Genomic DNA, 55,459 nt, shown 5'->3' with positions numbered 1-55,459 from the left:
GACCGCCTGTTCCAAGGCCACCGCCCCACCACCTCGTCGGGCACCCCCACCGCGGTGATGTACCGCGAGAGCGGCCACTGCCCAGAGCTCTGAAGAATCTCCCGAATCCCCTCCCGAGGAATCTTCTCCACGGGTTTGCCAAGAAGATTCCCAGCCGCCCGCCCGAGCCAAGCATTCAGCACCCGCTCGTCCGCCCCGCCCATCGGCGCAACCCCACCGCTCGCCGGCTCGCGGTCGGTCGAGCCGTCACCCAGCTGCGCCGAGCTATGCCGGCGCATGGCGCTTCGCGCCGCCGCCGGCTCGTCGTCGGCAGCGCCTGCGGTCGGGAGCGCGCTCTGCGCGCTGCTCAGCTGCGGGAGCTGCGGGATCTCGGGGGCGACCCAGCCCGCGAAGCGGGTGTCCAGTTCGTCCAGCAGCTCACGGGCGAGCGCTCGCAACTCGGCACCGGCGGGCTTGTCCGAGGCGCCGGAGACCGGAGCGTCCGCCGTACCGCCTGCTGCGTGCCACCGGGCGGTGATGTCGGTGACGTCGGTGCCTTCGGTGGTGGATTGGACCAATTGGTGCGGGAGGAGGTCCTCTGGTTGCACCCAGGTCAGTCTCATCTGGTAAGTCTCTCCAACGTTTCACTGCGGTGGGCGAAGCGACGCGCGTCGGCCAGGTGGAGCTCCAGCGCGACGGCGGCCATCACCCGTCCTGGTTGTTCGAGGTCCGTCTTGCTCGCCTCCGCGATCGTCGCCGCCCAGTCGGCCGGTACGCCGGCCACGCCACTCAAAGCACCCGTGATCGCCCCCGCCATCGACGCGATCGAGTCGGCGTCGCGTCCGTAGTTGGTGCCGCCCAGCACGGCTTCCCGAACATCCCCACCGGACACGAGGACGAAACCAAGAGCGACCGGCAGTTCCTCGATCGCCTTCGTCCGACTCGGCCGGCGCGCGTCGAGCGACTGGTTCCGGTACTCCGGTCCGACCGTGTCGAACGGCTCGACCGCTTCCCGTAGTACCGGTATCGCCGACTCCCAATCGCTCAACCCGTCAGCCGCCTCAGCCACCGCCTCGACGGCAGCTCGTGTCCCGTCCTTGGCCAACGACAACGCCGCCGCGACCGCCGACGAAGCCGTTGCCTCAGGCATCATTGCCGCCGCGACCGCCGCCGCCAGCACGCCGGCCGCCTCACGCCCATAGCTCGACTGATGCGCCCCGGCCAGCTCGATCGCCTCCGCATAGGCCCCGGCCGGATCACCCGCATTGGCGATCCCGACCGGCGCCACATACATCGCCGCACCACAGTTCACGATGTTCCCGACCCCCGCCTCACGCGGATCGACATGCCCGTAGTGCAGCCGCGCCACCAACCACTTCTCCGCGAGAAACACGCGCTGCAGCAGCAACGCCTCGGTCTCCAGCTCCGGAATCCAGCGCTTCTCCGTCAGCAGCTTCGGCACCAGCGACTCCGCGATCGAGTACGCGTCGAGATGCGTCCGCAGCTCGTCGTACACCTCGACCAGTGCGTGCGTCATCAACGTGTCGTCGGTGATGTGCCCGTCGCCCTTGTGGTATGGCGCGATCGGCCGCGCGTTGCGCCAATCGTCGTACCACGGACCGACGATGCCGGTCACCCAGCCACCGTGCCGTTCCCGGATCGCCTCCGGGGTCCAGCCCTCGACGGCACCACCGATCGCATCACCGACCGCCGAGCCGACGAGGACTCCCACTGACTTCTCTTCGAGCACCGACATCAGGAGTTGACCTGCCCCCACCCATCACTCAGCTTCTTGCCCAGGGCACCCAGATCGATCTTGTTCGCGAGGAACTCCTGCAGCGCCGGCGTCGCGATCTGGTCCTTCCACTTCGGGTAGTTCTCCACGCTCTGGAACGGCGCCTTGGTCAGTTCCTCGCCGCTGGCCAGCGTCTGCGTCCAGCCGTCCTTACCGCCGGTCGTCTTCTCGATCGCGTCCCGGGCCGCCTTCGTGGTCGGGATCAGCCAGTCGCCCTGCCCGACCGCGGCCAGGTTGTCGGCCTTCATGAAGAAGTCGATGAACTGCGCGGCCTGCTTGACGTGCTTGCCCTCGGCCGGCACCGACAGCGTCTGCGGGTTCGCGGCCTGCTTCTCCGACGTACCCTTCAGCGGCGGCAGTACCTCCCACTGGAAGCCCTTCGGCGCCTGCTCGACGATCTGCTGGGCCGCGTAGTTGCCGCCGACGATCATCGCGTACTTGCCACCGAAGAAGCCCGGCAGCACATCGGACCCGCTCTGGGTCAGCGACGTCGGGTCGATCGACTTGTCTGTGTAGGCCATCGCGTGGATCCGCTTCGGCACCTCGAGCTCGGCATCCCCGATCTTCGCCTTCGCGTCGCGTCCGGAACCCTCGAAGAACGCGCCGTCGAAGTTCATCCCGAGGTTCAGCACGGTCGCGGTCGGACTCTTCAGCCCCCAGCCGAGCCCGTACTTCCCTGCGCTGGTGAGCTTCTTCGCGTTGGCCTGCAGGTCGTCCCAGCTCAGCGAGTCGCCCGTCGTCGCGACCCCGGCCGCTTTGAGTAGCGTCGAGTTGCCGAACACGACGTACGACTGGAGCAGCGTCGGCGCGGCGACCACCTTGCCGTCTACGGTGACCGTGTCCCAGACCCCCTGGGAAACGGCGTCCTTCGTTTCCTGACTCAGGTACTGCGACAGGTCGGCGAGGTACCCCTGGTTCGCGAACCCGGTGATGTCGGCCGACTCGTCCTGGATCACGTCCGGTGCCGTACCACCCTGGAACTGGGTGACGAGCTGGTCGTGCACCGAGTCCCAGCTGCCCTGGACGTACTCGACCTGGATGTTCGGGTTGGCGGCGTTCCAGTCCGCGACGATCTTCTTGGTCGCGGCGACGGTCGTCTTCTGGAAGGCGAGGCTCTGGAACTTCAGCGTCACCTTCTCGGTCGACCCACCATCACCGGATCCGCTGTCATCGTTGCTGCCACAGGCCGCAAGCGTCACCAGAGCGCTTGCCGCGAGCAACGCGGTCACTAACTTTTTCATTGCATCTCCTCAGGGGACAACTCAGCCTTTTACAGCGCCGGACAGCAGGCCGGAGGTCAACCGGCGCTGCAGGAAAGCGAAGAACACCAGGCTCGGTACGGTGGCCAGGACGGACGCCGCCGCGAGTGGCCCGAACTGGACCTGACCCTCGGCCCCGACGAACCGGGCGAGCACCAGCGGCAGCGTCTTCAGTTGCGGGTCCTGCAACAGGACCAGGGCGAAGAAGAACTCGTTCCACGCCGAGATGAAGGTGAACATGGCGGTCGCGATCAGCCCCGGCCGCAGCAGCGGCATCACGATCGAGACGATCGTGCGGACCCGGCTCGCGCCGTCGACCGAGGCCGCCTCCTCCAGTTCGCGCGGTACCGCGGCGACGTACCCCTGCAGCATCCACAGGGCGAACGGCATCGACCAGACCATGTAGACGATCACCACGCCGGGGATCGTGTTGGTCAGGTGCAGCGGCCGCAGGATCATGAACAGCGGGATCACGATCAGGATCACCGGGAACACCTGGCTGACCAGGATCCAGCCGTTCGTGATCGGCCGGAGCCGGCTGCGGAACCGGGCGAGCGCGTAGGCGACCGGCAGCGAGACGACCAGGACGAGAACGGTCGACGCGACCGAGATCTGCAGGCTGTTCCACATCGAGTGGACCAGGCCTTGCTCTCTCAGCGCATCGCTGTAGTTGGAGAGATCCGGGTGCTTCGGGAGAATCGACGGCGTGATGCTCGCGAACTCTCTCGGGGATTTCAGAGAGCTCGAGAGCAGCCAGAACAGCGGGAACGCCAGGAAGACCAGATAGCAGATCACCGCGACGTACTGCGCCGCGCGGGCCGCGGGTCGGGTTCTCATGCTTCGCTCCTCAACCGGTTCCGGAGGTAGAACGCGAGGAACACGATGATGATCACGACCATCACGTCACCCATCGCCGCGGCCATCCCGAAGTTCCCGTACCGGAACGCCTCGTTGTAGGCGAACAGCATCGGCAGCATCGTCTTGCCGCCCGGTCCGCCCGCGGTGAGCACGTAGACCAGGCCGAACGAGTTGAAGTTCCAGATCATGTCCAGGCTGGTGATCGCGACGATCACCGTCCTGAGCTGCGGCAGCGTGATGTTCCAGAACTGCGACCAGGCGCCCGCTCCGTCGACCGCGGCAGCCTCGTACAGGGTGCGGTCGATGCCTTGGAGACCGGCCAGCAGGGTGACGGTCGTCATCGGCATGCCGACCCAGATGCCGACCACGATCACCGCCGGCAGCGCGGTACTGAAGTCGCCGAGGAAGTTGATCGGGTGGTCGGTCAGGTGCAGCTTCTGCAGGATCTCGTTGACCGGGCCGTTGGTCGGGTGCAGCAGCAGTCGCCACATGATCGCGACGACGACCGGCGGCATCGCCCACGGGATCAGCGCGAGCGTCCGCGCGACGCCGCGGAAGCGCAGGTTGGTGTTCAGCAGCAACGCCAGTCCGAGCGCGGCGACGAACTGCAGGATCGTCACCGAGAGCGTCCAGATCAGCCCGATCTTGAACGAGTCCCAGAACAGCCCGTTGTGCAGCAGCTTGCCGAAGTTGCCGAGCCCGATGAAGTTCGTATCCACGCGCAGCCCGGCGCGAGCGTCGGTGAAGCCGAGCGCGATCCCGCGGATCAGCGGGTAGACGCTCAGCAGGAGAACGGGCAGCAACGCCGGCAGGAACAGAAAGATCGCTTCCCGGTTCTGCTTCGGCCGAACGCTCATGGCGTGGACTTCCGCACACTGAGAGTCGGCTGTACGACGATCCGCCGCGGCGTCCGGGTGTCGTCGTCGATCCTTGCCAACAGCAACTCGGCAGCTCGCCGGCCACGCTCGGCCGACCCGAGGTTCACACTCGTCAACGGCGGGAAACACTGCTCCGCCAGCTCGCTGTCGTCCATCCCGATCACCGCAACGTCATCCGGTACGACGAGCTGCCGCGCCGCCAGCTCATGCATGACCCCAACGGCAAGCAAATCGTTTGCCGCAATCACCGCATCAAGCCGACCACCCCGCGCCTCCGCGCCGGGCCGCCCGCCCCGCGCCTCCACGCCAGAGCCGCGCACACCAATGTCCAGCCCGGACAACAGTTCCACCCCGGCTTCCCGGCCGGCCGCGAAGGTGAAGTCCCCCGCCTCCACCTCAGCCACCGCCCGCAGCCCGTTCGCCTTCATCGCATCGGCGAACCCCTTCGCCCGCGCGGTGCCGGGCACGGTGTCGACCGGGCCGTTGACGAAGGCGATCCGCTTGCGTCCCTTGGTCAGCAGGTGCTCGACAGCCAGCAACATGCCCTTCGGCGAGTTCGCCCGCACAGTGTCGACCCCAGCCGAGGACGGCACATTACCGGCGACGACCACCGGGACATCGCACTCGCGGATCGACTTGATCAGGTCGTCGTCCACCCGCAACGGGCTGATCACCAGCCCATCGGCGTACCCACGAGCCATCCCCCGGACCAGCGCGACCTCATCGACGACATCCGGCCCCGTCGTGGTCACCACCAGCCGATACCCCGCCGCCGAGACGACCTCCTCGACCGCGCGCATCATCGTCACGTACACCGGGTTACCGACGTCGGCCACCGCGAGGGTCAGCTGGAAGGTCCGCCCGACCTTGAGCGACCGCGCCCGCGCGTCAGGCACATACCCGAGCTCCTCGACCGCGCGCTGGACCCGCTCGACCATCTCCTCGGTCGCGGGCAGCCCGTTCAGCACCCGCGACACCGAGGCCACCGAAACTCCGGCGGCCCGAGCCACTCCCGCGATCGTCGGCCGGCTCACGCAGCCTCCTGTAATCGTTCTTGTAATCGTTTACAGACCTGACTCTAGGACCCCTTCCAATCCCCCGTCAACACCGGACCACCAGTCACCTGGTCTGTACTCCCGGCGACCACCGCCGCCCGCCATCCGAGACGCGGCCGGCGGTCCTGGCCATGTCAACTAATCTCATCAACTTAATAGCCCATCGCCCAGGAGCAGCCCGATGACTCTGACCTTTCACTGGTTCCTGCCGACCTCCGGCGACTCGCGCAACATCACCGGCGGCGGGCATGGCGCCGACGTCGTGCATCGCGACCGGCGGGTGACCACGCGGTACCTGCGGCAGATCGTCACCGCGGCCGAGGAGCTCGGGTTCGAGGGAGCGCTCACGCCGACCGGGTTGTGGTGCGACGATGCCTGGCTCTCGACGGCTTCGTTGCTCGATTCAACGGATCGGCTGAAGTTCCTGGTCGCGTTCCGGCCCGGGCTGATGTCGCCGACGCTGGCCGCGCAGATGGCGACGACCTTCCAGAACCAGTCGGGCGGCCGGCTGCTGCTCAACGTGGTGACCGGTGGCGAACCGGCCGAGCAGAAGGCGTTCGGGGACTTCCTGAGCAAGGACGAGCGCTACCGGCGTACGGACGAATTCCTGGCGATCGTGCGCAGACTGTGGGAGCACGGCGACCCGTTCGACTTCCGGGGTGAGCATCTGCGGGTCGAGCAGGCCCGGTTGGTGTCGGTGCCGGATCCGGTGCCTCAGATCTACTTCGGTGGCTCGTCGGCCGCCGCTGGTCCCGTGGCGGCTGCCCGCAGCGACGTGTATCTCACCTGGGGCGAGCCGCCCGCTGCAGTCGCCGAAAAGCTGGGGTGGATCCGCAAGCTGGCCGCCGAGGCCGGTCGTACCGTGCGCTTCGGCATCCGCCTGCACGTCATCACGCGAGACACGTCCGAGGACGCCTGGCGCGAGGCCCGCCGTCTCCTCGCAGCACTCCCGCCCGAGACGATCGCCAAGGTGCAGGCCGGCCTGCACAAGAGCGAGTCGGAAGGCCAGAAGCGCATGCTCTCCCTGCATGGGGGCTCCGCCGAGGACCTGGAGATCTACCCGAACTTGTGGGCCGGTGTCGGCCTCGCCCGCGGCGGTGCCGGCACCGCCCTGGTCGGCAGCCACGAAGAAGTCGCCGACCGGATCAAGGAGTACGCCGACCTCGGCATCGAGGAGTTCATCCTCTCCGGCTACCCACACCTCGAGGAGGCCTACTGGTTCGGCGAGTCAGTACTCCCCCGCCTCGAACGCAACGCCCTCTGGACCCACCCCAGCGACACTCTTCAGCCGGCCGCCAACGCAGTACCGTTCGCCGTCTAACCCGCGCCAAGCCCACCACTGGCGGGCTCGGACAAGCAGCGGCGACCTTGAACACGTTATTTCATGTTCAAGCTCACCGTTTGGTGTTCAAGGTCGCCACTCAGGTGCAAGCCCGCCAGATGTTGGCTCGGACAGGTAACGGCGACCTTGAACATGTTATTTCTTGTTCAAGGTCGCCGTTTGGTGTTCAAGGTCGCCGCTTTGGGTGCAAGCCCGCCAGTTGTGGGCTTGGGAGAAGAAGGAGCTACTCGTCCTGGTCGTCGGCGCCGGGGCGCTCGGCCCAAGGGGTTTCCTTGGCGGGGCGGACGACGATGAGCTTGTCGCCGGCGGCCAGGACCGAGACGGACGAGTCGTAGTACCGGTGGACCTTGCCGTCGCGGACGACCGAGACCACGCGGTCCGGTACCGACGACGGCGCCTTGCCGACCTCGCGGCCGAGGACCGGGCGCTCGGCGACCTCGAGGCCCTCGCCGTAGGTCAGCAGGTCCTCCATCACCTCGCCCAGGTTCGGGCTGACGGCGGAGAGGCCGAGCAAGCGGCCGACCGCCTCCGACGAGGTGACCACCGCGTCGGCACCGCTCTGCCGCAGCAGGGGGACGTTGTCCTCCTCGCGGACCGCGACGACGATGTGCGCGTTCGGGTTGAGCTGCCGGACCGCGAGCGTGACCAGGACGGCCGAGTCGTCGCGATCCGTCGTGACGATCACCTCGCGGGCCGTCATCACCTCGGCGCGGCGCAGTACCGTCCGGTTGGTCGCGTCGCCGTGGAAGGCGGCCATCTGATCGTTGCCCGCGTCACCGATCGCCTGCGCGCGCGGGTCGATCACCACGATGTCGGTGCGCTTGACCCCGTTGCTGAGCAGGGTCTGCACGGCCGACCGGCCCTTGGTGCCGTAGCCGACGACGACAACATGGTCCTTCATGCGCTTCCTCCATCGCGAGTCGCGCATGATGCGGCGACCTTCGTTCGCCAGGACTTCGAGCGTCGTGCCGACCAGCACCACCAGGAACGCGATCCGCAGCGGCGTCACGACGAAGGCGTTCACCAGCCGGGCGGTCGGCGTCACCGGAGTGATGTCGCCGTACCCGGTCGTGGTGAGCGTCACGGTCGCGTAGTAGATGCTGTCGATGAAACCGACGCTGCCGTCGTAGGTGTCCTTGTAGCCGCCGCGGTCGACCAGCACGATGCAGACCATCAGCACCAGCAGGCCTAGTGCGATCATCAGCCGCCTGGACAACTCCACCACCGGCGAGCGCGTGCTCGCGGGCAGGTTGACGAGAAGGCCGTGGGGGTTACGACCGGGCAGGGATGGCACGCGTCTGACGATAGGGCACCGACGGCCGATCCACCGCATGCGACAGGCTCTGGTCGGACAGTGCGACGGTCACCATCAGGTGGTTGCTGTCCTGCACGACCCTGGTCCGCATGCGCAGGCCCTCGACAGTCCGCAGCATCGCGACGTTCTCCGGCTGCACCATGCAGACCACCCGGTCCGCACCCATGTCCCGGGCCTCCCGGATCACCCGGCGCAGCAGTTGCGAGCCCAGACCGTGCCGCTGCCAGCCGTCCTCGACCAGTACGGCGATCTCCATCGCAGAGCCACTCAGCTCGTCCCAGGGAGCGGCCGTGGCCATCCCGACCACGGCCTCACCGGCTGCGGCTACGACGGAGATGCCGCCGGCTGGGGCCGACAGGTGGCGCGCAGTACGGGCGGTGAGTTTGGGCATCGGTACGTGGTACCGGCGGGTGCGGCTCTCGTAGGAGCACCGGTCGTGCATGGCGACTACTGCCTCGGCATCGTCGACAGTGGCCTTGCGCAACTCCGGTACTGCGCTGCCGGGCCGAGGCGGCTCCTGGACTGGGCCGGCCTCACGCTCGGCCAGCCGGCCGGCGATCTCGACGAGTACGTCGGCACGTGCCCACTCCGCCGGCGTGTACTCGTCGAATCCCTGCAGGCTCTCCAGTTCTTCGTCCACGGAGATCGGGTCGTCGAGGAGACGCAGTACTGCGCGCAGGTACCGGGTGGGTCCGTCATGGAGGACATCTGCCTGGCACGGGCGGACCGTAGTACCGGTGCAGCCCGCTTCGGCGACCAGTGCGGTGAGGTCCTCCGCGGTCCAGCCGACGCCGGTGGAGACGACCAGTTCGTCGACAGCGCCGGACTCGGCGGTGAAGACCTCCAGGCTCAGAATGTTGATCTCGTCGGCACCACAGCGTGCGGCGAGCTCGGCCAGTGCACCCGGCCGGTCGGCGAGTTCGGTCCTGATCTTCCAGAGCATGGGTGACGCCCTCCCTCGTGGACACGTTCTTCCACAGTGCGCGAGAGCTGTTGCCACCCCGGGTCCTCCGTGTTACAAGCAGGTCAACCCTCGAGTGCGCCGTGTCGGCAGTTGCGTTAGCGATAGCGGTGGTCAGGTGCGTGCCTCGTGGTGGCGGAGGGAAGGCCTCGATGTTTTTCCATCGTGGCCTTTCCTCCGCTGCCACGAGGTGCGTGCCTGGGCGCCGGTAGCGCAACGGAACTGCCGACACGGCGCACTAGCGACGCCGCTTGATCTTCGGGAGCCGGTCGGTCAGCTTGGGCCGGCTGGCCGCCAGCGCGAGCGCGTTCTCCCGCCGATCCAGATCGGCGTGCCGCAACAACTCCGGATACGTCGACTGCGGCACCGGCGGATAGGTGGTGACGATCGCATCCCCACTGAACACGAAGAACACCGCTTGCCCGTCCTTGATCACCTTCAACAGCGACCCGTCCCGCACGGTCACCGCATGCTCGATCGCCTTCCTCCGCGCAGTCCGCTTGGCCAGCGCCGCCTGAATGGCCTGCTGGGCAGGCTCCCGCCCATGCTTGACCGCCTCGAACGCCATCGGCCCATACCGCACGCCGTACTTCACAACGTTCTTGGCCAACTTGCCTTTTCCACCCGCCATGGTTCGACTGTACCGACCGACCGGATCTCACAACTCCACTTCAAGCCGATCCGCCTGCACGGTGAGCACTCCCGAGCCGGCCCTCAGCTTGTGAACCTCCCCGGCGCCGGCCAACTCCCCCAGCACTCCCCTGACCTCACCAGCCGAATGCAGCTCCGTCACGCCGCCCCAACGCAGCAACCCCCGCCGCACGTTTCCTTCGCCGTACTGCGGATGCCCGGCCTCCAACACCCAGTCGACGGCCACCTCGACCACCGACCCACGCCACTCCACCCCGACCACCGCGCTCCGCCCCAGGTCGACTCCCCCAAGCCCATCCGGCCGCCCCAGCGCGGCGTCGTACTCGCCCCAGCCGTCGAGCGCGTCGTCCACCGCAGGCGACCAGTCCGGGCCCTCGACAACCGGGACGATCGGCGAGAAGTACGGATCCATCCGCTCCTCGAGCCGCCCACGAATCATCGTGGTCACCCGATAGCTGTCCGGCCCCGGCAACTCCGCCCGCTCGTCATCCTGCTCGTACAGCAACCCCCAACTCCCCGGCAGCCGCTCCCCAACCAACCGAAGCAGCCCATGCACGTCCGCGCTGTGCGTCCACAGGTGATTGGCGTTCCCAGCGATCGTCAGGAAGTTCGCGTAGTTGGGGGCCGGCCAGCGGACCTGGATGTTGGTGCCATCGAAGGTGCGGCAGTAGTCCTGGAGGCCTGCGATGGCCGCGTCCTCCGAATCGTCGTCGGCGGCCAGCTGGAACCATCCGTTCACCGTGTACACCTGGCCGATCCTTCCAGCCCCGGTGGATTGCCGGGGTCAACACGTCCGGGTCGGCGTGCGGGGCTGGGGGTGGTCAGGCACGATGGGCGGGTGACCGTTCCTACGCCGCGCCGGCCGATCTTGCCGGGTGCCAAGTTGTTCGAGTCGTTGCCGGGTGCGCACGACCCGGCCGCGGTGGCCGAGGTGGCGCACCGGACCGCGGAGTTGCTGGTGCGGGGCGCACGCTCGAGTGAGGACGCCGAGGTGATCGCGCGGGTGGTCAAACTCGCCGACGACTACGGGCTCGACGAGCTCGCGGATCTGTGGTCCGACTCGCCGGCGGACTCGTTGCCGGGGACGTTGTGGCGGCTCTACCTGCTGCGCGCCTGGGTGCATGCCTCCGCCGAAGAGGTCTCCCGCGAGTACGCGACCGGCCGCAAGTACGCCGAGGTCCACGCCGTGGTCGCCGGCGTCGCCGACCCGCCGGGGCCGACCGAAGTACGGGACATGGTCGACGCCGTACTACGAGGTGTCGCGACCGGCGATTTCGCCACCACCCTGGACCGCGCCGCCGCCTTCGCGAGGATCGTCGCGACCGGCCGGGCACATCTGGCCGACGACACCCACGACCTGGTCCGGTCGGCCTCCAAGCTGGTCGAGCTGGCCGACCAGCTGCAGACCGCCGCGCGCACCGAGCGGACCGGCAACCTCTGGTAGTTATACTGATCGAGGTGTCGGGCCGCGGTAGCCCCGGGTCCCAAAATTAGCCGCTTCGAGCGGCCTCGCGCCGTGAGGCGCTTCCCGGTCCGGCACCCACAATCCTGCGAATCCGGTCAGCATTCTGCGCTGACCGGATTTTTTGCGTCGTTATCTTTCCGTGATCTCGAGCGTTAACTTTTGTCGCCGCTGCACGCCTGCCGGACCCGCGGACTCCGCAAGTTCCATCCAAGCGATGGCTTGAAGCAAACGGGCATCCGGTTGCAGGTAACGGATCGGCACTGGTAGGCAGGGAACCGCGGAGGTGGGGCCGTAGCCCGAAGCAGTAGAAAACCTGGGGACTGAACAAGGAGAAGAACCCAGTGCGGAAAGCCCTGGCCGCGGCGGCTGTTGCTGCCCTGATCGCATTACTCACCGTTGTGATCCGCCCCTCGACAGTATCGTTGCCCCCCGCGGATGCGAACAGCGCGCTCAGCGTGCGGGTGTCCGGCAACCAGCTCGTCGACCAGACCGGCGCCAAAGTGCAGTTGCGCGGCGTCAACCACTCCGGCGCCCAGTACGCCTGTTCCGAAGGCTGGGGGATCTTCGACGCTCCCGCCACCGACGCGACCATCGCGGCCATGAAGGCCTGGGGCGTCAACGCGGTCCGGGTACCGCTCAACGAGACCTGCTGGCTCGGCAGTACCCAGGTCCGGCCCGGCATGCGCGGATCGACGTACCGCAACGCCATCACGGCCTGGGTCACCAAGCTCACCACCGCGGGGATGACCGTGATCGTGGACGAGCACTGGACCCAGACCGACGCGAAGAAGGCGACCGACCAGCGGGTGATGCCGTCGCGGATCTACTCGGCCATGTACTGGCGGTCGGTGGCCGCCACGTTCAAGAACAATCCCGCGGTGATGTTCGACCTGTTCAACGAGCCGTACCCGGACAAGAACCGCGACACCACGGCCGCCTGGAAGTGCGTCCGTGACGGCGGTACCTGTCCCGGCGTCAACTTCGTCACGGCCGGCATGCAGGAACTCGTCCTGATCGTGCGCGCCGCCGGGGCCAAGAACGTCATCCTGGTGCCGGGACCGGAGTACGCCGGATCGCTGCGCCGCTGGCTGGAGTTCAAGCCCGTCGACCCGGCGAACCAGCTCGCCGCGTCGGTGCACATCTACGGACTGCCGCTCGATTCGCCGTACCGGGATCAAGCGCGCTGGCCCGAGATCGACAAGGTGGCGGCCAAGGTACCGGTCGTGATCGGCGAGATGGGTGACACCGACTGCACCCACAGGTTCACCGACAAGCTCACCAAGTACGCCGACGCGCGCAACATCTCGTACCTCGCGTGGGGCTGGGTGGTCAGCGACTGCGCCGACGAGCCGTCCCTGATCAAGGACTACAAGGGCACCCCGTCCGGCTTCGGCGCGGGGATCAAGGCGGGCCTGCAGAAGAAGCGCTGACCCGCCTCCCCGGCCGGATTTCGGGGTCCGGTCGGGGGAAACCCCCTGTCGCCATCACTCCCAGTGAGAGCACACTCAGAGCCACGACGGCTCATGAGCCGCTGATCAGCTTGGGAGGGCGATCGGGCATGGAGGGACAGACAGTCGTGCGTGCGACGGACTTGGTTCGCACATACGGCGCGGGCGATACCGCGGTCAAGGCACTGCGCGGGGTCGGGGTGGAGATCACCGCCGGCCAGTTGACGGCGGTGATGGGACCGTCCGGCTCGGGCAAGTCGACGTTGATGCACATCCTGGCCGGGCTGGACAAGCCGACCTCGGGGTCGGTACAGATCGGCGGGACCGAGATCACCACCCTCGGCGACGACGACCTGACCAAGCTGCGCCGCAAGCACATCGGCTTCATCTTCCAGTTCTTCAACCTGCTGCCGATGCTGACCGCACGCGACAACATCGTGCTGCCGTTGACGATCGCCGGCGAGAAACCGGATCCGGCGTACTTCGACGAGCTGGTGGCCCGGGTCGGCCTGGCCGACCGGCTCACCCACCGCCCGGCCGAACTGTCCGGCGGTCAGCAGCAGCGGGTGGCGATCGCCCGCGCGCTCGTCTCCCGCCCGACGGTGATCTTCGCCGACGAGCCGACCGGCAACCTCGACTCGCGGACCAGCAACGAGATCCTGCAGCTGATGCGCAGTTCGGTCGCGGAGTACGGGCAGACCACCGTGATGGTCACCCACGACGCCAAGGCGGCCGCGATGGCCGACCGGGTGCTCTACCTGGCCGACGGCGAGATCGTGAAGGAGACCGGGCGGACCGACCAGCACGAGATCCTGCAGATCATCGACTCGCTGGACCTGCAGTGATCGGCTTCGCGCTGCGCGGGCTGCTCAGCCGCAAGCTCCGCACGGCGCTGACCGCGATCGGCGTCGTCCTCGGCGTCGCGCTGGTGTCCGGTACCTACGTGCTGACCGACTCGATCTCGAGCGCGTTCGACTCGATCTTCTCCGACAACTACAAGAACACCGACGCGGCGATCACCGGCAAGACGGCGTTCGACGTACCGGATGGGACCGCGCCGGCGCCGCCGTTCGACGAGTCCCTGCTGACGAAGGTGACGACCCTTCCCGAGGTCGGTGTGGCCGGCGGGGCGGTGTCGGGTGAGGCGCAGCTGATCGGCAAGGACGGCAAGGCGGTCGTCTTCGGCGGCGCGCCCAACCTCGGCTTCAGCGTCGACCCGGAGCACCAGGAGTTCAACTCGCTCGCGCTGGTCAACGGTGAGTGGCCTGGTCCGAACCAGGTCGTGATCGACACCCAGACAGCCTCGAAGAAAGGCTTCGCGACCGGCGACACGATCGGGGTGCAGGCCCGCGGCGAGGTCCAGCCGATGCGGATCTCCGGGCTGGTCGAGTTCGGCTCGGTGTCGTCGATCGGCGGTGCGACGCTGGCCGGCTTCCAGATGCCGACCGCGCAAAAGCTGTTCGACAAGCCCGGCAAGCTGGATCAGATCCTGCTGAAGGCCAAGAGCGGCACCTCGCCGCAGCAGCTCATCGACGCCGTCCAGAAGGTCCTGCCGGAAGGCACTCAGGTGCGGTCCGCCGAAGACCAGGCCGCCAAGGACGCGGCCGGGACGAGTGACTTCCTGAACTTCTTCCGGACCTTCCTGCTGGTCTTCGGCGGGATCGCGCTGTTCGTCGGCTCGTTCGTGATCGCGAACTCGCTGTCGATCACGATCGCCCAGCGGACCCGTGAGTTCGCCACCCTGCGCACGCTCGGAGCCTCGCGGCGTCAGGTCCTCGGCACCGTTGTGCTCGAGGCACTCCTGACGGGTGTGGTGGCGGCCGCCGCCGGGCTGTTCCTCGGTCTGGGGATCGCGACCGGTCTGTTCAAGATCTTCGACGCGGCCGGGCTGACGCTGCCCAACAACGGGCTGGTGTTCCGCGGCCGGACCATCATCGTCGCGCTGGCCGTCGGCATCCTCGTGACCTTGCTGGCCAGCCTTCGACCGGCTATGAGAGCGACCCGGGTGCCACCGATCGCGGCCGTTCGCGAAGGTGCTTCGTTGCCGCCGGGTCGTTTCCAGCGGTACCGCGGGCTGGGGGCTGTGGTGCTCACGCTGGCTGGGGTCGCGCTCGTCGTGGTCGGGTTGTTCGTCAACGGGCTGGGCACCGGCAATCTGCTGACCTTGCTGGCGGTCGGAGTACTGCTGATCTTCATCGGGATCGCCTTGTTCGCGGCGCAGTTGGTACGCCCGTTGGCGGCCGCATCCGATCCGGTGGCTCGTGGGGCGGTACTCGTGCTGACCATCCTCGCGTGGCCGCTGTTCTCCTTGCCCTATTGGCTTCTGCGGCGGGGGTACTGGGGTCCGGGGTCGAGGCTGAAGCGGGCCGGTGGGTTCGTACTCGGCGCAGTGCTGAATCCCGTGCTGCTCGTCGTGGTCACCGCGATGGCGATCCGGCGGCGGGTGAGTTCGTGGCAGCCCGAGTGGCCGGCCGAGTTCCCCGGCGTACTGATCGATGGGCCGGCGGCTGGGATCGGCGGGCAGAACAGCCGGCGCGATCCGCACCGGACCGCTTCGACTGCTGCCGCGTTGATGATCGGGCTGGCCCTCGTCACGCTGGTGGCGACGCTCGGCGCGGGCATCATCAAGCCGTTCGAGGACGCCGTCGACCGGATCTTCAGCGGTGACTACGCGGTCGCGGCGCAGAACAACTTCAGCCCGCTGCCGCCGACGGTCGCAGCCGCGGTCGCGAAGGTGCCCGGAGTACAGGCCGCGTCGAGCGTGCGTGGCGGGCAGGGGCAGGTGTTCGGCGACACGATCCAGGTCACCGCGGTCGACGAGCAGGCGCCGTCGGTGCTGCGCTTCGACTGGAAGAGCGGCTCGCAGGAGACGCTCGGGACCTTGGGTGCCGACGGCGCGATCGTCAACGAGGACTACGCGGACAAGCACAACCTGAAGCTCGGCTCGACCTTCTCGATGACGACCGTTTCGGGCAAGACCCTGCCGTTGACCGCCCGGGGTGTCTTCACCCCGCCGGCGGGTGGCTCGCCGTTCGGCGACGTGACGATCTCGACGACGACCTTCGATGCGGCCACCCCGCAGCCGTTGAACCTCTACACCTTCCTGAAGATGGATGGTGGCGTGACGGCGGCGAACACCGCGGTGGTGGAGAAGGCGCTCTCGAACTTCCCGAACGCGAAGGCGCAGACGCGGGAGCAGTTCAAGGACGCCCAGGCGAGCGGGATCAAGAGCCTGCTCAACGTGCTCTACGTGCTGCTCGCGCTCTCGGTGCTGGTCAGCCTGTTCGGCATCGTCAACACGCTCGTTCTCACCGTGTTCGAGCGGACCCGGGAGCTGGGCATGCTGCGCGCGATCGGCCTGACCCGGCGCCAGGTGAAGCGGATGATCCGGCACGAGAGCGTGATCACGGCGCTGATCGGGGCGGTCATCGGCATCATCCTGGGGCTCGGCCTGGCGTCGCTGCTGGCCGCCCGCCTGGACGAGGTCGCCTTCGCCGTCCCGACCGGGCAGCTGCTCATCTTCGCCATCGTCTCGGTGGTCGTGGGCATCTTCGCGGCGATCTGGCCGGCCCGCCGGGCGGCCCGGCTCAACCCGCTGGAGGCACTGCAGTACGAGTAGCAATCCGTGAGAGGCCGACGGCGAGGGGTCACCCGTCGGCCTCTTTTCGGCTACCTTCGCGAGGGCCGGGGTATCCCTGCGACGGGAAGCATCGGCGCCAACCGCCGTCCCCTACGCAAAGGATCTCCTCATGCGCCGCCTCCCCCGCGCGCTGCTCCTTGCCCTCGCCGCCGGACTGCTCAGCTCCTCCGTGGCGGCTCTGCCGGCCGCTGCCGGTCTTCCGGTCGATGCCGCCCGCGGCCGCGACTTCGACATCCAGGCTCACCGCGGTGGTCTCGGGCTGACCGTGGAGAGCACGATCGCGTCCTTCTCCCGCGGCCTCGAGCTCGGCGTCAGCACGCTCGAGCTCGACGTCCAGATCACCGAGGACGGCTACGCGGTCGTCACCCACGACCGCCAGGTCACCGGCGCGAAGTGCAAGGACACCGCGCCCTACACGCCGGGCGACCCGGAGTACCCGTATGTCGGCAAGTTCATCAACACGCTGACCCTGAAGCAGGTCAAGCAACTCGACTGCGGCTCCCTGCCGCAGGCGAACTTCCCCGGCCAGACGCCCGACCCGGGCGCCCGGATGCCTGAGCTGCGCGACGTCTTCGCACTGGTCAAGCGCTTCCACGCCGACAAGGTCAAGCTCAACGTCGAGACCAAGGTCGAAGCGGGTGCGCCGACCCAGACGGCACCGCGCGAGCAGTTCGTCCAGGTCGTCGCCGCCGAGATCCACAAGGCCCGGATCGGCCGGCAGGTGACGATCCAGAGCTTCGACTGGGGCTCGCTGATGCGGATGCGCCAGGTCGCGCCCGAGCTGCCGATCGTCGCGCTGACCAACTACGACTTCCTGCAGACCGGTCAGCCCGGCAAGTCGCCGTGGCTCGGCGGCATCGACATCGACGACTTCGGTGGCGATCTGGTGAAGGCGGCTGCGTCGTTCGGTGCGGACGCGATCTCGCCGGTCCATGGGTTCCCGCAGGACGGGAAGGTGACGGATCCGGCGTACCGGCCCTATGTCACCGCCGAGATGGTGAAGTCGGCTCACCAGGCCGGCATCAAGGTCGTGCCGTGGACCATCGACGACCCGGCGACGATGCAGTCGCTGATCGACAAGGGCGTCGACGGCATCATCTCGGACTACCCGGACCGGGTGCGTTCCGTTGTGCAGGCGAACGGGTTCAGGTTGCCGCGCGCGTACGACGCTCCGGCGGTCCGCGCGCTGCCGTCGGCGCACGCGCACAACGACTACGACCACCGGCGGCCGCTGTCCGACGCGCTCGACCGTGGCTTCAACAGTGTCGAGGCGGACGTCTGGCTGGTCGACGGCGAGCTTCGGGTCGCGCATGATCTGGTGGACGCTGTGCCGGGTCGCAATCTCGAGAGCCTCTATTTGAAGCCGCTCGCCCAGCGGGTTCGGGAGAACCACGGCGAGGTCTACCGGCACGGGCGGAACTTCCAGTTGCTGATCGACATCAAGAGCGACGGGCCTTCGACGTACGCGGCTGTCGACGCTGCTTTGCGGAAGTACAAGGACATCAGCACGGTCTTCGCCAACGGCCGCACCCACCGCGGCGCCGTCACCTCAGTGATCAGCGGCAACCGCCCGCTCGACGTTCTGAAGGCCCAGAAGGTCCGGTACGCCGGGTACGACGGCCGACTCAGCGACCTCAACTCGAAGCTGCCCGCCTCCCTGATGCCACTGGTCAGCGACAACTGGTCCAAAAACTTCACCTGGCGAGGTATTGGGCCGTTCCCGGCCGCTGAGCGTGCCAAGCTGGTGGACATCGTCGAGACCGCTCACCACGCCGGCTACCGCGTCCGCTTCTGGGAAACCCCGGATGTGCCGGGTGCTGCCCGTGAAGCGGTCTGGTCGGAGCTAGTCGCCGCCGGCGTCGACAACCTCAACACGGACGACCTCCACGGTCTGGAAGACTTCCTGCGCTAATCCACCACTGCAGTGAGGGCAACGACGTCGAAACCGTCCCTGACGGCTTGGCGTTGCTTGACGGCGCCGTTGCCCTCCCGCAGCACTCGCTGGATGGTCTCGGCGACCATGTCGGCTTCATCCAACTCGTTTAGTGCCCGGGAGACATGTCGTTGCAGTAGGCCGAGCAGTTCGCTCATGGGTAGCGGGCGGGCCTTGAGGACGTCCAGTCCGTTGCTGGTGATGCCGTCGCGGGCTGCGAGCCAGTAGGCGGCTCGTAGTACTTCTGGCTCTAGCTTCGGGCCCAGGCCGCCGTCATCGAGTGCCGTCATCACCAGGGCGCGGACGAGCGTTGCGAGCAGCACTGTCTCGTCGACGGTCAGCGGTACGTCGCTGACGCGCACCTCGACCGTCGGGAGGTGGCTGGACGGGCGCACGTCCCAATAGACCATCCGCTCGTCCATGATGCTGCCTGTCGCGATCTGCATCGCGACCAGTGCGTCGTAGTGCTCGGCGGATTCGAAGTACGGCGGTGGACCCGAACACGGCCAGCGGGACCACATGATCGACCGCCAACTCGAGAAGCCTGTGTCCTGCCCCAGATAGACCGCACTGTTGGCCGTCAACGCCAGCAGCACCGGCAACCACGGCCGCAGGTGGTTACTGACCCGGATAGCAGCTTCCTTGTCCGGTACGTCGATATGCACATGACACCCACACACCGCCTGCTCGCGAGCCAGCAACCCGTACCGATCCGCCATCTCCTGGTAGCGCGGCTTCGTGGTGATCAGTTGAGCCGCCACTCCGACTGGAGGCACAGCGATCGCCAGCAGTCGTGCACCCTCGTCAGCGGCTGCCTCAGCGAGCTTCGCGCGAGCCCAGGTCAGCTGGACTCGCAGTTCATCAGCCGTTTGACACACCGGTGAGTTGATCTCGACCTGGGCCCGGGTGAGCTCCAGTTCGACGTCTACGCCTTCCGCCCCTGCGGCGACGGCCCTGCTGTGTGGCATCGGGTGACCACTGGCGGAGACCAGCAGCAACTCCTCCTCGACGCCCATGGACGGGTGGCTCAAGGTCTCTCCTCTGTCGATATGCCTTCGAGGTACCCGGCGCTATGGCGGCGGAAACCGTGGCACTAGGCTCTGGCGGGTGAGTCTGCCGATCGTCACTGCCACGCGGTATGTCCTGCCGTTGCGCGAAGGCGGTTCGCTGCCTGGTGTTGTCGAAGGCAACGATCTCGGCACCTACGTGCTCAAGTTCCACGGCGCCGGCCAGGGCCCGAAGGCGCTGGTCGCCGAGATCATCGTCGGCGAACTGTTCCGCCGGCTCGGCCTGCGGGTGCCGGAGCTCAAGCTGATGGAGCTCGACCCGGTGATCGGCAAGTCCGAGCCCGACCAGGAGATCCAGCAGCTGCTGCTGCGCAGCGCCGGTCTGAACCTGGCCGTCGACTTCCTTCCCGGCTCCTTCGGCTACGACGGCTCCAGCGGCAAACCCGACGAGGCCACCCAGGCGAAGATCCTCTGGCTCGACGCGTACGTCGCCAATGTCGACCGCTCCTGGCGCAACCCGAACCTGCTCGTCTGGCACAAGCAACTCTGGCTGATCGACCACGGAGCAGCGTTGTACTTCCACCACTCCTGGATGTCCGCGGAGAAGTTCACCGGACTCGCGTACGACGCACAGGACCACGTGTTCCGCGACGTCGCTTCGACGGTACCGACCGTGGACGCCGAGCTGGCCGCGGCGATCACCCCCGAGTTGCTGACCGAGGTGATCGCGCTGGTGCCGGACGAGTGGATCGAGGAGGGTGACCGCGAGCGCTACCTGGGTCACCTGACCGCCAGACTCGCCGATCGGTCCGCCTGGCTGCCGGGTGGTGCGCAGTGAACGTCGTGCCCTTCGACCCCGCGGTCAACCTGGTGCCCTTCGACTACGTCATCCTGCGCGCGGCACCACGCATCCACCGCGGCGAGTTCGTCAACGTCGGCGCAGTGCTCTACTGCCGCTCGCTGGACTTCCTCGGCGCGTCCTGGGACGTCGACCCGCTCCGCCTGCGCGCCCTCGACCCGGCGGTCGATGTGGACGTCGTCTGCGCCTCCTTGGAACACCTCCGCGCGATCTGCGCAGGCGAGCCGGAGGGCGGCCCCGCAGCCGCCACCCGCATCGGCGAACGCTTCCGCTGGCTGGCCGCGCCCCGAAGTACCGTCGTCCACCCTAGCCCCATCCACAGCGGCCTGACCAACGACCCCGGCACTGACCTGGACCGCCTGGTCGACGCCTTCGTCAGGTAGTCACAGCGGGTCCTTCGTCATGAAGACCCGGCTGGGGCCGGGTTGGTCGCTGGGCACCTCACCTAGCACGCGCCAGCCGTGCTTGAGGTAGAACCCAGGCGCTTGGAAACTGAGCGTGTAGAGCACGGCCGAACGACACCCACGGCGTCGGGCCTCCTCTTCCGCCTGTCTCAGCACCTCGCCGCCGACCCCTTGGCCGCGCAACTCCGCGGGCAGGTAGAAGAGGTCGACGAACAGCAAGCCGAGCGACGTCCGACCGGTGAGCCCGCCGACCACCCGGTCCGTGCCCGGCTCGCGGACCAGCACGGACAACGGTCGACAGTCCTGGATCCCGGTCGCTTCGACGTTGAACTCTTCGAGGCCCGCCGCGATGACCGCGCTCGCGGCGGACTCGTCCAGGTCGGTGACTGAGATCGACAATGTCATGGCCCGACCGTAACGACGGCCTTCGACAATTCAGGCCAGGGCTTGGGAGACCACCTCGCGGGCCTCGGCGAAGACCTCGTCGAGGTGGTCGGCGCCCTTGAAGGACTCGCCGTAGATCTTGTAGAGATCCTCTGTCCCCGACGGCCTCGCGGCGAACCAAGCGGACTCCGTGGTGACCTTGAGCCCACCGATCGCGGCACCGTTGCCGGGCGCACTCGTCAACCGATCGAGAATCGGCTCGCCGGCCAACTCGGTCGCGGTCACGGCGTCGGCCGACAGCGCGCCAAGCTTGGCCTTCTGCTCACGACTGGCCGGAGCATCCACCCGGCTGTACGCCGATGCGCCGAACCTCTCCACCAGCTTCGCGTGCGCCTGCGACGGCGTCTCCCCCGTCACGGCGGTGATCTCGCTGGCCAGCAACGCGAGCAGGATGCCGTCCTTGTCCGTCGTCCAGACCGTGCCGTCGAATCGCAGGAAGCTGGCGCCCGCGGACTCCTCACCGCCGAAGCCGACCGAGCCGTCGATCAGGCCGGGCACGAACCACTTGAACCCGACCGGAACCTCCCAGAGCCGGCGGCCGAGGTCGCCGACCACGCGGTCGATCAGCGACGACGAGACCAGCGTCTTGCCGACAGCCACCTCGGGGCCCCACTGCCGGTTGGCGAACAGGTACGAGATGGCGGCGGCGAGGTAGTGGTTCGGGTTCATCAGGCCGGCGTCCGGCGTGACGATGCCGTGCCGGTCGGAGTCGGCGTCATTGCCGGTCGCCACGTCGTACCGGTCCTTCTGCGCGACCAGCGAGGCCATCGCGTACGGCGACGAGCAGTCCATCCGGATCTTGCCGTCGTGGTCGAGCGTCATGAACGACCAGGCCGGGTCGATCCGCGGGTTCACTACCGTCAAGTCGAGGCGGTGCCGCTCGGCGATCGCGGCCCAGTAGTCGACGCTCGCGCCACCGAGCGGGTCGGCGCCGATCCGGACACCGGCCGCGCGGATCGCGTCCAGGTTGAGCACGGAGGGCAGGTCGTCGACATAGTGCCCGAGGAAGTCGTACTCCCCCGCCTGCGCCCTGGCCGCCTCGAACTGAACCCGCCGTACTTCGCGGTTGCCACCGGCGATCAACTCGTTCGAGCGGGCCGCGATCCAGCCGGTCGCATCGGAGTCGGCCGGGCCACCGTGCGGCGGGTTGTACTTGATCCCGCCATCGCGCGGCGGGTTGTGGCTCGGTGTTATGACGATGCCGTCGGCACCCGCTCCCGCGCCGCGGTTGAGCCGCAGGATCGCGTGCGAGACGCCCGGGGTCGGGGTCAGCCGGTCCGCGCTGTCCACCAGGGTCTGCACGCCGTTGCCCGCCAGCACCTCGAGCACGGTCCGCCACGCGGGCTCCGAGAGGCCGTGGCTGTCCCGCCCGACCAGGAGTGGCCCAGTGGTCCCCTCGCCCGCACGGTACTCACAGATAGCCTGGGTGATGGCCAGGATGTGTGCCTCGTTGAAGGCGCCGTCGAGGGACGAGCCGCGGTGGCCCGACGTACCGAAGACGACCTTCTGGGCGGGGTTCTCGACGTCCGGCGTGATCCCCTCGTACGCCGCGAGCAGCGCGTCGACGTCGACGAGATCCTCGGGCTGAGCGGGCTGGCCTGCGCGTGGGTGCATGTGCACATGCAACAAGCCTTCGGCCCGGATCACAACTCCACCCGTGGCGCGTCTCGCCTCTCGGGTTCAACAGTCTCAGCTCGGGAAGGGCGTCAGGAGTTGATCTACCGGCGCGTAGTCATCGGTGAGCAACGGAGCGTCGCCGATGAACTGCTGCAGCGCATTGGGGTCGTCGATGTAGCCGCCGGTCGTCCCGAGGCGCTGGCGGATCGCAGCACCGGGTAGTGGCTGGTCGGCGGCGAGCAGGACGAAGTTGCCGCCTTCTTTTCCCGCCAGCTCGGTGGGTTTCGCGATCAGTGCGACGTACGGGAATTCGGCGGCGACGGTACGGAGCTCTGCCTTGAGGAACGCCTGCGGGCCGAAGTCGATGATGTTGGCAAGGAGTAGCCCGTCCGGCTTGAGCACCCGTCGCAGGTCGGCGACGATCTCGCGGGTGGTCAGGTGCCAGGGCACGGCGACCCCGCCGAACGCATCCATCACCAGCAGGTCCCGGCTGTCGTCCGGCTCGGACCGTACGCCGAGCCGGCCGTCCTTGATCTGGATGTCGAGATCCGGACCGGGCCGGGCGCCCAGCTCGGCCTTGTCGAGCTCGATCACGCCGGGGTCGATCTCGTAGATCTTGTTCTTGGTCCCTGGCCTGGTCGCTGCGAGGTAGTGCGGCATCGTCAGCCCGCCACCACCGATGTGCAGCGCCTGCAGCGGTGACTTGTCCGGCCACCTGGACTCGATCCCTGTCGCGAAGTCCTTCGTGTACTGGAACTGCAGGTAGGTCGGATCCGCGAGGTCGATGTAGGAGTGGCGCAGCTGGTCGAGGTAGAGGAGGCGGCCGTTGGCCCGCGCCGGGTCCTTCTCGATCCTGGCGCAGTGGTAGGCCGTCTCGACCTCACACGGCCGAGGGGCGACGAGGGTGAGGCCTGTACCGACCAGCGCGAGGACCAGTGGTCGGCTAGCGGCCTTGAGACCGCGGAAGAAGATGGTCAGGGCTGCTCCGGCGAGCACCAGCAGGCCGCCGAGGCAGAGGACGATCGTGCTCGTCGGGACCTTGGCAACAAACACGAACCCGGTCAGTACCGTGCCCGCGATCGCACCGACCGTCGCGTAGGCGGACAGCCGGCCGACGACCGTACCGGTCTGGCTCAGCTTCGACAGTCTGAGCTTGGTGACCATGGGCGTGACTGCGGCGAGCAGCGACGCCGGGAGGAACAAGGCGACTGCCACGGCCAGGAAGACCGCTTCATTCCCGCTACCGCGCAGGGTCTCACCGGTCCAGCGCACCACTGGCAGGATCAGCAGCACCAGAGCGCCGGCGATCAGGATCATCGGCCCCAGCGTCCGGGTGGGCGGTGTGCTGTCGGCGAGCCGGCCACCCATTGCGGCGCCGGTCGCGATGGCCGCCAGGGCGACGCCGATGACGGCGGTGTTGGTCTCCAGGGTCAGGCCCAGGTACGGCGCCACTAGACGCAGGGAGACGAGTTCGAGCACCATCACAGCAGCTGAACTGCCGAAGGACAGGGCAATGGCGACTTTGTCGTTGATCGCCTTGGCGGGTGCCTCTAGGGCGGTCTCTTCCACCGCGCCACCCTATCGGCCGTCGATTCCGCCTCCGGCCGTTCGTCATCATCGAAAGACCGTACTGAGGAGGTTCTGGACCATGGACGCAACCACGAGTGTCGACCTGTACGCCGGGACGCGGGCGCGGCTGACCGACGCCGTGCTCGGGTTCGGGCCGGAGGTGCTGGCCGGCCGTGTGCCTGCGTGCCCGGAGTGGACCGTGCACGACGTCATCTCGCACCTGTCCGGCGCGGCCGCCGATTTCGTCTCCGGCAACCTCGAAGGCGCACCCCGGCCGCCGTGGACCGCAGTCCAGGTCGACGCCCGCCGCTCGCTGCCGACTGCCCGCGTCGTGGACGAATGGTCGACGACGACCGGGCCGGCGCTGGAGAAGCTGATCCTGAGCGGCGACACCGCCCATCCGATGATCTGCAACCCGTACGTCGACGCCGGCACACATGAAGCCGATCTGCACGGCGCGACCGGGATCGGCCGACCGCCGCGAGAGATCTGGCTCGCGACCCTCAACTGGGTCTTCCCCGATCCACGGCCATCGGACGACGTCGCCGGCACGCTGTCGATCGTGACCCCGGACGGGACCTATCAGCTCGGTAGCGGCGAGCCGGTGGCCGAGGTCCATACGGACACGTACGAGTTGTTCCGGGCAATCTTCGGCCGTCGATCGGCAGCGCAGATCCAGTCCTGGCAATGGACCACTCCGGCCGCCGCCCAGGCTTGGTCAACCGAGTTACCCCGGTTGCTACGACGACGGTCGACCTCGTCGACTGATTTGCCTTGTGGATAAGGGCGAATCGCAGGGCCGGAGACTCGTACATTCCCTGGCGTGAGCAAACGAATCGTCATCAACTGCGCAGCCCAGATCAACTCCTCCGGCCCCCTCTCCCCCGACGACCTGGCACCAGCCGTCCTGGCCGCCGGCCTGACCAAATCCACCAACCCAGCAGCCGCAGTCCGTACTGCGCTACGCCAGTCACCCGTGCTCGTCCAACTGCCCGACGGCCGCTTCGACACCGTCCGCCGCATGCTGGATGGCGCCGCCCTCACCCATCGGGTGCACTCTCCCACCAAGGGCCGCCAAGTCCTCTTCGCCGGCCCTGAGCTGGCGCTGCTGGACCTGCTCCTCCTGCACGAAGGATCGTTGCCGCTCGCATCAGGCGAAGCGATCACCTCATCCATCGGCGAATTCGGCGGCTGGTGCGGCCCACCCGACTGGCTCCCCGACGTCCCCGCCGACTCCCTACTCGCCTTCCGCCTCCACAACGGCCGGCTGTCGGTCGAACCGGTCCCCCACGAACCCGCCCTCTCGAGCCCCTCAACCGACCGCCTGCGAACCGTTCTCAAACGCCACCTGAAATCCAGTGACCCCCTGGCCGAATGGCAGAGCCGCCACACCCTGGCCACCCTCCTGCTCCGAGCCCTGGCCGAAATCCCAGACCTCCTCCGCGACCCTCTCCCACCCCTGGACGAAGTCCTCCAACTAGGCCAACCCCACTGGTCCCCCGACTGGCACCTCCCGCCAACCCACCCACCCGGTCCATCCAGCTCCCCGCCCTACCCCGGCTCACCTGCCCCGCCTTCTCCCGGCTCACCGGCTTCGCCTTACTTCGGCTCGCGCGGGTTTGCGCTAGGTACGCAGCGAATCGTGCTCGACGATCTGCCAGCCCCTTTGACGGCTGCTCTGCGACGCGATGCGGCCAATCTCGGTGTCAGCGTCGGCGAGCTGACCATCTTGCTGCTGTCGGCAGCGACGTACCGGACCGCCTTGCCCTGCCGCCACGATGCCGAGGAAGCCTGGCTGGCCAACCCGGTGTCCAGCGGAGCGTCAGCCGCGGACCTGATCGAGTCGAGCCACCAATGACTTGGGGGCGACCTGCCGATAGGCGTCCTCGACGAGTTCCTCGAGATGGGGCCAGTCGACGTCGGGGACGTCGAGGTAGACACCGAGCCAGCCGCGGTGCCCGACGTACGGCGGCCGGAAGAAGTGCTCCGGGTCGCTGGCGATCAGCGATTCTTGACTGCCTTCGGGGGCTGCGCACCAGAAGCTCGTTCGGTCGTCGTGATGCTGATCGGCGAACATCACAAACGTCTTCTTGTCCCGAACGAACCAGGTCGGCTCCCCATGACTCAACCGCTCGTTCGTCTCCGGCAACGCCAAGCACAGTGCTCGCAACCGACCCAGTGCGTCCATTCCCGTCTCCTGTCCTGCTCTCAGCGGCGCGGACCTGGTGTGACGACGCCGGCTTCGTACGCGTAGACGACCGCCTGCGCCCGATCCCGCAGGTTCAGCTTGGTGAGGATCCGGCTGACATGAGTCTTCACCGTCTGCTCGGCCAGTACCAAGCTGTCCGCGATCTCCCGATTCGACTGCCCCCGCGCCACCAACCGCAGCACCTCCGTCTCCCGCGGCGTCAACTCTGCCGCAGCCGCCGGCAACACCGGCCGCACTTTCACAAAATCCTCAACCAATCGCCGCGTGATCGACGGAGCCAGCAACGCATCCCCCGCCGCCACGATCCGCACCGCCGCCGCCAACTCATCCGGCGACGAATGCTTCAGCAGAAACCCACTCGCCCCCGCCCGCAAGGCGTCATACACGTACTCATCAAGATCGAACGTCGTCAACATGATCACCCGAGGCGGCTCCCCCGGTGCCACCCCGGCCAGAATCCGCCGAGTCGCCTCGAGCCCATCCATCCGCGGCATCCGCACATCCATCAACACCACATCCGGCCGAACCCGCCCCACCACCTCAACAGCCTCGACCCCGTCGGCTGCCTCCCCCACCACCGTTATCCCGTCCTGCGCACCCAGCAACGCGGCAAACCCACCCCGCACCACCGCCTGATCGTCTACAACCACCACAGAAACCATCACGTCACCTCGCCCAGCGGCAGTACGACTTCCACCCGGTATCCGCCGTCCTCAGTTGCTGCGGCCCGAAGGCGACCATCCAGCAGACCGACTCGCTCCCGCATCCCGACCAGCCCATGCCCACTCCCCGACGCAACCGCCGCATCCACAGGCCCGTTCACCACACTCACAAGCAGCTCGCCACCAACCCGTCGAACGCTCACCTCCACCGCCGCCCCCGGTGCATGCCGTACCGCGTTACTAACCGCCTCCTGCACCACCCGGTACGCCGTCAGCTCGACCGCGGGATCCAAGTCCGGCGAGGACTCGACCTCCAACCGCACATCGGCCCCCGCTCGTCGGGTCGCGGCGATCAGCTCTGGCAAGTCAGCCAAACCCGGTTGTGGACCCAGCTCGGAGCTCGCCAGGCCACTGCCCGGGTCCTCTCGGAGCAGGCGTAGTACTCGCCTCATCTCGGTCAGCGAAGAGCGGGCGTCCTCGGCGATGCCTGCGAACTCCTCTCTGGCATCGTCCGGCAAGCCGGTCAGCCGATGGGGCGCGCTGTCCGCCCGGACCACCACGACCGACAGATGATGTGCGACGACGTCGTGCAGCTCCCGCGCGATGCGAGCGCGCTCCTGCCAGCGAGCTCGTTGGGCACGCTCAGCCGCATTGATCTCCTCCTGCTCGACCAGTTGCTGCCGCGCGTCAGCCCGCGACCGCACCAGATCCGCCACCACCACAGCCACCGCCGACAACAACGCCATGGTCAACAGCCCGGCCCAAGACCCACGCTCCGGCGCCAACGCCATCCCCACGATGCCAACCAACTGCGTAGCCACCCACCAACCAGCCAGCATCCACCGCGACGACGCCGCCCGTCCTCGCGCGCCGGCGATCGCCAGTACCAGGGAATGGCCGAAGACTCCGGTCACCGGCCACGGCCAGGCCTCGTCGGGCGATACCGGCACACAGACGATCGCCGTCAGCACGGAGGTAGCCAACGAAACGGGCAACGCCCACCGTGGTCTCAACCACACCAGCGCCAAGGCCAGCGCCCGCATCACGCCGAGCGCGAACGCGGCTCCGATCGGCAACTGATAGTGCTGCCCGAGGTCGGTGCTGGTCAGCACCAGCAACGCGCCGACCCCGAGCGCCGCCCAGATCCCGGCTCGCCCCACAGGCCACCTCGAGCTCATCCCACGACCTTAGTCAGATTCCAGGGTCAGAGCTGTTGGGTCCAGGAATAGAAGAAGGCAACGCCTGCGACCGCCAGCAGGATTGTTGCCGGGAGCACCAATCGGGAGGTGGCGGAGCCGTAGAGCCGGCGGATCGATGCCGACTGGAGGAGTGCCAGACCGCGGAGGACGAACGGGATCAAGATGATGATGGGGATGGAGATTGCGGCGTGTACGGCCCAAGCGCCGGCCTTGGTGGGACCGCCCCAGGTGCCGGGGCCGAAGGGGCCGTGTTCGACGAAGCCGTAGAAGGGGCCGCGGACGACGGCGGTGACGAGCAGCATCACCAGGAAGTAGCTCAGTAGGCCTAGCACCAGGCTCACCAGGGCGCTGAGGACTGTGCTGAAGAGTCCGGGCCGGCGCAATCTGATCGGGTCGGGTGATCCATGGAAGCGGGCGAGTCTGCGCCAGGTCTGGTGGACCGCATCGGAACGGCCGAGCAGTGTGTGCACGAGCGCGAGCAGGCTCACCGGGACCAGCGCCAGGTCGTAGCCGATCGAGCGGATCAGCCGGCTTGTCAAGGGCCGGCGACCGGATAGCGGTCCATCTGTGGGCGGTGTGGGGGTTCGAACGGTGTCCGTCATGGCCGGCTCCTCAGTCTCAGTAACTGAGATCGAGCCTAGAAATCAGCGGGCCCGGAAACATCGCGCCACGGAGCCAAACCGCACCCCCTACCCCGGTAGCGGATCGACTGTGATCTAGGTCACAGTGACCACGGTCCGTGTCACAGCGTTACACGGTCAGTGCCGGAGGGTGCGAGCGGTAGTGCCGCGCCGACAGGAGGTTCGGACAACATGCGCATTCGGAACCTGGCGGTGACCGCCACGCTGATCCCGGTCCTGATGCTCGCGGGCTGCGGTAACAACGACGCCGCCGACGTGGCAGCGTCGTCACCCGGCGCCCACAAGGCCGCCAAATCCGGCGTGGCCGACGCGGTGGCCAACGGCTCCCAACCCGGGGCCGGAGTGGCCGCGTCCAACGACCCGGTGATCAACGCGTACTACGACTACCGCGTCGCGTTCGACGTGATGATGCGCAGCGGCGGCCGGTCGACCGCTCAGCTCGCGCCGGTGATGACGCCGACGATGTTCACCGCGATCGGCCAGCAGGCGAAGTACTTCCGGGCCAACCGACTGCACAACACCGGCGTCACCAAGGTGTTGTGGGCCAAGCGCGTCCTGCGTTCCAACGGCGTGATCGTCCGCGCCTGCTACGACACCAAGCAAGCCCGCACGGTCGACAGCTTCGGCAAGAGCGTCCTCCCCGCCGGCACACCGACCCGCTGGCTGGATCAGATGCGCGTCGAACTGGTCCAGGGCCATTGGGTGGTCGACGGCGGCAGCACCACCCCGCAATCCTGCTGATCCACCTTCAGTACCCCTAAGTCGTCTCTGTGCCGCCGTCCTTCCTGGGCACACCTCGCGGTTCGGAGCCAACTCACAGCGCGGAGAGCAGCAACCTGCTCTCCGCGCTGTCTGTTATAGAAGCCAGGGCTAGGCGTGCCGAGTGGCCTGCTTGAGGAGCGACTCGACCGCTTCGCAGAGTGCGGCGTCATCGGCCGGACCCGACCAGACGATCACCCGCGCCTTGTCCCCGAGCTTGGCGGCGACGAGCTCCCGGGCCGGCGTCGGATCCCCTTGATTGAGCAGTACGACGAGCCGGCGACCATCACGTTGCAACCGGTCGAGCAGCGGCGGCAGGGTCGAGCCCCGGAACAGTCCCGGGTCGCTCTTCACCTTCGTCTCGATCATCACGCCACGACCGCGGACCACCAGCAGGAAGTCGGCGCGATCCCGGGTGAACTCGCGATCGTGATAGACCCGCGCCTTCGGCCACAGCCGTTCGAGCGCCGCATCGACCTCGGCGTCGTACCGGGCGGACAACCGGCTGACCTTGGAACTGGTCCCGCGCGGCCGGAACTCCTCCGGCGCACGCGGACCTCGACGCCGGCGCCCGAACAGGGGCCGGAGCCAGCGGTAGAACGAAGCGTCGATCATCGGCGGACCCCCTGGACCTGGGACGACACTCATGCCCGATTGTTCCCGGGCACCAGGTGACGAACCACGTCCAGGTGGTGTCCGCCGGTGATTGTGACAGCATTGCGACGAACCGACCGACTACCGCAACCTCAGGCGTTCTTGATCGCCGAGACCTCGATCTCGAGGTTGACCTTCTCGCTGACCAGCACGCCGCCACCCTCGAGGGCCGCGTTCCAGCTGACGCCGAAGTCCTTGCGGTTCAGCGTGACCGAGCCCTCGAAGCCGAGCCGCACGTTGCCGAACGGGTCGACGCCGCGACCGGTGTACTCGAAGTCGACGTCCACGGACTTCGTCACGCCACGGATCGTCAGGTCGCCGGTCACGATGAAGTGGTCGTCGGCGGCCGGCTTGACCGCGGTGGAGACGAAGGTGATCTCCGGGTGGTTGTCCATGTCGAGGAAGTCGTTGCTGCGCAGGTGCTCGTCGCGCTGAGAGTTGCGGGTCTCGATGCTCTTGGCCTGGATGGTGACCTGGGCCGTGGAGTTCTCCGGCTTGTCGCCGTCGATGTGCGCCGACCCCGCGAACTCGTCGAAACCACCGCGGACCCGGGCGACCATCGCGTGCCGGGCGCTGAAGCCCATCCGGCTGTGCGAGGCGTCGATGGTGTAGTCACCGGTGAGTTCGGAATAGTCAGTGGACATGCAGTCCGCCTCCCAAAGAGGTTAGTTTAACTTTGCACTGTCAACCCTGACAGGGTTGGGTTGATTCGTCAACTGACCCGCGCTGACCGGTCTGTGACGGAGAATCGGCAGGCAGCCGAGCCCGTCGGCCGACCAGGAGGTCCAGTGAGTTCGACGCAGTGGAAGATCCACTTCAAGTCGGCGCCGAGCGAGGTCTACCGCGCGATCAGTACGCCACTGGGCCGGTCCCGCTTCTGGGCGGAGTCGGCCCGGGAGAGCGACGGGGTGATCCATTTCGTGCTGCCCGGCGACCGTACCGACGACGCCCCGATCGAGCACGCCGTCCGCGAGCACCTGTACGTCGTCCGGCTGTTCGGCGAGCGCGTCTCCTTCGCTCTCGCGCCCGACGAGAACCGCGGCACCGACCTCACCCTCACCCACGAGGGCGAGCCCGACCCGGCCACCTGGGTCTCCCTCCTGCTCCGCCTCAAGGCCCACGTCGACTTCGGTACCGACCTCCGCAACCACGACCCGGCCCGCACCGACGGCTACCTGGACGGTTGCTAGCAGCAACAAATGAACCGCCCGGTCCGCAACCCCGGGGCATCCCCTCGGATCGGTGGGTAAAGCCGGCATGAAGATGGCTCCCAAAGGCGCATCGCTTGCCGGGATCCGGGGCACTAGTCTTCCCGACACGGGGCTAGGCTCGACAGCAGGTCATGGGCAGGCCGTCACAGGGAGAGGTCGCGATGTCGGAGTTCAGAATCACCCACGAGATCCACCAGGTTCATCCGGACATCCGCGAGAAGCTCACCACCACCACGATCGAGGCGATCAACGAGTCCAGCTCGCGGTCGCCGGAGGACGCGGCCCTGGTGCTGCGCAACAAGCTCGGCGAGATCGGCGTGCACATGAGCGAAGAGGCCTGCCTGGCCGCCGTCGAGCGGATCCGTCAGGGCAAGACGCTGCGTTTCGAGATCGAGCAGGTCGACGACGAAGCCGATCGCTGATCGGGATGCCGAGCCCCGAAGAGGTCCGGGACGGTCAGCGCGCGGCGTGGGCCAGGCTGTCCGCGGGCTGGGAGAAGTGGGACTCGGTCATCATGGACCAGCTCGGCCCGGTCGGCACGGCGATGATCGAGCGGCTCGACGTCGCCGAGGATCAGCAGCACCTCGACATCGCGTCGGGCACGGGTGAGCCGGGTCTGAGCATCGCGAGGCTGTCGCCGCGGGGACGCGTCGTACTGACCGACCTCTCGGCGGAGATGCTGGACGTGGCCGCGCGACGAGCCGCGGCGCAAGGGATCGGCAACGTCGAGACGAAGGTCTGCAGCGCCGACGACCTGCCGTTCGCCGACGCGAGCTTCGACAGTGTCTCGGTGCGTTTCGGGTACATGTTCTTCCCGGACATGCCCAAGGCGACGTCCGAGTTCGCGCGTGTACTGAAGCCCGGCGGCCGCCTGGCCGCGTCCGTGTGGGTCAGCCCGGAGCAAAACCCCTGGACCAGCATCGCCATGCAAGCCATCGCCACCGAGACGGAGCTACCGCCACCCGCTCCAGGCGCACCGACGATGTTCCGCTGCGCCGCCCCCGGCTACATCGCCGCCCTGTACGAGGAGGCCGGCCTCCACGAGATCGCCGAGTGGAACGTCCCCCTGGAACTCGTAACAGACTCCCCCGACCAGTATTGGGCCATGATCAGCGAACACGTCTCCCTGGCCGTCGCAGCCCTCCAAAAGGTCGACGGACCTGCCCGGGACCGCATCCGAGCCCACGCCATCGCGAACGTGACGCCATTTCTGTCCGACGGCAAGATCCGGGTTCCAGGTCTGGCCCGGTGCATCGTGGGCACGAAACCGGACCTGCGGTAGGTCAGGAAGCGAAGTCCGCCGCGGTCAGCAGGGAGATCAGCTTGATGCCGTCGGCGGCGAGCGTCTCGGTGCCGCCCAGCTGGCGGTCGATCACGCAGACGGCCTCGGAGATCTGGGCGCCGAGGGCGCGCAGTTCCTGGGTGGACAGGACGATCTGGCCTCCCTTGGTGACGACGTCCTCGACGATCAGGACCTGACGGCCGGCGACCTCCGCGCCCTCCGCGAGGCGGCAGGTTCCGTAGGTCTTGGCCTCTTTCCGGACGAAGGCACACGGCAATCCGGTATGCCGGCCGAGCGCCGTCACGACCGGAATCCCGCCCATCTCCAGCCCGGCGAGCACCTCGGTCCCGGCAGGCACCAGCGGCACCATCGCCTCGGCGACCGCGTCCAGCAACACCGGATCCGCCTCGAACCGGTACTTGTCGAAGTACTCCGTCGCCGTGATCCCCGACCGCAACACGAACTCGCCAGTCAGATGCGACGACCGATAGATCCGCTCCGCCAACTCACTGATCTCCACGCCCGGAACCCTACCCAGCTCTCCGCTCACGAGACTCAGGCAGCATCCGGACGAAGTCCTCGACGGCGACGATCGGTACGCCCCAGCCGCGGGCCGTTCGAGCCTTCACCGAGAGGCTGTCGACATCGGCTGCCACCACGAAAGTCGTGTCCGGCCGGACCGCCTCCTGCGGCACGAACCCCGCCGCCACCGCCCGGTCCCACCAGACCTCCCGCGGTTCCACCATGTCTCCGGTGAACACCAGCCGGCTACCAGCTGGGAACCCCTGCGCCCCAGGCCGAGCCGGTACGTCGTACTGCCCGCCGCTAGCCCGCACCAGCGCGTCATCGACATCCACCGCACGTTGCCCGAGCATCACCGCAACCCGGTCGAGGTCGGTCCGCTCCTCCAGACTGACAACTCCCCCACTCCACAACGCATCCGCCAGATCGGTGACGTAGACCCGATGCAGCTCGTCCACCTCCGACCGCGTCAGCCCGAGATCGGTCGCGACGTGCACGAGCTGATCCGCCTCGGCCTCGTTGATCTCCCGGTCGGCCAGGATCATGTCGAGCACAGCCAGGTACGAATCGGCTTGCGGCGGCTCCGGCACCCGTGGCAGCTGATCCACCAGCCTGCTCATCCAGCCATGCCGACCACCCGCATGCACCGGCCGCACAGTCGCCGCCCCATCCGCACCCGGCAGCGCGGGCCAGGGCAGGTGCCTGATCTCCTCGTAAGCCCATTGCCAGGGCGGAGGTGACGGAAAAGATCGCAGATAGTGGCTGAAGAGCTGGGCCGTCGCCCGGGTGTCCGCCAGCGCCGAGTGCCAACCCTCGATCGAGATCCCGGCCGCCGAGCAGCAGGCACCGAGCGTCCGCTTGGCTCCCGGATACAGGTAGCCGGCCAGCGCCATCGTGCACATCGACCGCTCGGTGATCAGCGGCACCCGGAACCCGATCCGGGCGAACTCCGCCCGCAGGAAGCCGAGATCGAACTCCACGTTGTGCCCGACCACCATCCGCCCGGCCAGCAACGACCCCAGCCGGCCCGCGATCTGGGCGAAGTCCGGCGCCGCCAGAACATCCGCGGTCAGGATTCCGTGAATATGTTGCGGGCCGAGGTCGCGCTGCGGATTCAGCAGCGTCACCCACTCCCGCTCGAACCGCCCCTGCGCGTCGAGCAGGACGACGGCGATCTCGATCACCCGGTGCCGATGCCCCGGCGACAGGCCGGTGGTCTCGGTGTCGATGACGGCATACATCCGGCGCCTCCTTCAGCGTCCCTGCCAACTACGTCAAGCCAATCACAGCCCACCGACACTTTCTGGAACAACGCAGCCGGAACCGCGCGGATCCGATGTAACGCGGCAACGATTCCACTCGATAGCCCCTATGAAGCGCGGGGGGAAGCCGGAAGGCGCCGCGGCCGACAAGTTCGCGGGGGGAACCATGCAACTCGCCATCGACACCAGCCTCTCCACCAGACTGCTGCAGATCGTCACCGATCCGCAGGCGGTGGAAGACCTGCGCGCGTACTTCGAGGACGGCCCGCCGAACACCGGCTACCCGGGCCGCTGGTTCGAGCAGATCGGCTCGCCGGCCGACCAGAAGCGCGACCGCAACCGGCTCACCGCGGACGACATCGTTGCCTTGTCGGCGCTCAGCATCCGGCTGCCGATCACCGTCTCGGCCAAGCTGCTCGGGGAGGACTCCGCCGAGATCACCGAGTTGCTGACCGAGATCCCGGCCGACGTCGACCTCTGGGACGTCGCGCGCTCCGACCTGAGCCCGCGCTCGGCGGCGTACCGGCTGTTCACGAAGTTCCGGGCGATGGCGTGGAACGGCGGTGAGCACGGTACGTCCGGCGTCACCGCGAGCAAGCTGCTCGCACGCAAGCGGCCGCGGCTGATCCCGATCTACGACCACCAGGTCAATCAGCTGATCGACCTCGGCAAGGGCGCCAACTGGTGGATCTCGTTGCACGAGGCACTGACCGCCGAGGTCCGCGACCACCTCGAGCACGCGCACAAGACGGCCGAGCTCGGCCCGGGGATCACCCCACTGCGCACCCTCGACGTCATCCTCTGGATGCGCGCCCGCCACACCGACTGAGTACTACGCAGGCGGGATGTCGACGGCGATCTCCTCGCCCAGCTTCGCGCCGCCGATCAGGTCCAGGTCGTCACCGCTCCAGAACCGGCCCGGGTCGTACCAGTTGATCCGCTTGCCGGTCGGGAGCAGCCCCATCTCCTCGTACGTCATCGCGACGACTTCAGCGCAGTAAGCGCTCTCCAGCTTGAGTTCCCGTTCGCCCTGACGCAACTGCGGGATCCGCCCGCGCAACCAGCGCGACGCCAGCCGGGCCGTCGACGGGAACGGCGTACCGTCCAGGCGCGCGACAGTACGAAGTACGGCGTCCTCTGTCTCCCGGGTGACCGGGTACTCGAGCTGCCGCAGCCACGCCCGCTGGCCGTACTTGCGCGACCAGGTCAGCACCGCATCGCGCAGATCATGCAGTTGTACGCCGCGCTGGTGCTGGCCGGTCCACACGTCGGGCAGCGAGCGGCCGAGCTCGGCATGCCACATCAACGGCGGCAGGTCCTCCAGTACCACCGCCATCCCGACGTGGTTGACCGGGCTGTTGGTGGTCAGCTGGATCGCGCGATCGGCCGCGCTCTCACCGCGGAACAGCCAAATGTCACCCGTTCGTGTCAGTTCCGTAGCGTCATCCAGTGCTATCCGTGTCTCCACGTCGCTAGGTTAGTGACATGAAGGCATGGAAGGTCGTAGGACTGGCAGGTCTCGTCGGCGTCGCCGCCACTGGCGTCGTCATCGCGCGAGGCGAGCGCAAGCGCAAGTCGTACACCCCGGAAGAGGTCCGCGACCGCATCAAGACCCGTGTGAAGGAAGCCGCAAGCGCTTAAAGATTGTGCAGCGCAACGTCTGTCAGACGGCCTGACTCGATCACGGCCGTCTGGTAGGTGCAGTACGGCTGGCTTCGCCGATCCGTCGGCGAGCCCGGGTTGAGCAGCCGCAGTCCCCGTGGCGACGTCGTGTCCCACGGGATATGGCTGTGTCCGAAGACGAGCAGATCGACGTCCGGGTAGGCGCGTTCGCACCGTTCCTCACGGCCCTTCGCCTGACCTGTCTCGTGCACGACCGCAACGGACAACCCGTCCAGCGTCACCCGGGCGACCTCCGGCAGCCTTGCCCTGAGCAACGGTCCGTCGTTGTTGCCCCAGCAGCCGATCAGCTGTTTCGAGCGCTCGGTCAGTTCGTCGAGCAGCTCGAGGTTCACCCAGTCGCCGGCGTGGATCACCACGTCCGCCTCGTCGACCGCCGCCCAGACGGCAGCGGGCAGCTTCTTCGCGCGGGCCGGCAGATGGGTGTCCGAGATCAGCAGCAGCCGCATACCGCTACTGTCCCACGGCCTCGATCAACTCCCGCTCGCGAGCGGGGCTCAAGCCGGCCTTGCGTTCGCGGTCGAGGCCGAGCTCGCGTTCCCACGCGAGAGTGTCGATCAGGAACTCCTTGCGTGGTCGATGCTTCAGGCCGGCTGCGGCAGCCGCGGCGCCACTGCGGTTCGACCAGCCCTCGTACCCGGGTGTGGTGATCCACATCGCGATCGACTCCGGACCCATGTACTGCTCGACCTTCTGCTCCTCCAGCCACTCCTGCGACGCGAGCACCACCGGCCCGGTGTGCCCGCCTACCTCGCGTACCAACGAGATCCACTCGCCGAACGGCACCACCGGACCCACGGTGTCGAAGGTCCCGGTCGTACCGCGCTCGGCGTTGTCCAACAGCCAGGACGCCAGATCCCGCACGTCGATCACCGACGTCGCCAGGTCAGGCGTGTCAGGCACGAGCAGCGGCTCCTCGGGTGCCCGCGCCGCGCGAGCGACCCACGCCCCACCGCGATCGCTCGCATCCCCCGGCCCACCGATCAACCCCGCCCGCGCGATCACCAGGCGATCCCCGACCGCCGCGATCGACGCCAGCTCGCAAGCCACCTTCGCCTCGCCGTACAGCTCCCGATCGACGACCTCCAGATCGGTTGCCTCCCGCAAGGGCGCCGACTCGTCCGCCCCCGGTACGTCGAACGCCGCGTAGACATTCCCTGTCGACACATAGGTCCAGTGCTTGGCGCCCTGCACCGCTGCCAACGCCTCCCGCACGAAACCGGGTTGCCACGACACCTCGAAAACCGCGTCCCACTCCTTCCCCCGCACCGCGTCGTACGCGTCCGGCCGGCTCCGATCGGCCGCGACCAGCGTCGCCCCGTCCGCGACCGAACCGCTCTCACCCCGCGCCAGACAGGTCACCGCATGCCCACGCGCAAGCCCTTGCGTCGCGAGTTCGCGCCCGAGGAACGCCGTACCACCGAGAATCAGAATGTCCACGCCCCCAAGCCAAGCAGGCGGCATGGACAAAACCCACCCCGCTCTGCCCAGGGCAGACACGCTCAGTGGCCTCTCGTCCCCGCCGCGTCATAACTGTCCGTGACCACTTGCGGGGCGCGCGGGGCAGGCGCACTGTCGGCAGTAGGACTACCTAGACACCAGGGGGAATCATGGCTGGTTTCGTTCAGATCATCGAGTTCCAGACCTCCAGACCGGATGAGGTCCGGGCACTCGGTGAGGAGTTCCGCAAGAACCGGGAGGCGGCCGGTCCCGGTTCCTCGCCGGTCCGGATGATGGCGTGTGCCGACCGGGACAACCCGGGCCACTACTTCAACATCGTCGAGTTCGCCTCCTACGAGGAGGCGATGGCCAACTCCGAACGCGCGGACACCACCGAGTTCGCCAAGGCGATGATGGAGCTGTGCGACGGGCCGACGACCTTCCGCAACCTGGACCTCCGGGAGACCGCCGAGATGACCTGACGGGCTGAACGGGACCGGCGCCGGAGGGAGTTCGGCGCCGGCCCGTTCGGGTCAGACCAGGTCCGCGGCGCCGGATCCGGTCGTGGTCTGCCGGCCGGACTCGAACTCGTCCGGCGGGGGTTCGGGGGCCGGGTGCAGGTCCGGCCAGGGCTGGGGCGGCAGATCGGCGCGCTTGGGCAGCTCCGGATCCGGCCCCGGGTCGGGGTCCAGCCACTCGATCTCGGTGGCGCCGTGGTGACCGTGGATCGCGATCACCGAGTCGATGCTGTCCCAGACGGTGGTGGTCGGATAGTCGCCGTACCAGCGCAGCGCGACGGCTTCGTCGGTGAACTGAACGCCCTCGGCGACGGGTCCGGTACCACTCACCCCGGAGACGTCGTGATGGCGGATCAGCCGGAAGCGACGGGCAGTCATTTCGGTGCGACCTCCCAGAGCCGTTCGCCCGGCAGCGCCCGGCCACCGGGATCCGCGTCGGGGATCGGTTCACTCGTCACCTTCAGGCCGGCGAACCGGCGTGACATGGCGGCGGCATAGCGGTCGGCCACATCGGCCTCCGCCCGGTAGTCCGCGACGACGTGGTCCCCGAACCACACTCGTACGCGGCGACGTTGTTCTCCCGCCGGATCCCCAGGCATCAGTGCACCCGGCGTCCGGTCGAAGGCGTGCGGTGGCCGCCCTTTGGTGTTCCCATCAGCGGCATCGAATGGCTGTCGTTCACTTCGATCACTTCCACTTCCCTGTGGGGATGGGTTCACTGGTAGTGACGAAGTGGTGACGCGTTCATGACGCGGTTTCGGCAGATCTTTTTCGGGAGCGCGTGGGAGTCTGACGCAATGGGGTGGGAACCGGATACGGCCGTGCGGGCAGAAGCAGGTATGCAGCGACTGCGACCCGCAACCGAGACGGCCACAGCCCTTCCACCGTCGGACGGCGAGCTGGTCCAGGCCGGGGAGACGCCCCAGGACTTCGCCCGGCTGTTCGACCGGTACTCGGTCACCATCCACCGGTATGTCGCCCGCCGGCTCGGGACGACCGAGGCGGACGACCTGCTCGGCCAGACCTTCCTGATCGCCTTCGAACGAAGACACCGGTACGTCGATTCACCAGCCGGCGCACTGCCCTGGCTCTACGGGATCGCCACCAACCTGATCCACCGCAGACGTCGCGACGAGGTCCGCCAGTACCGCGCCTACAGCCGCGCCGAGCCGGCCGGTACCCACCAACACGGTGACCCGCTCAGTACGGACGTCGCCGCCCGTGTCGACGCGGCTGCGGCTTCGCGTGCGCTCACCGGCGTACTGGCTGGGCTGCGCAAGGTCGAACGCGACGTACTGCTGCTGTATGCGTGGGAGGACCTCAGCTACGCCGAGATCGCGCTCGCGCTCGACCTACCCATCGGGACCGTCCGTTCCCGTCTCCACCGAGCTCGTCGAGCCCTCCGCTCCGCGCTCGGCCCCGACTTCGAGGAGAACCTGTCATGACCGAGATCGACCTGCTCAAGCGCGTACGGGACGACGTACCGGCCCCCGACCCGCTCGCCCTGGCCCGCGCCCGCCAGCGCCTCTTCACCCCACCACCTGTACGCCGTCGCGTCACCCGAGCCCGCCTACTCGTCGCCGGCGGCCTAGCCCTCACCCTGGCCGGAGGGTTTCTCGCCGCCGACGTGGTCGGCCACGAGAGCAGCCCCCTCCCCGGTACGGTCGCCGACGCCAGCACCTTCCTCGCCAACGCCGCGGCCCTCGCCAAGGCCAACCCCGACACCCCGGTCCCACCAGGTCAGTACTTGCTCGTGAGCACCGAGTACGGCCGTCTGTACGAATTCGGCCCGGGCAAGAAGTACCGGGCGACAGTGCACACGAAGGTCGACGAGTGGATCCCGGCCGACCCGACCCAGCGCCGGCATCCGCAGCGGATCCAGGGGCCGACCAAGGTCGACTTCGCGAACGCGCAGGCCGAGGCGGCCGCCCGCAAGTACGCGCCCGACTTGTTTCAGCGTCCGAAGCCGCACCTCTACAGCGCCAACTGCCACGGCCTCGTCATCCAGCCGAATCTTTCCGCCGAGGTCCTCAACCGGCCGTGCATCCCGAGCTGGCGTCTCCCCACGCCGGAGTTCCTCGCCCGCCAGCCAAGGGATCCCGACGCCCTGCTGGCCGCGCTGCGCAACGCCAAGCCGCCGCAGGACCAGCGCGGACGCTGGGAAATGCCGGCGGACCAGCAGGCCTTCGGCCTCATCGCCCGCGTCCTGGACTCAGGAATCGCCCCCGCCGACCTCCGCGCCGCCCTCTACGAGGCCGCCGCCAAGATCCCCGGAATCGTCCTCACGAACGACGTGGTGACCCTCGACGGCCGCCACGGCCGCGCGATCGGCTTCGACTTCACCGAGTACCAGCGCTCCGAGATCGTCATCTCCCCCGTGGACGGCCAGGCCATCGGCTCCCGCACGGTCACCCTGCCGGCCGGCGCCGCCGTCGACAAGGCGAACCAATCCGGCAACACCCGCCCCGGCGACATCGAAATCGCCACCTCGGTAGCCACCCGAATCTCCCCCACCGCCCCCCGCATCAAGTAGCGGGCCGGCCGTCACCCCATCCGCACCTCAGACACCCATCCCCGCCACGCCTCGATATCCGGCTCATCCATGCTGACCCCCGCCGCGAAGTAATGCGTCCCCACATCAGGCAGATAAGCCGCCACCAAGTACGTCACGTCCTCAACCAGCAACATCGCCATCCCCAACCCAGCCCCGGCCAGCCGCTCAAACACCGCCCGCGCCTCATCCCCACCGCCATCCAACACATCAACCTGAACCCCATACGGATCAATCGCCTGAGCCTCCCCCACCTCAGCATCAACCAACACATGCCAATTCCGATGCACAGAAACCCCCAACACCCCCACCCCACTCAACCCCGGCCCCCTCAGCCCGACCTCCCCGTCGCCCCCCGACCCTTCCAGACTCGCGCCCAGACCGAGCGCCCCCTTCAACTGCTCGGCCACCTCCCCCAAACCCAACCCTGTATCAAGAAAAACGCCGTACTCCTCAGCCATCAGCCACGTACCCATGCCTTCCACATGTCGCGGTCCGGTGCGTCGACGGTCACCGGCTCCTGGAAATAATGCGTACCGGTTCCCGGCAGATGAGCCGCGTCCAGGACTGTCACTTCGTGCACCAGCAGCATCGGTACCTCCGGCCGCGCCTCGACCAGCTTCTCGAAAACCAGTCGGGCCTCCCGACGCAGAACCTCGTCCGGCTTGAAGCGGATCCCGATCTCGATCGGATAGGCGTCGATCGCTTGAACCTCGTCGGGCCCGGCATCCGGCGATACGTAGATATTCCGGCCGACCGACACCCTGAGCCACCCGTCAACTGTCGCCGCCCGCCCACGCAGTCCGACCTCATCCTCGTCCCGCGCTCCAGACAGCCGCTCCAGCCCCAACACAGCCACCAACCACTCAGCCACCTGCCCCGGCGCCTCATCCACCCGCAAAAAGATGCTCTCATCGGTGGCCATCAGTTCTCCTTCGCATACGTGATCATTCGTCCATCACCGAGAATCAGGTGCACAACCTTGGCAACCGTCGTCCCCCGCTGCCTGTCGGCGGCGCGGTACGCCTCCCGAGCGACAGCCTCGCTGAGCTCGACGTTCCGGCCGTCGATAACTACCTCACCGTTGACCAGACGCACCTGCCGGCCGGCTTTGAGAATGTTGCGCTTGACCGTCTCGACTCTGCTGGTCTCCAAGGTCTTGAACTCGATCACGGAACCTCGATCAGAGCGGTTCTTGCGTGCCATCGCATCCGGATCCGGATCATCCGACCTGTTGTCGACAAGCCTCGCATCGATTCTCCAGCCTTCTCCGGCAAGACGCTCCGCGATTGTCAGCTCTTTCGGCAGGAAACTGCCGTGCGGGTCATGGATTCCCGGGGCGAAGTCGTCCCCCAGGGCGCGCGAGTGGAACGCCGGGTCGAAGTCTGGGAGGTCGTCCAATGCTGCGTCGATCTCTGGTACTTCGATCTGATCTGGGGAGCCGCTGGCCACAGTCGGCCCGGGCTCCGGTAGTTCTACGTCGATGATGATCGGGGCCGGGGTGGGTGGGGGTTCGTCGGGGTAGGTGAAGGTGGCTGTGACCTTGTCGGGGGCTATCAGGACGGTGGCGGCGGTCCAGGATTGTTTGCCGTGTTCTTCCATGGACTTCAGGAGTTCGCGGGCGGCGGCGTCCAGTTCTGCCTTGATCTCGTAGTCGCGGTCTTCGGGGGGTTCGATCTCCTCGAAGACCTCCAGCTCACCGGTCTCAGCGACGAGGATCTCGAACTCGAGTTCCTCCGGCTGTTCGTACTCCTCGGCGTCCTTCTCCTGTTGCTTGCGGAGTTTTTCGAAGGCCTTGCGGGCGACCGTGATCAACGGGGGTTCGAAGTCTTCGGAATCTTCCAGAGGCTTGAAGGGCAGGGAGAAGCGGGTAACCCGCCCGAGGAGGTCTCGCGATGCGATATCCGAGGAGGAGCCGCCGGTTGCGCGATTGCGGTCGGCCGATTGAGCGTCGGGGCGATCGCTGGAGCGGGGCGCGCCGACGAGGCGCTCGGCCCAGGACTTCGTCTTGGGCGGCGCCATCGACAAGTAGTGCGCGGCCTGCTCGCAAGCCCGTGCTGCCGCGTCCAACTGCTGCGCGGCCACAGTCGCCTGCCCCTGCGACGCAGCGATCGCCAGTGCCGCGTTCTCGCGACACCGCTCGGCCGTGCGCTGCAGGTGCGCCACCACAGCAGGTACTTCGTTCAGACACTCGACCAGTCCGCGCGCCACCCGCTGCAGGTCGGAAGGCATCAGACGTTAGATCTGGTCGGCGTAGCTCTTACAGCCGGCCGAGGCGATCTCCAATGCCTCCGCTGCCTGTTCGACCGCCTTGCCCGCGGCGTCGAGGATCTCGGAGATGTCGCGGTCCACCCCGGTCGCCGTACCGGCGATCAGACTCTCCACCTGGGCGCTGTGCTGGATGAAGCGGAGCTTGAACCCGGCCAAGCCGCCAGCTGCTTGCTTGGCCTCGGCGGAGACCTGGTGCAACTGTTCCTTGAGCCGCTGTACGTCGGACACTTACTGCCTCTTCCTAGGGGTTGCGCTTCTTCGGCAGCACGATCGCCGTGCCGGCCACAGCGGCCGGTACCAGCACCGCCAGCCACCACGGCAGTCCTGCTGCCATCAGGACTAGTACCAGGGCTGCCCCGCCCCAGCCCCACCAGCGGGCGGCGGGCAGTCGCGGCAGACCCAGTACCCGCGATGCGGCCAGCAGGGTGACCGCCGCGATCGCAGCGGCCTCCAGGCCGACCAGGAGGGATCCCCTCGCTACCCAGACCAGTACGAAGCCGACCAGTACCTCGACGGCGCTGATCGTACGGCGCTTGCGCCGCTCCTGATCCGCCCGGGCCGCCTTGCGTACCTCTTCGAGCTTGTCGACGGTCTCCGCGAGCTGTTTGGTGAGCTTCGCGGCGGCCGCTTCCATGTCAGTCATACCGCGCATCTCCGGCAACGGGATGGAGGCGCGCTTGCCCTCCGGCGGCAGCCCGGCCCGCTGGAGGCTCTCAGCCGCTGTCTCCGCGAGCGCGTTGAGCCGGATCTCCAGCTTGCGCCCCCGCTCGGCCATGGCGTCCGCCTCGGCCATAGCGGTCGCCTCTGCCTTCGACCGGTTCGCAGTGAGCCGGTCCTGCGCCTGCTGCGCGTCCGCCCGGGCCCCTGCGACCTGCCGGAGCGCCCGTGCGTACTCCGTCCACTGCTGCTGCTCAGTCTTCATCGCCGCACCAGCTCCAAGTACCGGTCGACCTCATCGGCCCGCAGCGGCGCGAACGGTACGACGACCTGCGCCTCCGGGTGCAACCCATCCCACAGCAACGCCCGATGCGGCTCCGACGCCCACCGCACCAACGGCCCGGCCACAGCCCGTACGCCGTCCTGCGGATGCCTCAGGAACACATGCGTCGCCACATTGGCCCGCCCGTACCCAAGTTGCTCAGTACACACATGCAGACGGTTCCACCACCCGAACGTGACCAGCCCCTGCGCCGGCCCATCCCGCACGATGTCCTGCAACGCATTGGCAGGACTCTCGAAGAACCCTTCCGCATGCGTCTGCATCTTCGGTACGCCGTGAAACCCGAACCCCAGCAGATACGTAGTACCGCCCACATGCCCGTCCCGCACCGTGTCCCGCAACGAGAACAGCCGCGGCACCACGTCCGCATGCTTGTCGACCGTCTCGACCTCGCAGCCGAGCTGCCGCAACGTCTGCACCAGCGCATCCTTGCCCTCAGCAACAACTGGCGCCGAGTCCGTGCCGTCCAGGAAGATGAACCGAGGCGGTACGACGGCCGCCGCAGCAGCCGACACCGCCAGCCCGGTCAGTACCCCCAGTGCATCCGTAGGCCCATCACCAAGCACCAGCACGCCGGCGCCAGGCTCCGGCCGCACCTCCACCGACACCGGCTCCTCGGTCACCGCGATCGGCAACCCGGTCCACGGCCGCCCGAGCTCAGGCTGGATCGCGGCGGCGGTGTCGGTCAGTCGCGCCGGCTCGGCCAGGTGGAAGATGCGCGGCGGGTGCGTAGTACCGGATCTGACCCACAGCTCACGCCGCAGGTCGTCCAGCACGGCCTTGTCCGCAAAGCTGACGAGCACATGCTGGTTGTCGTCGGGCGACCCGAAGTTCGCGTTCAGCACCGCCTCGCCACGGAACTGCAGCTCCGCCGCGGCGGTGTTGCCCGTCCGCAGAATCGCCTGCGCGTCAGCCGGCGTCGTCTTCAACGCGATCCGATAAGGCACCTGCCCGAAGATCGAGTCGCGCCGTGTCGACAGGCGCTTCACGCCCTCGATCGTCTGCGTCGCGAGCACCACATGCACCCCGTACGCCCGCCCCAGCCGTACCAACCGCTCGAGCAATCGCGCGGCCTCATCAGCCAGCTCGTCATCGTCCTCCAGCAGCACCTGGAACTCGTCCAGCACTGCGAGGATCCGCGGCGGCCGCTCAGGCCCCGGGGGCAGCTCGGCGATATCGGCCACGTTGCCGTGCGACTTGAAGATCTCGCTCCGCCGAGCCAACTCATCGGACAGATGCCGCAGCACCGCGAGGCCGAACGCCCTGTCGCTGTGCACCCCGAGCACCCGCACGTGCGGTAGCCAATGCTCCCGCTCGCCGGCCGGCCCGAGCGCCGAGAACTCCACGCCGTGCTTGAAGTCGAGCAGGTACATCTCCAGATCCGCCGGGTCGTAGCGCGCGGCAAGACCGTGGATCAGCACCAGCAGCAGGTTGGACTTGCCTTGCCCGACAGCACCGCCCACCAGCACATGCGGCAGGGCGGGGTTTCCGCTGCGCAACCGCACCAGCGCCGGCGTGCGATCGTCGTACCCGATGACCGTGCTCAGCTCGTCGCTGACCGGTTGCCACCAGGTCGACCTGTCCGGAAGTGTGCGATTGAAGTCGATCGTCGGCAGTACCGCGATCTCCGCCAGCTCGGCCACGACGTCACAGATGCCAGCGGCAACATTGGCGTCGAAGGCCGGATCCAGCTTCGCCGGTACGTTCGGCAGCTGCGAGATCTCGACCTTCTCGTTGGCGATGGCAACGGGATTGAGCAGGTCGAGCAACTGGCGGGCGTCGATCTCGTGCTCGCCGGTGCTCGACGGGTCGTGGTGGACCAGGAAGCAGATGCCGCGATCGGCGCCGGTCGCCGCCAGCCGCACGAGGTCGCGCTGGGCCAACTGGTCGATCCCGGCCGGGTAGTCGAACAGCACGATCAGCCGGTACGGATCAGTGACGCGGCCGGTCTCGCGGACCAGGTCCTCGAAGTGCTTGTGCCCCAACTGTGCTTGCCTGCTGGCACGCAACGACGAGACGTCGACCAGCCCGGACAGTACGGTGTGCAACTGATCGGCGGTATGCGTTGCCCTCGGCACCAGTTGCGGGTACTTCGTGGTCAAGTGCCCGAGCAGCCCCATCATGCCAGTCAGCCGCGGGTCGAACGCATCGATCCGCAACCGGAAGGGCTCGGCCGACGCGACCAGCCGCAACGCGACACTCTGCAGCAATCGGCGGGCCGACGCGTTGCGATCGGCGGTCACCCGCCAGCCATTGGTGCGCAGCAGGGGCGCGACTACCGGAGTACCGGCTTCGAGCTCTCCGACCCGCACGTACGACGGGGTGCCGGCGCCGATGTACTGGCGGTTTCGCCAGCGGGCGTCGTTGGGGGGAATGGATGCCAGTCCAGGTGCCAGCCGGTCGGCCAGGATGCGCGCAGCGGGCTCCGCAGCGGCCAATGCCTCAGAGGTCGCGGACTCGACCAGACCGCGTGACTCACGCCGCGCGGCAGCAGTCTCGGCCTGTAGCTGACGATGCAGCAGTACTGCGCGTTGATGCTCGCCACGAGTGAGCTGACGTGCGTTGTCGAGCAACTGCCCGAGCGCGAACTGGAGGCCGCGGATCCGTGCTTCCAGAATCTCCGGCACTGCCGCACTTTCCGAGGGTGGCGCGGGCGTGCCTCCGTCGTCAGGCTGCTCCGTCACGAGCACCGTCCTTCCACCGTCGCCCCGCGACCAACCGAATGCCTTCGCCAACCATGTCACACCAGCAGTCCCGTGCGTCACTCCAGGCACCAGAAGTCTCACCAACCGATCGGTTATCCGGGGGCGACGATCTCGAGCTCGTAGCCGTCCTGGTTATGCAGGAATGCGGCGTAATGCTGCGGACCGCCGGCGTAGGGGTGCCGGTCGGCGAACATCAGCGTCCAGCCGTGGCCGGTCGCCTCGGTGACGATCGCGTCGACCTCGGCCCGGCTGGCCGCGTTCAGGGCCAGGTGGTTCATCCCGGGACGGAGCCGGTCGTGGGTGTCGGCGGACAGTGCCGGGCTCTGCTCTACGACTATGTACGAGCTGTCGACGCCGGACTTCCAGCTGAACCCGCCGGGCCAGCCGTCACCGTCCTTCCAGCCCAGCTGGTGGAGCACCCAGCCCCAGTCGTTCAATGCCCGGGACAGGTCCGGAACCCAGATCTCGATGTGGTGCACAGCGGCGGCCATCGGAGCATTATCTGTGCTCGTCGCGATATTCATCGTCGAACCGGCTCGAAACCGCTACCGAGATCAGTCCGGACAGCACCAGCCAGACCAGCGCGGCGACCAGCCACGGCCACCATTCCCGGCCCGCGGCGGCATCGGCGACAGCCTTGCCGAACAGCCCGCCGGACGGCGCGAAGACCAGCACCAGCAAGATGCGGGCGACGCTGCTCTCCTTGGTCATTCCTTCATTGTCCGAGCCGATCGCGATCCCCGCTCAGCTGCGGGCGTTTCGTACTTTTCCACAAGCTTGGCCGAGGGTTCAGCAAAGTGTCGGCCGGGTGGTCTAGCGTCTGTTGCGACAGTGAGGAAGGGGCTTTGATGAGCGCGACCCGGATCGAGACCACGGCGTACGGCGCTGCCGCGCTGGCCAAGCTCGGCGAGGTCGTCAGCACGCTCAAGGCCGACGACCCGATGAAGCCGGTCACGCTGCTGCTCCCGAACAACCTGGCCGGCGTGACAGCACGCCGTTTCCTTGCCCGCACGACGATCGGCGCTCTGTACCTGGCGACGTTGCCACGTCTTGCCGAGCAACTCTCCGCCGGCGCCCTCGCACCCCGTCGCCCAGCCACCCGCCCGATCGTCGCCGCGACCTGGCGAACCGCGTTGTCCAAGGCACCTGGCGTGTTCGAGGCCGTCGCCGACCACCCCTCAACCATCCAAGCGCTTGCTGCAGCTCACCGCGAGCTGCGTGACCTCAGCGTTGGCGCGCTCGACAAAGTGTCGTCCGCTTCGACACTCGGGCCAGACCTGGTCAGACTCCACCGCCATGTGACGGATGAGCTGCTACCCGACTGGTACGACGAGACCGAGCTGCTGCACGCCGCCTCGGCCCGCTGCGAGCCCGGCGTGGTGGCCGAGCTCGGCGCATTGGTTCTGTACCTCCCCCAGGAGCTCACGCAAGCCGAGGCCGGCTTCGTCTCCGCGCTGGGTGACGCTGCCGCCGACCTCACGGTGATCGTCGGGCTGACCGACGTCCGCCGGGCCGACCGGGCGGTGCGGCGATCCCTTGAGCGAATCGGCATCGACCTGCCGACGTCGATCTCCAAGAACTACCCGGTCGCCACCGAGGTGCTCAACGCGTCCGACGCCGATGACGAGGTCCGCTGCGTCGTGCGAGATGTCGTCGCGTCCCTGAAACAAACGCCCGCTCATCGCATCGCCATTCTGTACTCCGCCTCGACGCCGTACGCACGACTGCTGCACGAGCACCTGGCGGCCGCGAAGATCGAGGTCAACGGGCCCGGCACGCGGCCAGTTCACGAGAGGGCGATTGCCCGGACGTTGCTCGAAGTACTGGCTCTGGTGGATCACGATCTGCCGCGTGCCGATCTGTTCCGCGCGCTGGCGAATGCGCCGACGCGTGACTTCACCGGCGAGCGGATTCCGGTGCCGCAATGGGAGCGGCTGTCGCGGGTCGCCGGGGTCGTCCGCGGCGACGACTGGGATGAGCGGCTCAGGCGTTACGTGGAGGCCGAGCGCCGGACGGCTGAGCAGGAGCAGGCGTCGGATGACCCGATCGCGGGGGTGATCCGGCGCGCGCAGTACAACGCGGGCAACGGGCAGAAGCTGCATGAGTTCACCGTCGAGTTGCGCCGGCGGCTCTTCGCGGCCGCGGAGTTGGGGATTTGGTCGGAGCTAGCCAACTCCGTGCTCGGGCTGTTCCAAGCTCTGCTCGGCGATGCGTCGGCACTGCCCGTCGAGGAGCAGTATGCGGCTGTTGCTGTCGAGGGCTCGCTGCGCGGCCTCTCAACCCTCGACGAGCTCGGCACCCCGGCCAGCTTGTCGGTACTACGAGACGTCCTCGATCTCGAATTGCAGCAGTCCCTGCCACGCGTTGGGACGTTCGGCACCGGCGTACTGGTCGCGCCGCTGTCGGCAAGCATCGGGCTGTCGGTGGATGCCGTGTTCGTGGTCGGCCTGTCGGAGGATCTGTATCCCGGCAAGGTGCACGAGGATGCGCTGCTCCCCCACCGCGTCCGTGAGGCGGCGGCGCCCGAGCTGGCGTCCTTCCGCGATCGACTCGACGAGAAGCAACGACATCTGCTCGTCGCGTTCTCGTCCGGTGCGTCTCGAGTCGTAGCGTCGTTCCCCCGTGGCGATCTTCGCCGATCGAGCCGACGGCTGCCGACGCGATGGTTGCTCGGCACCTTGCGATCGATCACCGGCGACCACGCACTGGCCGCGACGGAGTGGGACCAGGCGACGTACGGCGATCGGCTGCTGACCTCGGCGTCGTACGCGGGATCGTTGACCACGACAACCTTGCCGGCGACCGAGCAGGACTGGCGGGTGCGCGCGTTGACAGCGGGGCTGACACTGACCGATGACGTGGTCGATCGAGCTCGCGTGTTGCTGCGTGCTCGCGGCGGCGACGAGTTCACGCGCTTTGATGGGAACCTGTCCGGCGTACCGGGACTGCCCGACTACGCGCTCGAGGATCGGATCGCGTCACCGACCTCACTGGAGTCGTATGCGACCTGTCCGCACGCGTACTTCGTCGAGCGGTTGCTACAGGTGGAGCCGTTGGAGGCACCCGAGGACCTGCTGGTCATTTCGCCTTTGCAGGTGGGAAACCTGATCCACAACAGCCTCGATGCCTTCGTCAACCGGTTGAGCGGTTCGCTCCCGGGCTTCGGCGAGCCGTGGACGGCTGAGCAGCGTTCGTTGTTGGTGGCGATCGGCGCGGACCTGGCCGACCGCTTCGAGGCCGAGGGGCTGACCGGGCATCCGCGGTTGTGGCAACGCGAGCGCTTGCGGATCCTGGGCGATCTCCTGGTGCTGCTCACCGATGACGAGAGGTGGCGTGCTGAGCACGACGCTTCGGTGGTGGCGAGCGAGCTGCGGTTCGGCTACGACGGCGAGCCGCCGGTGGAGATCCCGGTGCCGTCCGGGCGGGTGTTGCTGCGCGGGTCCGCCGACAAGGTTGACCTCGGCAAGGACGGGACGATCTACGTCACCGACGTCAAGACAGGTGGCTTCTCCCGCTACGAGTCGATCGAGTCGGACCCGGTCGCCGCGGGCACGAAGCTGCAACTTCCGGTCTACGCGTATGCGGCTCGCGCCCGACTCGGTGAACCGACTACACCGGTCGAGGCGTCCTACTGGTTCGTGCGCCGAGGCGGCCGCCGGATCCCGGTCCCTCTGACGCCGGAGGTCGCCGCACGGTACGTCGACACCCTCGATGTGATCGTGTCGTCGATCGCCGCCGGCTACTTCCCCGCCAAGGCACCAGAGATCCCCGACTTCCTCTGGGTGCAATGCCCCTACTGCAATCCTGACGGCATCGGCCACAGCGAGGTACGGGCCCGCTGGGACCGCAAACGCCACGACCCAACCCTCGACCGCCTGGTCCGCCTGATCGATCCAACTGCTCTGGCACCGGTCGAGGAGGTGTTGGCCGATGTCTGAACTCCTGGATGGCGAAGCCCGCGAGCGGATCCGTACCGACACATCCTCCACCCTCTTCGTCGAGGCCGGCGCGGGTTCCGGCAAGACCCATGCGCTGGTCGAGCGCGTCATCACACTGGTGCTGCGCGACGGCGTACCGCTGAGCACGATCGCGGCCGTCACCTTCACCGAGAAGGCCGGCGCCGAGCTCCGCGACCGGTTGCGCGTGGAGTTCGAGAAGGCGCGAAAGGGCCCGGCCCGAGCCGCCGCTGACGAGGCACTCGACGATCTGGACTCGGCATCGATCGGGACTCTCCACTCATTCGCCCAGCAGATCCTGCTCGCGCATCCCATCGAAGCCGGCCTACCCCCGCTGATCGACGTACTGGACGAGGTCGGCTCCTCGGTAGCCTTCGAAGAGCGCTGGTCCGAACTGCAACAGCAACTGCTGGACGACGACTCGATCGCCGAACCGCTCCTGCTCGCGATGGCAGTCGGGGTTGAGCTCAAACACCTACGGTCGCTGGCCCGGCTGTTCGGCAACGACTGGGACCTGATCAGCGACCGCGTCCTGATCGATCCGCCCGAACTCGTCGCGATGCCAGACCTGAGCGGCCTGATCGCCGCAGCCGGCAAGATCGGCTCGACCATGGCGGACTGCCTCGACACCGACGACCGGATGCTGGCAAAGGTCCGCCAGATCCACAACCTCGGCCTAACCCTCGAAGCCGCAACCGACCAAGAGACCCAACTCGCGCACCTGCAAGCCCTGCGCAGCCTCAAGGTCGGCCGGATCGGCCGCAAGGAGAACTGGCCCGACATCGCCAAACTCCGCGCCGACTGCACCGAGGTCGTCGACGTGGCCGGCTCCCTGGTCGAACTCCTCCTGGATGCTTGCCTAAGGCACCTTTCCCACTGGCTGGCGATCCGCGTCCTCGAGTCCGCCGAACTCCGCCGAGCAGAAGGCCGCCTGGAGTTCCACGACCTTCTGGTACTCGCCCGCGACCTCCTCCGCCGCGAGCCCGCCGTGCGTTCAGCACTCCAAGAGCGCTACCGCCACCTACTGCTCGACGAGTTCCAGGACACCGACCCCATCCAGATCGAGCTGGCCGTCCGCATCGCCGGCGGCGCGGACGCGGACGCCCCCGACTGGCGCGACATCGAGATCCCCGACGGCAGCCTGTTCGTAGTAGGCGACCCCAAACAGTCGATCTACCGCTTCCGCCGGGCCAACATCGCCACCTACCTGACGGCCCAGGACCTGCTAGGCGACACCGTCACCCTCACCACCAACTTCCGCACAGTCCCCGCCGTCCTGGACTGGATCAACACCGTCTTCACCACCCTCATCACCCCCGAACCAGCAGCCCAGCCCAGCTACCACCCCCTAGCCCCCCACCGCCCCTCCGCCGCCACCCTCCCTTCCCTCGCCCCCGTCGCCGACACCCCAGCACCTTCAGACACCTCCCCTGACCACACAACCCCAGTAACCGGCGACCAACTCTCCTTCCTCGACTTCCCCGACGAGCCAGCCGAGGCCCACGAGCCCGGCGACTCCGGCGAGCTCAGCGACTCCGGCGGCTTCTCCGACGCCTCCAGCGACTCCGATGCCGCAGGCGAGGCGACGGCGGACGAGCCAGCCGAGACAACGCATCTCGCCAGCGTCACCCCACTCCGCCGCCACCTCTCCGCGGTGCCCACTCCGTCTGACGCGACCGACGAGCCCCTCACCCCACTCGCCAGTGACCTCACCACCGCCAAATCCAGCGCCGGCCCAGCAGTAACGATCCTCGGCGCCGAACCACACGACGACCTCCCGCGCGCCCAAGCCTCCGTCCTCCGCGAGCGCGAAGCAGCCGACGTCGCCGCCGTCATCGACCAGGCCCTCAGCAACAACTGGCAGGTCTACGACGAGAAGACCGAGACCTGGCGCCCAGCCGGCGCCGGCGACATCGCAGTACTCGTCCCAGCCCGCACGTCGCTCCCCTTCCTCGAGGAAGCCCTGGACCGCGCCGACATCCCGTACCGCGCCGAGGCCAGCTCCCTCGTCTACCAAACCGCCGAGGTCCGCGACCTACTCGCCTGCGCCCGCGCCCTAGGCGACCCCAGCGACCAGCTGGCCCTCGTGACCGCCCTCCGCTCACCCCTCTTCGGCTGCGGCGACGACGATCTCTTCACCTGGAAGCGATCCGGCGGCTCCTTCAACCTCACCGCCCCCGTCCCCGACGCCCTCCTCACTCACCCAGTCGGCGAAGCGATGGAGTGGCTCCGCCGCACCTACTACGCCTCCCGCTGGCTGACCCCGAGCGAGGTCCTCGCCAAGATCGTCTCCGACCGCCGCATGCTCGAAGTCGCCGCGACCGGCCCGCGCGCCCGCGACGCCTGGCGCCGGGTCCGCTTCGTCGTCGACCAGGCCCGCGCCTGGTCCGAGGTCGAGCACGGCGGCCTGCGTTCGTACCTCGCCTGGGCCGCGCACCAAGGCGAAGAAGCATCACGAGTCGCCGAAGCCGTCCTCCCCGAGACCGACGCCGACGCAGTACGGGTGATGACGATCCACGCCGCGAAGGGCCTGGAGTTCCCGATCGTCATCCTCTCCGGCATGACAGCAGCCCCGAACCGTCAACGCGGCGTCCAGGTCATCTGGCCCACCGACGGCGGGTACGCCGTCAAGCTCAAGTCCTCCGTCCAGACCGAAGACTTCGACCTGGTCCAACCGGTCGACGAGCAGATGGACGACTTCGAGCGCCGCCGCCTCCTGTACGTCGCCACCACCCGCGCCCGCGATCACCTCGTCATCTCACTCCACCGCTCGGGCACCCGCCGCCACTCCAGCAACGCCGAACTCTTCGCCTCGGCCGACGCAGCCACCGCCGCGAACCCAACCCTCTTCACCGGCCCCCAAATCACGACGTCAAGCGGCTCCGCCGACCACACCGAGCAGGTGCGCCCGCCAGTCAACCGCCAGGAGTGGGAAGCGCGAATCACCGACGCCCGCCAAGCGAGCCGCAAACGCTCTGCCCAAAGCGCCTCCGGCCTCGAAGGCACCGGCCCGGACGTCGCTCTCCAGGGCGCAGACCCCGGCGCCGCCAAGGCCGCCCGCGACGTCGAACTCCCACCCTGGTCCAAGGGCCGCTACGGCACGGCCATCGGCCGCGCAGTACACGGCGTACTCCAAGTAGTCGACCTAGCCACCGGCGCCGGCCTCGACGCCGCGGTCGCCGCCCAGTGCCTGGCCGAAGGCGTAGTCGAGTACGCCGACGTCGTCACGGCCCTGGTCCGCTCGGCCCTCGCATCAGAGGTAGTCCAACGAGCAGCCGCCCGCGAACACTGGCGCGAGTCCTACGTAGGCACCCTCCAGCCAGACGGCACCGTCCTGGAGGGTTTCGTCGACCTCATCTACCGCGAGGACGACGGCACCCTGATCATCGTCGACTACAAAACCGACGCCATCCCCACCGAAGCCTTGGACGCCCGCATCGCCCACTACGCCCCCCAACTCCACACCTACACAGACCTACTCCCCAACACCGGCCGCCCGGTCCTCCTGTTCCTGGCCCCCACCACAGCCCACGCCCACCAGCTCTAAATCCGTTTGCCCGCGGCCCTCGCCGGCCGCCATCATCGGCCTATGACCACGACGAAAGCCCTTCTGCTCTCGACCTACACCGACCTCTCGGTGCGGGCCCAGCAGCAGACCGGCCGAGCGCGGAGGCCAATCACCTCGCGGCCGTGACCGCCGCCCTGGTCGCAGGGCTCCTGGCCGGATATGGCATCGCCATCCCAGTCGGTGCCATAGCGACGTACCTCGTAGCCCTCACCGCGCGAACCTCCCTGAAGCTAGGCGCATTCGCCGCCCTAGGCGTAGCAACTGCCGACGGCCTCTACGCCCTAATCGCCACCCTCGGCGGCTCAGCCCTGGCCCCACTCATAGAACCAATCACGGTCCCCCTGAAATGGGCATCCGTCCTGGTCCTGCTAGCCCTGGCGACCCGCGGCGCAACCACAGCCATCACCCAACACCGCCGCCTGCACTCAACCGAGGCCCCAACCACCACCACTCCCCCAAGCCCCCGCCGCGCCTACTTCGCCCTACTAGGCATGACCATGCTCAACCCCACCACCATCATCTACTTCACCGCCTTGGTCCTAGGCAGCCAAGACGCCACAACCCCAACCCACCTTGAAGAATCAGCCTTCGTCCTAGCCGCCTTCGCAGCCTCCGCCACCTGGCAACTAGCCCTAGCCACCAGCGGCGCCCTACTAGGCCGACTCCTAACCACCCCCACCGCCCGCCTACTAACCGCCCTACTCTCTAGCGCCCTAATCACCACCCTGGCCCTACACCTACTACTGACCACCCTCTAACCCAAACCGCCCCAACCGAAGCCGAGCGGGACATGGTTGAGGTTGACCCGTTTTGACGGACAGGGTTGATGTGGGGCTGGTTCAGGCTACTTGTTCGGTGTTGGTGGTGGTGTTTGATTCGTATGCGGCGGG

Annotated in this window: 57 protein-coding genes (1 of these 57 cut by a window edge); 22 read left to right on the top strand and 35 right to left on the bottom strand. The window is 67.8% G+C overall.

What is annotated here, in order from left to right; all coding sequences use genetic code 11:
- The 6 genes in view from AB0M15_RS29995 to AB0M15_RS29970 are tightly spaced (at most 21 nt apart) and all read right to left on the bottom strand, a layout consistent with a single transcriptional unit that may run on beyond the window.
- On the bottom strand, positions 1-602 hold the 5' portion of the coding sequence (locus AB0M15_RS29995) for an ADP-ribosylglycohydrolase family protein (RefSeq protein WP_363825101.1). 877 nt of this gene lie to the left of the window's left edge; only the first 602 of its 1,479 coding nucleotides appear in the window; it begins with the start codon at positions 600-602; its stop codon lies beyond the left edge, outside the window.
- Positions 599-1,735 carry an ADP-ribosylglycohydrolase family protein gene (locus AB0M15_RS29990; RefSeq protein WP_363825098.1) on the bottom strand — a complete coding sequence of 379 codons (1,137 nt, stop codon included), beginning with the start codon at positions 1,733-1,735 and terminating at the stop codon, positions 599-601. The genes AB0M15_RS29995 and AB0M15_RS29990 overlap by 4 nt, the downstream gene beginning before the upstream one ends.
- Complete coding sequence (locus AB0M15_RS29985; RefSeq protein ID WP_363825095.1) at positions 1,735-3,015, bottom strand: extracellular solute-binding protein; 1,281 nt, start codon at positions 3,013-3,015, stop codon at positions 1,735-1,737. Before AB0M15_RS29985 ends, AB0M15_RS29990 begins: the two co-directional genes overlap by 1 nt.
- A 21-nt stretch (positions 3,016-3,036) precedes the next feature.
- Positions 3,037-3,870 carry a carbohydrate ABC transporter permease gene (locus AB0M15_RS29980; protein ID WP_363825092.1) on the bottom strand — a complete coding sequence of 278 codons (834 nt, stop codon included), beginning with the start codon at positions 3,868-3,870 and terminating at the stop codon, positions 3,037-3,039.
- Complete coding sequence (locus AB0M15_RS29975; RefSeq protein WP_363825089.1) at positions 3,867-4,748, bottom strand: sugar ABC transporter permease; 882 nt, start codon at positions 4,746-4,748, stop codon at positions 3,867-3,869. Before AB0M15_RS29975 ends, AB0M15_RS29980 begins: the two co-directional genes overlap by 4 nt.
- Positions 4,745-5,803 carry a LacI family DNA-binding transcriptional regulator gene (locus AB0M15_RS29970; RefSeq protein WP_363825085.1) on the bottom strand — a complete coding sequence of 353 codons (1,059 nt, stop codon included), beginning with the start codon at positions 5,801-5,803 and terminating at the stop codon, positions 4,745-4,747. Before AB0M15_RS29970 ends, AB0M15_RS29975 begins: the two co-directional genes overlap by 4 nt.
- 202 nt (positions 5,804-6,005) lie before the next feature.
- Here AB0M15_RS29970 and AB0M15_RS29965 point away from each other — a divergent pair, with 202 nt between their 5' ends.
- On the top strand, positions 6,006-7,145 hold the full coding sequence (locus AB0M15_RS29965; RefSeq protein ID WP_363825082.1) for an LLM class flavin-dependent oxidoreductase: 1,140 nt from the start codon (positions 6,006-6,008) through the stop codon (positions 7,143-7,145).
- A 244-nt stretch (positions 7,146-7,389) separates the two neighbouring features.
- Here AB0M15_RS29965 and AB0M15_RS29960 read toward each other — a convergent pair whose 3' ends face one another.
- The 4 genes from AB0M15_RS29960 to AB0M15_RS29945 all read right to left on the bottom strand — a co-directional run bounded on the left by AB0M15_RS29960 (position 7,390) and on the right by AB0M15_RS29945 (position 10,832).
- The gene (locus AB0M15_RS29960; protein WP_363825078.1) at positions 7,390-8,460 is read right to left on the bottom strand and encodes a potassium channel family protein; all 1,071 of its coding nucleotides are present in this window, start codon (positions 8,458-8,460) and stop codon (positions 7,390-7,392) included.
- Positions 8,438-9,424, bottom strand: coding sequence for a GNAT family N-acetyltransferase (locus AB0M15_RS29955; protein ID WP_363825075.1), 987 nt, complete (start codon positions 9,422-9,424; stop codon positions 8,438-8,440). Before AB0M15_RS29955 ends, AB0M15_RS29960 begins: the two co-directional genes overlap by 23 nt.
- A gap of 256 nt (positions 9,425-9,680) precedes the next feature.
- Positions 9,681-10,073, bottom strand: a complete 393-nt coding sequence (locus tag AB0M15_RS29950) for a hypothetical protein (RefSeq protein WP_363825072.1) — start codon at positions 10,071-10,073, stop codon at positions 9,681-9,683.
- A 27-nt stretch (positions 10,074-10,100) separates the two neighbouring features.
- Positions 10,101-10,832: an Imm7 family immunity protein gene (locus AB0M15_RS29945; RefSeq protein WP_363825069.1), complete on the bottom strand. Its 732-nt coding sequence runs from the start codon at positions 10,830-10,832 to the stop codon at positions 10,101-10,103.
- Between the two features lie 99 nt (positions 10,833-10,931).
- Between AB0M15_RS29945 and AB0M15_RS29940 the strand changes: the two genes are divergently transcribed.
- The 5 genes from AB0M15_RS29940 to AB0M15_RS29920 all read left to right on the top strand — a co-directional run bounded on the left by AB0M15_RS29940 (position 10,932) and on the right by AB0M15_RS29920 (position 18,558).
- Positions 10,932-11,537 (top strand): hypothetical protein, encoded by a 606-nt coding sequence (locus tag AB0M15_RS29940; RefSeq protein WP_363825066.1) that lies wholly within the window; start codon positions 10,932-10,934, stop codon positions 11,535-11,537.
- Positions 11,538-11,899: 362 nt separating this feature from the next.
- Positions 11,900-12,988, top strand: a complete 1,089-nt coding sequence (locus AB0M15_RS29935) for a glycoside hydrolase family 5 protein (protein WP_363825063.1) — start codon at positions 11,900-11,902, stop codon at positions 12,986-12,988.
- A gap of 128 nt (positions 12,989-13,116) precedes the next feature.
- Positions 13,117-13,851, top strand: coding sequence for an ABC transporter ATP-binding protein (locus AB0M15_RS29930; RefSeq protein WP_363825060.1), 735 nt, complete (start codon positions 13,117-13,119; stop codon positions 13,849-13,851).
- Positions 13,848-16,625: an FtsX-like permease family protein gene (locus tag AB0M15_RS29925; RefSeq protein WP_363825057.1), complete on the top strand. Its 2,778-nt coding sequence runs from the start codon at positions 13,848-13,850 to the stop codon at positions 16,623-16,625. The genes AB0M15_RS29930 and AB0M15_RS29925 overlap by 4 nt, the downstream gene beginning before the upstream one ends.
- A 130-nt stretch (positions 16,626-16,755) precedes the next feature.
- Complete coding sequence (locus tag AB0M15_RS29920) at positions 16,756-18,558, top strand: glycerophosphodiester phosphodiesterase family protein (protein WP_363825054.1); 1,803 nt, start codon at positions 16,756-16,758, stop codon at positions 18,556-18,558.
- Here AB0M15_RS29920 and AB0M15_RS29915 read toward each other — a convergent pair.
- Positions 18,555-19,610, bottom strand: coding sequence for a glutamate--cysteine ligase (locus AB0M15_RS29915; RefSeq protein ID WP_363825050.1), 1,056 nt, complete (start codon positions 19,608-19,610; stop codon positions 18,555-18,557). The two genes, AB0M15_RS29920 and AB0M15_RS29915, sit on opposite strands and share 4 nt — an antisense overlap.
- Positions 19,611-19,686: 76 nt before the next feature.
- On the opposite strand from AB0M15_RS29915, the gene AB0M15_RS29910 reads away from it, so the two are divergent.
- On the top strand, positions 19,687-20,424 hold the full coding sequence (locus AB0M15_RS29910) for a HipA family kinase (RefSeq protein WP_363825047.1): 738 nt from the start codon (positions 19,687-19,689) through the stop codon (positions 20,422-20,424).
- Positions 20,421-20,828, top strand: coding sequence for a DUF3037 domain-containing protein (locus tag AB0M15_RS29905; RefSeq protein ID WP_363825044.1), 408 nt, complete (start codon positions 20,421-20,423; stop codon positions 20,826-20,828). Before AB0M15_RS29910 ends, AB0M15_RS29905 begins: the two co-directional genes overlap by 4 nt.
- Here the strand turns inward: AB0M15_RS29905 and AB0M15_RS29900 are convergent, their stop codons facing one another.
- The 3 genes from AB0M15_RS29900 to AB0M15_RS29890 form a co-directional block, all read right to left on the bottom strand.
- Positions 20,829-21,254, bottom strand: coding sequence for a GNAT family N-acetyltransferase (locus tag AB0M15_RS29900; protein WP_363825041.1), 426 nt, complete (start codon positions 21,252-21,254; stop codon positions 20,829-20,831). It lies immediately after the preceding gene.
- A gap of 30 nt (positions 21,255-21,284) precedes the next feature.
- Positions 21,285-22,907, bottom strand: coding sequence for a phosphoglucomutase (alpha-D-glucose-1,6-bisphosphate-dependent) (gene pgm / locus AB0M15_RS29895; protein WP_363825038.1), 1,623 nt, complete (start codon positions 22,905-22,907; stop codon positions 21,285-21,287).
- 75 nt (positions 22,908-22,982) lie between these two features.
- On the bottom strand, positions 22,983-24,479 hold the full coding sequence (locus tag AB0M15_RS29890) for a fused MFS/spermidine synthase (RefSeq protein WP_363825035.1): 1,497 nt from the start codon (positions 24,477-24,479) through the stop codon (positions 22,983-22,985).
- A gap of 79 nt (positions 24,480-24,558) precedes the next feature.
- On the opposite strand from AB0M15_RS29890, the gene AB0M15_RS29885 reads away from it, so the two are divergent.
- Together AB0M15_RS29885 and AB0M15_RS29880 are read left to right on the top strand one after the other, a co-directional pair.
- Complete coding sequence (locus AB0M15_RS29885; protein WP_363825032.1) at positions 24,559-25,263, top strand: maleylpyruvate isomerase N-terminal domain-containing protein; 705 nt, start codon at positions 24,559-24,561, stop codon at positions 25,261-25,263.
- A gap of 39 nt (positions 25,264-25,302) precedes the next feature.
- Positions 25,303-26,337 (top strand): hypothetical protein, encoded by a 1,035-nt coding sequence (locus tag AB0M15_RS29880; protein WP_363825029.1) that lies wholly within the window; start codon positions 25,303-25,305, stop codon positions 26,335-26,337.
- On the opposite strand, the gene AB0M15_RS29875 is transcribed toward AB0M15_RS29880, so the two are convergent.
- From AB0M15_RS29875 to AB0M15_RS29860, 4 genes are read right to left on the bottom strand one after another with little or no spacing between them, the layout of a single operon-like run.
- On the bottom strand, positions 26,302-26,667 hold the full coding sequence (locus AB0M15_RS29875; protein WP_363825027.1) for an MmcQ/YjbR family DNA-binding protein: 366 nt from the start codon (positions 26,665-26,667) through the stop codon (positions 26,302-26,304). The genes AB0M15_RS29880 and AB0M15_RS29875 overlap by 36 nt on opposite strands.
- A 20-nt stretch (positions 26,668-26,687) precedes the next feature.
- The gene (locus tag AB0M15_RS29870) at positions 26,688-27,350 is read right to left on the bottom strand and encodes a response regulator transcription factor (RefSeq protein ID WP_363825024.1); all 663 of its coding nucleotides are present in this window, start codon (positions 27,348-27,350) and stop codon (positions 26,688-26,690) included.
- On the bottom strand, positions 27,350-28,528 hold the full coding sequence (locus AB0M15_RS29865; RefSeq protein WP_363825021.1) for a sensor histidine kinase: 1,179 nt from the start codon (positions 28,526-28,528) through the stop codon (positions 27,350-27,352). Before AB0M15_RS29865 ends, AB0M15_RS29870 begins: the two co-directional genes overlap by 1 nt.
- 26 nt (positions 28,529-28,554) lie before the next feature.
- Entirely contained in the window at positions 28,555-29,151 is a 597-nt protein-coding gene (locus tag AB0M15_RS29860) for a hypothetical protein (protein WP_363825018.1), read from the bottom strand.
- 210 nt (positions 29,152-29,361) lie between these two features.
- Here AB0M15_RS29860 and AB0M15_RS29855 point away from each other — a divergent pair, with 210 nt between their 5' ends.
- Positions 29,362-29,931 (top strand): hypothetical protein, encoded by a 570-nt coding sequence (locus tag AB0M15_RS29855; RefSeq protein ID WP_363825015.1) that lies wholly within the window; start codon positions 29,362-29,364, stop codon positions 29,929-29,931.
- A gap of 129 nt (positions 29,932-30,060) precedes the next feature.
- On the opposite strand, the gene AB0M15_RS29850 is transcribed toward AB0M15_RS29855, so the two are convergent.
- Both AB0M15_RS29850 and AB0M15_RS29845 read right to left on the bottom strand, forming a co-directional pair.
- Positions 30,061-30,564, bottom strand: a complete 504-nt coding sequence (locus AB0M15_RS29850) for a hypothetical protein (RefSeq protein WP_363825012.1) — start codon at positions 30,562-30,564, stop codon at positions 30,061-30,063.
- A 131-nt stretch (positions 30,565-30,695) separates the two neighbouring features.
- Complete coding sequence (locus AB0M15_RS29845; RefSeq protein WP_363825009.1) at positions 30,696-31,247, bottom strand: YceI family protein; 552 nt, start codon at positions 31,245-31,247, stop codon at positions 30,696-30,698.
- A 144-nt stretch (positions 31,248-31,391) separates the two neighbouring features.
- Here AB0M15_RS29845 and AB0M15_RS29840 point away from each other — a divergent pair, with 144 nt between their 5' ends.
- The 3 genes from AB0M15_RS29840 (at position 31,392) to AB0M15_RS29830 (ending at position 33,096) form a co-directional block, all read left to right on the top strand.
- A complete protein-coding gene (locus AB0M15_RS29840) occupies positions 31,392-31,793 on the top strand; it encodes a hypothetical protein (RefSeq protein WP_363825006.1) in 402 nt (133 codons plus the stop codon).
- 182 nt (positions 31,794-31,975) lie between these two features.
- Positions 31,976-32,236: a hypothetical protein gene (locus tag AB0M15_RS29835; protein ID WP_363825003.1), complete on the top strand. Its 261-nt coding sequence runs from the start codon at positions 31,976-31,978 to the stop codon at positions 32,234-32,236.
- Between the two features lie 5 nt (positions 32,237-32,241).
- Positions 32,242-33,096 carry a class I SAM-dependent methyltransferase gene (locus tag AB0M15_RS29830; RefSeq protein WP_363825000.1) on the top strand — a complete coding sequence of 285 codons (855 nt, stop codon included), beginning with the start codon at positions 32,242-32,244 and terminating at the stop codon, positions 33,094-33,096.
- Position 33,097: 1 nt separating this feature from the next.
- Here AB0M15_RS29830 and pyrE read toward each other — a convergent pair whose 3' ends face one another.
- Both pyrE and AB0M15_RS29820 read right to left on the bottom strand, forming a co-directional pair.
- A complete protein-coding gene (gene pyrE, locus AB0M15_RS29825) occupies positions 33,098-33,616 on the bottom strand; it encodes an orotate phosphoribosyltransferase (RefSeq protein ID WP_363824997.1) in 519 nt (172 codons plus the stop codon).
- Positions 33,617-33,626: 10 nt separating this feature from the next.
- On the bottom strand, positions 33,627-34,859 hold the full coding sequence (locus tag AB0M15_RS29820; protein WP_363824994.1) for an exonuclease domain-containing protein: 1,233 nt from the start codon (positions 34,857-34,859) through the stop codon (positions 33,627-33,629).
- A 130-nt stretch (positions 34,860-34,989) separates the two neighbouring features.
- Between AB0M15_RS29820 and AB0M15_RS29815 the strand changes: the two genes are divergently transcribed.
- Positions 34,990-35,709, top strand: a complete 720-nt coding sequence (locus AB0M15_RS29815; RefSeq protein ID WP_363824991.1) for a DUF6308 family protein — start codon at positions 34,990-34,992, stop codon at positions 35,707-35,709.
- A gap of 3 nt (positions 35,710-35,712) precedes the next feature.
- On the opposite strand, the gene AB0M15_RS29810 is transcribed toward AB0M15_RS29815, so the two are convergent.
- Positions 35,713-36,348: a hypothetical protein gene (locus tag AB0M15_RS29810; RefSeq protein WP_363824989.1), complete on the bottom strand. Its 636-nt coding sequence runs from the start codon at positions 36,346-36,348 to the stop codon at positions 35,713-35,715.
- Positions 36,349-36,365: 17 nt separating this feature from the next.
- Here AB0M15_RS29810 and AB0M15_RS29805 point away from each other — a divergent pair, with 17 nt between their 5' ends.
- Positions 36,366-36,521 (top strand): hypothetical protein, encoded by a 156-nt coding sequence (locus AB0M15_RS29805; protein WP_328325882.1) that lies wholly within the window; start codon positions 36,366-36,368, stop codon positions 36,519-36,521.
- Here AB0M15_RS29805 and AB0M15_RS29800 read toward each other — a convergent pair.
- Both AB0M15_RS29800 and AB0M15_RS29795 read right to left on the bottom strand, forming a co-directional pair.
- On the bottom strand, positions 36,518-37,009 hold the full coding sequence (locus AB0M15_RS29800) for a metallophosphoesterase (RefSeq protein ID WP_363824984.1): 492 nt from the start codon (positions 37,007-37,009) through the stop codon (positions 36,518-36,520). The two genes, AB0M15_RS29805 and AB0M15_RS29800, sit on opposite strands and share 4 nt — an antisense overlap.
- Before the next feature lie 4 nt (positions 37,010-37,013).
- Entirely contained in the window at positions 37,014-38,000 is a 987-nt protein-coding gene (locus AB0M15_RS29795; protein WP_363824981.1) for an NAD-dependent epimerase/dehydratase family protein, read from the bottom strand.
- 170 nt (positions 38,001-38,170) lie between these two features.
- Here AB0M15_RS29795 and AB0M15_RS29790 point away from each other — a divergent pair, with 170 nt between their 5' ends.
- On the top strand, positions 38,171-38,482 hold the full coding sequence (locus AB0M15_RS29790; protein WP_363824973.1) for a hypothetical protein: 312 nt from the start codon (positions 38,171-38,173) through the stop codon (positions 38,480-38,482).
- A 51-nt stretch (positions 38,483-38,533) separates the two neighbouring features.
- Here AB0M15_RS29790 and AB0M15_RS29785 read toward each other — a convergent pair whose 3' ends face one another.
- Positions 38,534-38,896 carry a hypothetical protein gene (locus AB0M15_RS29785; RefSeq protein WP_363824970.1) on the bottom strand — a complete coding sequence of 121 codons (363 nt, stop codon included), beginning with the start codon at positions 38,894-38,896 and terminating at the stop codon, positions 38,534-38,536.
- On the bottom strand, positions 38,893-39,117 hold the full coding sequence (locus AB0M15_RS29780; protein ID WP_363824967.1) for a hypothetical protein: 225 nt from the start codon (positions 39,115-39,117) through the stop codon (positions 38,893-38,895). Before AB0M15_RS29780 ends, AB0M15_RS29785 begins: the two co-directional genes overlap by 4 nt.
- 240 nt (positions 39,118-39,357) lie before the next feature.
- Here AB0M15_RS29780 and AB0M15_RS29775 point away from each other — a divergent pair, with 240 nt between their 5' ends.
- The gene (locus tag AB0M15_RS29775; protein ID WP_363824964.1) at positions 39,358-39,963 is read left to right on the top strand and encodes an RNA polymerase sigma factor; all 606 of its coding nucleotides are present in this window, start codon (positions 39,358-39,360) and stop codon (positions 39,961-39,963) included.
- Positions 39,960-41,051: a CU044_5270 family protein gene (locus AB0M15_RS29770; RefSeq protein WP_363824961.1), complete on the top strand. Its 1,092-nt coding sequence runs from the start codon at positions 39,960-39,962 to the stop codon at positions 41,049-41,051. The genes AB0M15_RS29775 and AB0M15_RS29770 overlap by 4 nt, the downstream gene beginning before the upstream one ends.
- Before the next feature lie 11 nt (positions 41,052-41,062).
- Here the strand turns inward: AB0M15_RS29770 and AB0M15_RS29765 are convergent, their stop codons facing one another.
- The 8 genes from AB0M15_RS29765 to AB0M15_RS29730 all read right to left on the bottom strand — a co-directional run bounded on the left by AB0M15_RS29765 (position 41,063) and on the right by AB0M15_RS29730 (position 47,756).
- Positions 41,063-41,530, bottom strand: coding sequence for a hypothetical protein (locus tag AB0M15_RS29765; RefSeq protein WP_363824959.1), 468 nt, complete (start codon positions 41,528-41,530; stop codon positions 41,063-41,065).
- The gene (locus AB0M15_RS29760) at positions 41,530-41,994 is read right to left on the bottom strand and encodes a hypothetical protein (protein ID WP_363824956.1); all 465 of its coding nucleotides are present in this window, start codon (positions 41,992-41,994) and stop codon (positions 41,530-41,532) included. The genes AB0M15_RS29765 and AB0M15_RS29760 overlap by 1 nt, the downstream gene beginning before the upstream one ends.
- Entirely contained in the window at positions 41,994-43,301 is a 1,308-nt protein-coding gene (locus AB0M15_RS29755; protein ID WP_363824953.1) for a hypothetical protein, read from the bottom strand. The genes AB0M15_RS29760 and AB0M15_RS29755 overlap by 1 nt, the downstream gene beginning before the upstream one ends.
- A gap of 6 nt (positions 43,302-43,307) precedes the next feature.
- Positions 43,308-43,568 (bottom strand): hypothetical protein, encoded by a 261-nt coding sequence (locus AB0M15_RS29750; RefSeq protein WP_164592782.1) that lies wholly within the window; start codon positions 43,566-43,568, stop codon positions 43,308-43,310.
- 13 nt (positions 43,569-43,581) lie between these two features.
- Positions 43,582-44,262: a hypothetical protein gene (locus AB0M15_RS29745; RefSeq protein ID WP_363824949.1), complete on the bottom strand. Its 681-nt coding sequence runs from the start codon at positions 44,260-44,262 to the stop codon at positions 43,582-43,584.
- The gene (locus tag AB0M15_RS29740; RefSeq protein ID WP_363824946.1) at positions 44,259-46,967 is read right to left on the bottom strand and encodes an FtsK/SpoIIIE domain-containing protein; all 2,709 of its coding nucleotides are present in this window, start codon (positions 46,965-46,967) and stop codon (positions 44,259-44,261) included. The genes AB0M15_RS29745 and AB0M15_RS29740 overlap by 4 nt, the downstream gene beginning before the upstream one ends.
- 170 nt (positions 46,968-47,137) lie before the next feature.
- Positions 47,138-47,536, bottom strand: a complete 399-nt coding sequence (locus AB0M15_RS29735) for a VOC family protein (RefSeq protein ID WP_363824936.1) — start codon at positions 47,534-47,536, stop codon at positions 47,138-47,140.
- Positions 47,537-47,543: 7 nt separating this feature from the next.
- Positions 47,544-47,756, bottom strand: a complete 213-nt coding sequence (locus tag AB0M15_RS29730) for a hypothetical protein (RefSeq protein WP_363824932.1) — start codon at positions 47,754-47,756, stop codon at positions 47,544-47,546.
- Between the two features lie 137 nt (positions 47,757-47,893).
- On the opposite strand from AB0M15_RS29730, the gene AB0M15_RS29725 reads away from it, so the two are divergent.
- From AB0M15_RS29725 to AB0M15_RS29715, 3 genes are all read left to right on the top strand, one after another.
- Positions 47,894-50,983, top strand: a complete 3,090-nt coding sequence (locus tag AB0M15_RS29725) for a PD-(D/E)XK nuclease family protein (protein ID WP_363824924.1) — start codon at positions 47,894-47,896, stop codon at positions 50,981-50,983.
- Entirely contained in the window at positions 50,976-54,548 is a 3,573-nt protein-coding gene (locus AB0M15_RS29720; protein WP_363824920.1) for a UvrD-helicase domain-containing protein, read from the top strand. The genes AB0M15_RS29725 and AB0M15_RS29720 overlap by 8 nt, the downstream gene beginning before the upstream one ends.
- 143 nt (positions 54,549-54,691) lie before the next feature.
- Positions 54,692-55,327 carry a LysE family transporter gene (locus AB0M15_RS29715; RefSeq protein WP_363824912.1) on the top strand — a complete coding sequence of 212 codons (636 nt, stop codon included), beginning with the start codon at positions 54,692-54,694 and terminating at the stop codon, positions 55,325-55,327.
- Positions 55,328-55,459: the final 132 nt, after the last annotated feature.

It is taken from the genome of Kribbella sp. NPDC051718 (assembly GCF_040681515.1).
In the GTDB taxonomy this organism is placed as follows: Bacteria; Actinomycetota; Actinomycetes; order Propionibacteriales; family Kribbellaceae; genus Kribbella.
This window is presented reverse-complemented; position numbering and strand designations above follow the sequence as displayed.

What these genes read in the sequence shown, in the direction of transcription:
- AB0M15_RS29990 (WP_363825098.1), bottom strand. Translation starts at nt 1,735, where the DNA reads ATGTCGGTGCTCGAAGAGAAGTCAGTGGGAGTCCTCGTCGGCTCGGCG.
- AB0M15_RS29985 (WP_363825095.1), bottom strand. Translation starts at nt 3,015, where the DNA reads ATGAAAAAGTTAGTGACCGCGTTGCTCGCGGCAAGCGCTCTGGTGACG.
- AB0M15_RS29980 (WP_363825092.1), bottom strand. Translation starts at nt 3,870, where the DNA reads ATGAGAACCCGACCCGCGGCCCGCGCGGCGCAGTACGTCGCGGTGATC.
- AB0M15_RS29975 (WP_363825089.1), bottom strand. Translation starts at nt 4,748, where the DNA reads ATGAGCGTTCGGCCGAAGCAGAACCGGGAAGCGATCTTTCTGTTCCTG.
- AB0M15_RS29965 (WP_363825082.1), top strand. Translation starts at nt 6,006, where the DNA reads ATGACTCTGACCTTTCACTGGTTCCTGCCGACCTCCGGCGACTCGCGC.
- AB0M15_RS29955 (WP_363825075.1), bottom strand. Translation starts at nt 9,424, where the DNA reads ATGCTCTGGAAGATCAGGACCGAACTCGCCGACCGGCCGGGTGCACTG.
- AB0M15_RS29950 (WP_363825072.1), bottom strand. Translation starts at nt 10,073, where the DNA reads ATGGCGGGTGGAAAAGGCAAGTTGGCCAAGAACGTTGTGAAGTACGGC.
- AB0M15_RS29930 (WP_363825060.1), top strand. Translation starts at nt 13,117, where the DNA reads ATGGAGGGACAGACAGTCGTGCGTGCGACGGACTTGGTTCGCACATAC.
- AB0M15_RS29920 (WP_363825054.1), top strand. Translation starts at nt 16,756, where the DNA reads ATGCGCCGCCTCCCCCGCGCGCTGCTCCTTGCCCTCGCCGCCGGACTG.
- AB0M15_RS29900 (WP_363825041.1), bottom strand. Translation starts at nt 21,254, where the DNA reads ATGACATTGTCGATCTCAGTCACCGACCTGGACGAGTCCGCCGCGAGC.
- pgm (WP_363825038.1), bottom strand. Translation starts at nt 22,907, where the DNA reads ATGCACCCACGCGCAGGCCAGCCCGCTCAGCCCGAGGATCTCGTCGAC.
- AB0M15_RS29885 (WP_363825032.1), top strand. Translation starts at nt 24,559, where the DNA reads ATGGACGCAACCACGAGTGTCGACCTGTACGCCGGGACGCGGGCGCGG.
- AB0M15_RS29875 (WP_363825027.1), bottom strand. Translation starts at nt 26,667, where the DNA reads ATGGACGCACTGGGTCGGTTGCGAGCACTGTGCTTGGCGTTGCCGGAG.
- AB0M15_RS29870 (WP_363825024.1), bottom strand. Translation starts at nt 27,350, where the DNA reads ATGGTTTCTGTGGTGGTTGTAGACGATCAGGCGGTGGTGCGGGGTGGG.
- AB0M15_RS29865 (WP_363825021.1), bottom strand. Translation starts at nt 28,528, where the DNA reads ATGAGCTCGAGGTGGCCTGTGGGGCGAGCCGGGATCTGGGCGGCGCTC.
- AB0M15_RS29860 (WP_363825018.1), bottom strand. Translation starts at nt 29,151, where the DNA reads ATGACGGACACCGTTCGAACCCCCACACCGCCCACAGATGGACCGCTA.
- AB0M15_RS29855 (WP_363825015.1), top strand. Translation starts at nt 29,362, where the DNA reads ATGCGCATTCGGAACCTGGCGGTGACCGCCACGCTGATCCCGGTCCTG.
- AB0M15_RS29850 (WP_363825012.1), bottom strand. Translation starts at nt 30,564, where the DNA reads ATGATCGACGCTTCGTTCTACCGCTGGCTCCGGCCCCTGTTCGGGCGC.
- AB0M15_RS29845 (WP_363825009.1), bottom strand. Translation starts at nt 31,247, where the DNA reads ATGTCCACTGACTATTCCGAACTCACCGGTGACTACACCATCGACGCC.
- AB0M15_RS29835 (WP_363825003.1), top strand. Translation starts at nt 31,976, where the DNA reads ATGTCGGAGTTCAGAATCACCCACGAGATCCACCAGGTTCATCCGGAC.
- AB0M15_RS29830 (WP_363825000.1), top strand. Translation starts at nt 32,242, where the DNA reads ATGCCGAGCCCCGAAGAGGTCCGGGACGGTCAGCGCGCGGCGTGGGCC.
- AB0M15_RS29820 (WP_363824994.1), bottom strand. Translation starts at nt 34,859, where the DNA reads ATGTATGCCGTCATCGACACCGAGACCACCGGCCTGTCGCCGGGGCAT.
- AB0M15_RS29815 (WP_363824991.1), top strand. Translation starts at nt 34,990, where the DNA reads ATGAAGCGCGGGGGGAAGCCGGAAGGCGCCGCGGCCGACAAGTTCGCG.
- AB0M15_RS29805 (WP_328325882.1), top strand. Translation starts at nt 36,366, where the DNA reads ATGAAGGCATGGAAGGTCGTAGGACTGGCAGGTCTCGTCGGCGTCGCC.
- AB0M15_RS29800 (WP_363824984.1), bottom strand. Translation starts at nt 37,009, where the DNA reads ATGCGGCTGCTGCTGATCTCGGACACCCATCTGCCGGCCCGCGCGAAG.
- AB0M15_RS29790 (WP_363824973.1), top strand. Translation starts at nt 38,171, where the DNA reads ATGGCTGGTTTCGTTCAGATCATCGAGTTCCAGACCTCCAGACCGGAT.
- AB0M15_RS29785 (WP_363824970.1), bottom strand. Translation starts at nt 38,896, where the DNA reads ATGACTGCCCGTCGCTTCCGGCTGATCCGCCATCACGACGTCTCCGGG.
- AB0M15_RS29780 (WP_363824967.1), bottom strand. Translation starts at nt 39,117, where the DNA reads ATGCCTGGGGATCCGGCGGGAGAACAACGTCGCCGCGTACGAGTGTGG.
- AB0M15_RS29775 (WP_363824964.1), top strand. Translation starts at nt 39,358, where the DNA reads ATGCAGCGACTGCGACCCGCAACCGAGACGGCCACAGCCCTTCCACCG.
- AB0M15_RS29770 (WP_363824961.1), top strand. Translation starts at nt 39,960, where the DNA reads ATGACCGAGATCGACCTGCTCAAGCGCGTACGGGACGACGTACCGGCC.
- AB0M15_RS29765 (WP_363824959.1), bottom strand. Translation starts at nt 41,530, where the DNA reads ATGGCTGAGGAGTACGGCGTTTTTCTTGATACAGGGTTGGGTTTGGGG.
- AB0M15_RS29760 (WP_363824956.1), bottom strand. Translation starts at nt 41,994, where the DNA reads ATGGCCACCGATGAGAGCATCTTTTTGCGGGTGGATGAGGCGCCGGGG.
- AB0M15_RS29755 (WP_363824953.1), bottom strand. Translation starts at nt 43,301, where the DNA reads ATGCCTTCCGACCTGCAGCGGGTGGCGCGCGGACTGGTCGAGTGTCTG.
- AB0M15_RS29745 (WP_363824949.1), bottom strand. Translation starts at nt 44,262, where the DNA reads ATGAAGACTGAGCAGCAGCAGTGGACGGAGTACGCACGGGCGCTCCGG.
- AB0M15_RS29735 (WP_363824936.1), bottom strand. Translation starts at nt 47,536, where the DNA reads ATGGCCGCCGCTGTGCACCACATCGAGATCTGGGTTCCGGACCTGTCC.
- AB0M15_RS29730 (WP_363824932.1), bottom strand. Translation starts at nt 47,756, where the DNA reads ATGACCAAGGAGAGCAGCGTCGCCCGCATCTTGCTGGTGCTGGTCTTC.
- AB0M15_RS29725 (WP_363824924.1), top strand. Translation starts at nt 47,894, where the DNA reads ATGAGCGCGACCCGGATCGAGACCACGGCGTACGGCGCTGCCGCGCTG.
- AB0M15_RS29720 (WP_363824920.1), top strand. Translation starts at nt 50,976, where the DNA reads ATGTCTGAACTCCTGGATGGCGAAGCCCGCGAGCGGATCCGTACCGAC.